Origin of the sequence: Microbispora sp. H11081 (assembly GCF_012999535.1) — a bacterium.
Taxonomy (GTDB): domain Bacteria; phylum Actinomycetota; class Actinomycetes; order Streptosporangiales; family Streptosporangiaceae; genus Microbispora.
Genome location: NZ_JABBWV010000006.1, coordinates 343,503 through 401,173, shown reverse-complemented (window position 1 = coordinate 401,173; position 57,671 = coordinate 343,503). Strand labels below are relative to the sequence as shown.

Genomic DNA, 57,671 nt, shown 5'->3' with positions numbered 1-57,671 from the left:
CGGGCCAAGCTGCTCGCCGGGGAGATGCCCCCGGAGATCGAGGACGTCTTCGCCGGGTGCGGGCTGCCGCTGTTCCCCGGCGAGCACGGGCTGGACATGGCCTGCTCGTGCCCCGACTGGGGCTTCCCCTGCAAGCACCTGTCGGCGGTGCTCTACCTGCTGGCCGAGGCGTTCGACGAGGACCCGTTCCTGGTGCTGGCCTGGCGGGGCATGGCCAGGGACGCGCTGCTCGACGCGCTCCGCCATCCCGGCGAAGGAGAGCGCGCGAACCGGCCGGGGCTTCTCGACGTGGCCGACGTCCCGTTCGCCGAGCGCGCCGGCGACTTCTACGGGTCCGGCGCGGCGCCGGCCCTCCCCGGCCCGCCGGCCGGCCCGCAGTCGCCTCCCGACCTGCTGCTCCGCGCGCTGGACCCGCCGCCCGTCAAGGCCAGGCACATCCCGCTCCTCGACCTGCTGCGGCCGGCGTACCGGACTCTCGCGGCCGAGGAGGACGAGTAGGGATCAGGTGTCCTCGAAGCTCTGCGGCACCATCACCCGGACGCCGTTCGGGATGGTCCTGAGCACGAGCGGGGTGAGCAGCCGCACCTCGCCGTCGATGTCGGCCGCCAGCGGCGGGTCGGTCTCCAGCAGCATCTCCTGGCCGGTCACGAACGGGCCGCCCGCGAGGCTGGTCCACTTGCCGGTGGTCGCCCGTACGAGGGTCTCCCCGAGCAGCCGCAGCCGCTTGCCCGAGCCGAGCTGGTAGGCCACGAGCCGGCGGTTGTCGATGCTGACGTCCCTGGCGATCTGCCAGCCGCCGTGGAAGCGGCCGTTGGCGATGTTGAGCTGGTGGGTCAGCAGCTCGTGGCGTTTGCCGTCCACCGTGATGTAGGCGCGGAACGGCCGGTGCCTGGGCAGGATCGTGAGCGCGGTCAGCGGGTAGGCTGCCCGGCCGAGCATCCGCTTGAGCCACGGCTTGACGGTGCCCGCCACCTCGACGGAGACGCCGAAGCTCGCGAGGTTGGCGAAGGGCCGGTCGCCGCAGACGCCGAGGTCGATGTCGGCCACCTTGCCCTCGGTGAACACGCCGATCGCCCCGGCGAGGTCGAGCGGCAGCCCGAGGCTGCGGGCGAAGTTGTTGGTGGTGCCGAGCGGCAGCACGCCGAGGGCCACGTCACGGCCGGCGACGTGCTTGATCGAGCTGCTGAGCGTGCCGTCGCCGCCGCCGACCACGAGCAGGTCGGGCCGCGAGTCCAGCGCCCGGGTGAGGACGTCGCGCAGCCGGGCCGGGTCGGTCACCGGGTGGACGCCGGTGAGCTGGAAGCCCCGGTCCTGCAGCAGCCGCACCACCTCGGCGTAGTGGCGGCGGCCCCGCCGGGACTTCGTGTTCACGACGAGGGCCGCCCTCCGCTCCGCGTGGATGGCCGCCGTGTGATCCGCCTTGCTTCGCACGATCTCATGCTAGGGGCCGCCGCGCCGCGCCGCGCATGCCGTACGACGCCGTCGTGGAGCTCCCGGCGGGCATGGATGTGCCCGGCGGCCGTCCGGTGAGCGGACGGCGGCCGGGCACGGGCACCGCCGGGAGGCGGTGTTTCTTCCTTGGGTTACTTCTTGGCGGGCGTGATCTTCACGAGCGCGCCCAGGTCCAGCGGCAGCGGGCTGACCAGCGAGATCTGCACGCCGAGCTGCTTGCCCTCGTCACCGGGGTTGCCGGTGCCGAGGATGGCGCCGCCGATGTCGGTGCCGTACAGCTCCTTCGCCGGGGTGCCGTCCGCGTTGACGATCCTGGTCGAGTACTGCTGGTTGCCCTTGGACGGGACGACCGCGGAGGAGTCACGCTGACGGTAGTAGAGGCTGCCGTCGCGGATCTCCAGGCCGGGGTACCAGCCCTTGGCGTCCGTGAACGCCGTCACCGCCGACTGCTTGCCGAACGAGGTGCAGTACTCCTTGAACGGCTCGCCCTCGACGCACTCCTTGAACGGGTAGGTGCCGACGAAGTTGAACGCCGCGTTGGAGGACTGCGGGCGGGACGGGAGGTTCTTCAGGACGCTCGGGTCCTTCTGCGCCGCCGCGCCGGTGCGGCGCAGCGGGTCGAAGTGCGAGTCCACGATGAGGAGCTCGCCCTTCGGGCCCACCGACGGCAGGTCGAACGTCGAGCCAGAGACGTCGTTGTTGGGCTGGGCGGTGTCCCGGTACCAGACGAGCAGGCCGGGGGCGTTGTACTTGATCTTCTCGACCTTCCAGGCGCCGTCGCGCTGCCAGGTCGTGTCGTAGGCGTACTGCAGGCCCTTGTCGAACCCGTCGAAGTTGCGCCACTCGGCGAGGTAGTACTGCGCCGCCTGCTCCTGGCCGGAGTGGATGATCCAGCCGGCGCCGGTGCTGTCGGTGAACGTGCCCTTGGTGGCCGTCCAGCCGTTGGCGCCGCCCTCGACGTCGTCGGTCCAGACCGCGGTGGCGCCGCTGTTCAGCGAGAAGTCGTCGTTGAACCAGCCGCGCTCCATGGCCGCCGCGTCCGTGTTGTAGCGCAGGCGGATCTGGACGGTCTGGCCGGCGAACGGAGCCAGGTCGACGTACAGGTGATGCCAGCCGCCGCTCTCCCCGGTGAGGCCGTACTTCTTGTTGCCGTAGTCCTTCAGGCGGCCGTTGGGGTCGGTGTAGTCGTCACCGGTGCTGACGAGGCTGCCGTCCTCGGCGTAGATCTTCTGCTCTGCCCAGGTGGCGCCGCCGTCGGCGGACACCTCGAAGAAGCCGAAGTCCCAGTCGGCCTCGATGCCCCAGTCGCTCCACCACCAGAACCTCGGGTCCGGCCCGGCCGGGACGTCGATGGTCCTGGCCAGCTTGTTGTCGGCCCAGTCCTGGTCGCTGTTGGACCACCACACGTTCGACCCGCTGTGCGGCGTGGTCATGACGTTCAGCTTGTCCGGCAGGTTGATCCTGACGCCGTCCTCGGTGCCCTTCGGCGTGCGCGAGGTCTGGCCGATCGTGACGACCTGGGTCTTGCCGCCCTGCTCGATGACCTTCGGGTTGGCCCAGCCGAGCACCCACTTGTCCCACAGGCCCATGTGCGTCGGCATCGACTGGAAGATCGGCCCGGAGTGCGAGCCGCTCGACATCAGGTCCCAGAAGTCGACGTCGGAGTCGCCCGCGCCGGTGGTGTCGTACAGGTCCGGCAGGCCGAGGTCGTGGCCGTACTCGTGGGCGAACACGCCCACGCCGGAGTCCTCCGGCTGGAGGATGTAGTTCGAGATCTTGACGTTCGTGCCCGGGACCGTGTAGCCGCCGGCCACGTCGCTGGAGTGGGCCCACAGGGCGAACGTGCCCTCGGCGCCGCCGCCGCTGGACTTGTCCTCACCGGCGTGGATCAGCACGAGGTGGTCGATGACGCCGTCGGGCTCGTCGAAGTTGCCGTCGCCGTCGGCGTCGGAGACGTCCTCGACGTCGTAGTCCGCCCACGGGAAGTTCGGGTTCGCCGCCACGAGCGCGTCCACGGCGTCGACCGCGAGCTGGGCCGCGCCGCGCGGGTTGTCCGGGTGTCCTGTCATGTCCTGCGGGTACGTGCCGCACTTGCCGGCGCCGTACCACGCCTCGGAGTGCGGCACCTTCAGCCAGCCGACGGCCTCACCGGTGACGGTGTAGGCGCCCTTCGACATCTCCTCGTACATGTTCTTCATGGTGTAGCCGGAGATGTCGATGCCCTTTTTGCCGTCCCGGGGGTCCTTCAGGTCCGTACGGACCCGGGTCGTGATCCCCTTCGAGGTGTAGAGCATGTTGTTGTAGTGGGCGGTGTTGAAGTCCGCCACCCACATCGAGTTGTTGTCCTTGCCGCCGCCCCCGGCGGTCGCGGGGTTGGGGATCGTGTTGTGCAGCGGGCCGTTCAGCTTGGTGCCGGGCGGCTCGGTGACGCAATCGTCGACGTCGTTGGTCGTCCTCGGGTGCGACCAGCCGGAGAAGTCGTCGTTGGCCTGCTCGTTGAACTCGACCAGAAGCGTGAGCAGCTTGGCGGTGCGGGTCGTCTTCGCCTTCTTGTAGATGAAGTCGAAGGGGTTCTTCCCGGTCCTGATCGCCTGCTTCTCGTGCTTGGCCAGCACGCGGGCGGCGACCGGGTTGCCGCTGGCGAACTTGCGGTCGATGGCCCGTGCGAGAGCCGCCGTCCGCTTGGCGCCCGCGGGGGGCACCTTCTCCTCCGTGGTGGTGAAGTCGCCCTGCGCGCGCGGGGGCGCGTAGTTGATGTAGTGGTCCTTGGCGGAGGGCTGATAGCCCGCTGTGGGCGCCGCAGCCGCACCGGCCGCTGCCAGACCTCCTGCCGCCAGCCCTAGTGCGGGCACGATCGCGGCGAGACGCCGGATTCTCTTGGACAACGAGATCCCTTCCCGTCCGGGTTCCCCGGACACCCATGCACGGCGCGCCGGGATGAGCGCGCATGCGGGACCTTAAACGAGGGGGTAAAGGGCAGGTAAAGAGACATCCGACATGGTTGCCAAAATGTGATCTGTACCGTAAACCGTAAATAATTCCGGATAACACCCGATACCGAAGCGTGCCGTAAAGTCCCAACGTGAACGATCTGACCTCCGCGCTCGCGGCGGCGCTGCCGGACGGGCGAGTCCTCACCGATCCCGACGTCACCGGCTCGTACGCCGGGGACCGCACGTTCCTGCCGCCGGGGACACCGCTCGGCGTGGTCCTGGCCGAGTCGCGCGGCGACGTGGTGGCCACGATGCGCTGGGCGACCGAGCACCGCGTGCCCGTCGTGCCGCGCGGCGCGGGCACCGGGCTCGCCGGCGGGGCGACGGCCGTTGACGGCTGCGTCGTCCTGTCGCTCGCGCGGATGACCGCGATCCGCGAACTGTCGCCGCAGGACGAGATCGCGGTCGTGGAGCCCGGCGTCGTCACCGCCGACCTCGACCGCGCGGCCCGCGAGCACGGCCTGATGTACGCCCCCGACCCCTCGTCGTACGAGATCTCGACCATCGGCGGCAACCTGGCGACGAACGCGGGCGGCCTGCGGTGCGTGAAGTACGGCGTGACCCGCGACTCCACGCTCGGACTCGAGGTCGTGCTGGCCGACGGCCGCGTGCTCGACACCGGCCGGCGGACGATGAAGGGCGTGACCGGCTACGACCTGACCGGCCTGTTCGTCGGCTCGGAGGGCACGCTCGGAGTGATCACCGCAGCGACGCTGCGGCTGCGGCGGGCGCCGGGCGAGGTGTCCACGGTCGCCGCAGAGTTCACCTCGCTGCGCGACGCGGCGGCGGCCGTGTCGGCGATCGTCGCCGCGGGCTGCCAGCCCTCGATGCTCGAACTGATGGACCGCACGACCCTGCGGGCCATCGACGAATGGAAGAACATCGGGCTGGAGCCCACCACCAGGGCGATGCTGATCGCCCAGGCGGAGGGCCCGGCCGACCGGATGGCGGCCCTGTGCGGGGCCGCGTCGTTCGTCGCGGTGTCGTCCACCCCGGAGGAGGCCGCCGAGCTCATCGGCATCAGGCGCCTGGCCTACCAGGCCAAGGAGCGGCTGGGCCAGTGCCTCGTGGAGGACGTGTGCGTGCCCCGCTCGGCGCTCCCCGAGATGATCACCAGGATCGAGGAGGCCGCGGCCCGGCACGACGTGCTGATCGCGACGGTCGCGCACGCGGGGGACGGCAACGTCCATCCGGTGTTCGTCTTCGACCGCGGTCTGACCGAGCCACCCGCGGCGGTCTGGGCCGCGGCCGACGAGGTCTTCCGCGCCGCGCTCGACCTCGGCGGGACGCTCACCGGCGAACACGGCGTCGGCCTGCTGAAGAAGCGCTGGCTCGACCTGGAGACCGGTCCGGTGACCGCGGAACTCCACCGGGGAATCAAGCAGGTGTTCGATCCGCTGAACATCCTCAACCCCGGTAAAGCAATCTGACTGCGCTGGTAGCGTTTGCGTCCATTGTCAGGTTGTAGTGGCACTCGGGGGCGACAGTGGCGTTATCGGCGGGTGATCCGGCACGCCTGGGCCCGTTCACACTCGTCGACCGGCTCGGCGAGGGCGGCCAGGGGATCGTCTACCTCGGCCGGGGCCCCTCGGGCGAGCAGGTCGCGGTCAAGCTGCTGCACAACCGGCTGACGACCGACCCGGAGGCGCGGGAGCGGTTCCTGCGCGAGGTCGCGCTCGCCCAGCGGGTGGCGCCGTTCTGCACGGCCCCCGTCCTGTACGCCGACCTCGCGGGCAACCAGCCGTTCATCGTCAGCGAGTTCGTGCCCGGGCCGTCGCTGCGGCAGCTCGTGGACCGGGAGGGACCGCGCCGGGGGTCCGCGCTCCAACGGCTCGCCATCAGCACGGCGACGGCCCTGGCCGCCATCCACCGGGCGGGGATCACCCACCGCGACTTCAAGCCGGCCAACGTCCTGATGGGCCCGGAGGGGCCTGTCGTCATCGACTTCGGCGTGGCCAGGGCGCCCGACTCGCCGCAGGCCACCGCGACCGGCGCGTCCATCGGCACACCCGCCTACCTCGCCCCCGAGGTGCTGTCCGGCGGCACGGCGGGCGCCGCGGCAGACATGTTCGCCTGGGGCGTCACGATGGTGTTCGCCGCCACCGGCAGGCCCGCCTTCGGCGCGGACACGATCCCCTCGGTGATCACCCGGATCCTGCACGCGGAGCCCGACCTGGGCGATCTCGCGATGCCCCTGCGGGAGATCGTCTCCGCCTGCCTGTCGAAGGATCCCGCCCCGCGTCCCTCGGCCGAGGAGGTGGTCGCGCGGCTCACCGGGCAGCCCACCGTGCCCGTACGGCCCGCCGCCGCGCCGCCCTTATCCCAGGCGGCCCCATCCCAGGCGGCCCCATCCCCGCCGCCGGGGTATCCGGCACCCAGATCGCACGTACCAGGCCCCCAACCACCGGGGCCGCACGCGGGAGCGCGGCCGGGACCCCAGACGGGACCCCAGCAGCCGGGGCCGCGCGGGTCCGGCGCCCGCGCGACGCGGCGGCCGGCGCTGACATGGGTGGTCGCGGGGGCCGGGGTCTCCGCCCTCGCCGCGGCGGCCTTCCTCGTGCCGACGTGGGTGTCGGCCAGGCAGATCTCCTCCGAGGACGCCCTCGGGCCCGTCGCGTCGCCCACGGTGACACGGTCCCAGGACGTGGAGCCGCCCGTCCCGCTGCCGTCCGAGCTGGTCACCTCCGCCGCGCCCGAGCCCGGCACGCCCTCGCCGAGCCACACGGCACGACGGCTCCAGCCGAGCCCGAGACCGCCCGTCTCCCCCACGCGCACCCGCCGGACGAAGCCGTCTCCCTCCACGACGACCCCCGCCCAGGCCGAACCCACCGGAAACGCCGGTACGCCGCCCGCGAAGGCCACCCCCGCGCCGAGCAAGGCGACCCCGGCGCCGACGAAGGCCACCACCCCCAAAGCCACCACGACCCCCAAACCCAGCTCGACCCCCAAACCCAGCACGGGCAAGACCACCTCCGCCCCGGCGCCCACGCCCAACACCAACACGGCCAAGGGCGTGTGCGGCAGCGGCTACGGCGTCGTCGACTCCCACTCCTACGGGCAGGCGACGACGTATCTGCTCTACAACGCGTCCAACGGCTACAACTGCGTGATCACGCTGTCGAAGTACGTCATGCCGAACAAGGTCAAGATGAGCGCGGTGCTCAAGGTGCAGGGCGGGTCGTCGAAGACCGACTCCGGCTCCTACACGGTCTACGCGGGGCCGATCCGGCTGCCCGCCAAGGGCAAGTGCGTCATCTGGGGCGGCGGCTACGGCACCGCCGCCTGGAGCAGCGCCTGGTCGCACTGCGGTTGATCGCGGCCGCGACCGTGCTTGATCATGGGTCACCGTCGAGCTTGATCGACCGGCGCCGGCCGGGTGACCGGCCGATCGGCGGACGCCGGGCCAGGCTCGTTGACGCGGCGGCGGGGCACCAGGAGGATCATCACGTGACAGAACTTCGTTCGGTGGCGCCATGACGGTGCTCGTCAGCCGGCTGGACCCCTCCAGCGGCGAGTACGGCGCGCGGCGCGAGGCCATGCTGGCGAAACTCGCCGAGCTCGAGTCCGAGCAGGCCAAGGCCGTCGCCGGGGGCGGCCAGAAGTACGTGGAACGGCACCGGGCGCGCGGCAGGCTGCTGCCCCGCGAGCGGATAGAACTGCTCGTCGACCCCGACTCGCCGTTCCTGGAGCTGTCCCCGCTGGCGGCCTGGGGCACCGAATACCCCGTCGGGGCGAGCGTCGTGACCGGCATCGGGGTCGTCGAAGGCGTCCAGTGCGTCGTCACGGCCAGCGACCCGACCGTGCGCGGCGGCGCGTCCAACCCCTGGACGCTCCGCAAGACGCTGCGCGCCGCCGACATCGCACTGCGGAACCGCATGCCGTACGTGAACCTGGTGGAGTCGGGCGGCGCTGACCTGCCCTCGCAGAAGGACATCTTCATCCCCGGCGGCCAGGTGTTCCGCGACCTGACCCGGCTGTCGGCCGCCGGCGTCCCGACCATCGCGCTGGTCTTCGGCAACGCCACCGCGGGCGGCGCGTACGTGCCCGGCCTGAGCGACCACGTCGTCATGGTGCGGGAGCAGGCCAAGGTGTTCCTCGGCGGCCCGCCCCTGGTGAAGATGGCGACGGGCGAGGAGTCCGACGACGAGTCGCTCGGCGGCGCGGAGATGCACGCGCGTACCTCCGGCCTCGCCGATCACCTCGCCGCCGACGAGTACGACGCCCTGCGGATCGGCCGCCGCATCGTGCGGCGGCTCGGCCCGCGCGCGACGGGGAACGTTCCCGCGCCCGCCTCCACAGCCCCGCTGTACGACGAGGACGAACTGCTCGGGATCGTGCCGGAGGACCTGAAGGTCCCCTTCGACCCTCGCGAGGTCCTGGCCCGGATCGTGGACGGCAGCGACTTCGACGAGTTCAAGCCGCTCTACGGGCCGAGCCTGGTCACCGGATGGGCGAGCGTCCACGGCCATCCGGTCGGGGTCCTCGCCAACGCCCGGGGGGTGCTCTTCGGGCCGGAGTCGCAGAAGGCCGCCCAGTTCATCCAGCTCGCGAACCAGTCGCGCACGCCGCTCGTCTTCCTGCAGAACACCACGGGATACATGGTCGGCAGGGAGTACGAGCAGAGCGGCATCGTCAAGCACGGCGCGCTGATGATCAACGCGGTGGCGAACTCGACCGTGCCGCACATCACGATCGTCATGGGCGCCTCCTACGGCGCGGGCAACTACGGCATGTGCGGGCGGGCCTACGACCCCCGCTTCCTGTTCAGCTGGCCGAGCGCGAAGTCGGCCGTCATGGGACCCGCCCAGCTCGCGGGCGTCATGTCGATCGTGGGGCGGGCCGCCGCGCAGGCGCGGGGGCAGGTCTACGACGAGGAGGCCGACGCGGCGATGCGGGCGGCGGTCGAGGCGCAGATCGAGTCGGAGTCGGCGGCGTTCTTCCTGTCCGGGCGGTTGTACGACGACGGGGTCATCGACCCCCGCGACACCCGTACGGTGCTCGGGCTGTGCCTGTCGGCGGTGTCGGGGGCGCCCGACGCCGGACGGGCCGGCTACGGCGTCTTCCGGATGTGACCGGCATGCGCACAGGCATCGTTCTCATAGGCACCGTTCTCATAGGCACCGGGTGGACGCGGATCGGCGGGGGTGAGGGGTCATGATCGGGCGGCTGCTGGTCGCGAACCGCGGGGAGATCGCCCGCCGGGTCTTCCGCACCTGCCGCGAGATGGGCATCGAGACCGTCGCCGTCTTCACCGACGCCGACGCGTCCGCCCCGCACGTGGCCGAGGCCGACCTGGCCGTACGGCTCGGCGGCCCATCGGCGTACCTCGACCGGGAACGCGTCGTCGAGGCGGCCCGCAGGTCGGGCGCCGACGCGGTCCACCCCGGATACGGCTTCCTGTCGGAGAACGCCGGCTTCGCCCGCGCCGTGCTGGACGCCGGGCTGGCCTGGATCGGCCCCTCCCCCGAGGCCGTCGCCGCGATGGGCAAGAAGATCGAGGCCAAGGCGCTGATGGCGGAGGCCGGCGTGCCGGTCCTGCCGACCGTCCCGCTGTCCCCGGACAGCCCGGTGGAGATGACGGCTCCGCTGCTGGTCAAGGCGTCCGCGGGCGGCGGCGGGCGCGGCATGCGGGTGGTGCGCGACCCGGCCGGCCTGGCCGCGGCCGTCGAGTCGGCCAGGCGCGAGGCGCTGTCGGCGTTCGGCGACGGCACGCTGTTCGCCGAGCCCCTGGTGGAGGGCGCCCGCCACATCGAGGTGCAGATCCTCGCCGACGCCCACGGCACGGTCTGGGCGCTCGGCGAGCGCGAGTGCTCGATCCAGCGCCGCCACCAGAAGGTCATCGAGGAGGCCCCCTCCCCCGCGGTCGGTCCAGAACTGCGGCGCGAACTCAGCGAGGCGGCGATCCGGGCCGCCCGCGCGATCGGCTACCAGGGCGCGGGCACGGTCGAGTTCCTGCTGTCGGACGAGGGGTTCTTCTTCCTGGAGATGAACACCCGCCTCCAGGTGGAGCACCCGGTCACCGAATGCGTCTACGGGGTCGACCTGGTCCGGCTGCAGATCGAGGTGGCCGAGGGCGCCCACCTCGCCGCGCTGCCGCCGAGCCCGGTCGGCCACGCCATCGAGGCCCGCCTGTACGCGGAGGACTCCGAGGGCCGCCCGCACAGCGGCGTGCTGCACCGCTTCGAGGTCCCCGGCGTGGACGGCGAGTTCGCGCACGGGGCGCGGCTGCGGCTCGACTCCGGGGTGGTCTCCGGCACCGAGGTGGGCGTCCACTACGACCCGATGCTGGCCAAGGTCGTCTCGTACGGCAGGGACCGGGCGGAGGCCGCCAGGCGGCTGGCGAGCGCGCTCACCCGGGCCAGGATCCACGGGCCGGCGACCAACCGCGACCTGCTCGTGGGAGTGCTGCGGCACCCGGACTTCCTGTCCGGGGCGCTCGACACCGGGTTCCTCGAACGGCACCCCGTTCCGGCGGCGCTCGCCGGCCCCGACGCCGTACGGCTGTCCGCGCTCGCGGCGGCGCTCGCCGGGGCGGCGGCGCGCCGCGAGACCGCCCGGCGCGAGGGGATGCTCGGCGGGCTGCCGAGCGGCTGGCGCAACGTCCCCTCCCAGCCGCAACGCACGGCGTTCCGCACTGAGGACGGCGGGCAACTGGAGGTCGCCTACCGGCTGACCAGGGAAGGGCTGCGGGCCGATGGGTTCGAGGACGTCACGCTCGTGGCGGCGGCCCCCGCACGGGTCGTGCTGGAGACGGCGGGCCTGCGGCACACCTTCGAGGTGGCCGCCTATCCGGCCTCCGACGACCGGCGGCTCGTGCACGTCGACTCCGCGCTCGGTCCCGTACGGCTCACGCCGGTCGAGCGGCTGCCGGAACCGGCCGCGCAGGTGACGCCGGGGGCGCTGCCCGCCCCGATGCCGGGTACGGTCCTGCGTGTCGAGGTCAAGCCGGGCGACGTGGTCGAGGCCGGGCAGCCGGTGGTCGTGCTGGAGGCGATGAAGATGGAGCATCTGATCGTGTCCCCCGCTTCGGGCACTGTGACGGCCCTGCGGGTGACGGCGGGCGCGCAGGTCGAGGCCGGCGTGCCGCTCGCCGTGATCGAGCCGTCGCCCCCGCGGGAACCCGGCGAAGGCCCGCCCGAGGCGACGGACCTTCCCCCGGACGCGGAAACGGGCGCGGAGACGGGCGCGGAGACGGGCGCGGAAGGTCAGGACACCGGCGAGGAATCGGGCAGGGAAACCGGCGGGGAGGCGGCGCGGCAGTGAGCGGATCTCAGGACGTGCTGGTACGCCGGGAGCGGGCGGGCGGCGTGGCCACGGTCACGCTCGACTCGCCGCACAACCGCAACGCCCTCTCGTCGTCGCTGCTGCGGCAACTCGACGACGCCCTGTCCTGGGCGCTGGACGACCCCGGCGTACGGGTGATCGTGCTGACCGGGACGGGACCGGTGTTCTGCGCCGGCGCCGACCTCAAGGAGCAGCGCGGCGGAGGTGCGCCCGTCACCGCGTCGTTCCCCGACATCATGCTGCGGATCTGGGAGAGCCCCAAGCCGGTCGTGTGCCGCCTGAACGGCACGGCCCGGGCGGGCGGCCTCGGCCTGGTGGCGGCCTGTGACTTCGCCGTCGCGCCTGCCACCGCGTCGTTCGCCTTCACCGAGGTCAGGCTCGGGGTGGTCCCCGCCATGATCGCGGTCACCTGCCTGCGCCGCCTGGAGCCCCGGGCCGCGGCCGAATACCTCCTCACCGGCGAGGTCTTCGGCGCCGCGCGCGCCGTGGAGATCGGCCTGCTGACCCGGGCCGTTCCCGAGGAGGACCTCGACGCGACGGTGGCGCACTACACCGGCATGCTCTTGCGCGGCGGCCCCGAGGCGCTGGCGATCACCAAGCGGCTCGTGCGCGAGGTGCCGCTGCTGCCGGTGGACGAGGGGTTCCGCGCGATGGCCGAGCTTTCGGCGGAACGCTTCACTTCGGCGGAGGGGCAGGAGGGGATGCGGGCGTTCGCCGAGAAACGGCCCGCCGCCTGGGTTCCGTCCGAGGCCACGGCCGGGGAAGCCGGGAGATGACGGACGAGGCCGGGCGGCCGGGACCGATGCGGGTCGCGAACTGCGGCGGCTTCTACGGCGACCGGCTGTCGGCCGCCCGCGAGATGGTCGAGGGCGGGCCGATCGACGTGCTGACCGGCGACTGGCTGGCCGAGCTCACCATGTCGATCCTCGCGGGCAACCGGCTCAAGGGCCGCCCCGGCTACGCCCGCACCTTCCTCACGCAGATGGAGCAGGTCCTCGGCACGTGCCTCGACCGGGGCATCAGGGTGGTCGCCAACGCGGGCGGTCTCGACCCCGCCGGCTGCGCCGAGGCGGTGTCTGCCCTGGCCGACCGGCTCGGGCTGCGCGCGGCCGTCGCCCACGTCACCGGCGACGACCTCATGCCCCTCGCCGCGCCGCCGGTCCACGCGGACACGGGCGAGACCCTGCGAGCGGCTCCGCTGACCGCCAACGCCTACCTCGGCGGCCGGCCGATCGCAGTCGCGCTGGAGCACGGCGCGGACGTCGTCGTCACCGGGCGGGTCACCGACGCGGCGCTGGTCACCGGGCCCGGCATGTGGTGGTTCGGCTGGAGTCCCGGCGACCTCGACCCGCTGGCCGGTTCGGTCGTCGCCGGGCACGTGATCGAGTGCGGTTGCCAGGCGACCGGCGGCAACTACGCCTTCTTCGAGGAGGTGCCCGACCTCGCCCACTGCGGCTTCCCCATCGCCGAACTGCACGCCGACGGATCGAGTGTGATCACGAAGCATCCGGGGACCGGCGGGCTGGTCTCGGTCGGCACGGTGACCGCGCAACTCCTGTACGAGATCGCCTCGCCGCGCTATGCCGGGCCTGACGTGACCGCCCGGTTCGACACCATCCGGCTTGAGCAGGAGGGCCCCGACCGGGTCAGGATCACGGGCGTGCGCGGCGAACCCCCGCCGGACACCCTGAAGGTCGCCGTCACCTTCCTGGGCGGCCACCGCAACACGATGACGCTCGTGCTCACCGGCCTCGACCTCGCCGCCAAGGCCCGGGTCGCGCAGGAGGCGATCTGGGCCCGGATCCCGCGCGAGTCGTTCGAACAGGTCCACGTGGAACTGACCCCTCTCGTCGCGGGCGGCGGCCCCGGCGCAGGCGCAGCGGACACAGAGACAGCGGACACGGACACGCGCGGCCTGGGCGCGGCCGGGACGGCGTTGCTGCGGATCACCGTGATGGACCCCGATCCGCGCACGGCAGGGCGGGCGTTCTCCTCCGCGGTGGTGGAGACCGGCCTGGCGAGCTATCCCGGCTTCTACGGCCTGACCCCGCCCGGCGACGCCTCCCCGTACGGCGTCTACTGGCCCTCGTCGGTCGAGGCGGGGGCCGTGCTTCCCCTGGTGAGCCTGGACGGACTCCGCGTCGAGGTGCCGCACACCCCCTCGCACGGCCGGTCCCCCTGGCCGGTCGTGGGCGAGCCGGCCGGCGGGCCGCCCGGCGAGGCGGCCGTGCCGCCGTACGCCGGGGATCCGCTGGCCGGGGTGACGAGGCCGCTCGGCACGGTCGCCGGAGCCCGCTCGGGCGACAAGGGCGGCGACGCCAACCTCGGGGTCTGGGTGCGGGACCCCGCCCGATATCCGTGGCTCGCGGCGTTCCTGACCGCGGACCGGCTCGGCGAACTGCTGCCGGAGGTCCGCGGCCTGCCGATCGACCGGTTCGCGCTGCCGAACCTGCACGCGCTGAACTTCGTCGTGCACGGGTTGCTGGGCAGAGGAGTGGCCGCCAGCCCGCTCCTCGACGCCCAGGCGAAGGCGCTCGGGGAGCGTCTTCGCGCTGTGTGCGTGCCCATCCCGGCGTGACTAGGATTGCCCGCGATCACGGAGATTCGGGGGAAACAGGACATGCGATTGCGCTTTCTCGGGTCCACGTCCGAGGCGGGGGCCTGCCCCTCCCTCTACGAGACCGACCGCGGCACGATCGTCGTCCAGGGCCTGGAGGTCGTGGACGGCAGCGCCCGCGCCGACCTGCGCCACGTGCTCGACGGGGAGACCGCGGTCGAGGTGCCGAGGGAACTGCTCGTCGAGGTCGCCCGGCGGGTCCTGCCCGATCACGATTGAGGGGCGCCGTCTGGCCGGATCCGGCGTGCCGGGTCTACCGTGGACCGCACCACGGCCGGAGGTGGAAGTGAGCGGTTTCCATCAGGCCCGCATGGACCTGGGAGCCCAGCTACGCCAGTTGCGGGAGAACGCCCGCCTGTCCGGGAAGGACCTCGCCGAACTGCTGCGCTGGCAGCCGTCGAAGGTCTCGCGCATCGAGAACGCCCGCCAGACCGCCACCGAGGACGACGTGGCCGCGTGGGTGAAGGCAGTGGACGCCGACCCGCACACGGTCGACGGCCTGATCCGGCAGGCGGCGGGCCTGCTTGAGCGGCAGGACTCCTGGCGGCAGCGGCACAGGAGCGGCCTGGCCGCGCTCCAGGAGGAGATCCGCGAACTGGAGACGCGCACCCTGCTGTTCCGGGCCTTCGAGCCGGGCGTGGTGATCGGCCTGCTGCAGACCACCGAATACGCCAGGCACGTCTTCGGCAAGGTCAGGAGAGCGCGTGAGTCCGCCGACGACGTGGACGACGCGATCCGGGTGCGGATGCGCCGCCAGGAGATCCTGTACGACCCGTCGCGGCGGTTCCGGTTCGTCATGCCGGAGGCGGTGCTGCGTTACCGGCTCGCGCCCCCGGACGTGATGCGCGGGCAACTCGACCGGCTGATCGCGGTGACCACGCTGCCGAACGTCGAGTTCGGGCTGCTGCCGTTCGAGGCGCAGTTGCCGGCCGCCCTGATGAACTCGTTCTGGATCTACGACGACTGCCTGGTCGGGGTGGCGACCAGGACCAAGGACATGCTGTTGCGCGACGCCGGGGACGTCGCCTCCTACGCCCAGGCGTTCGAGGAGTTCTACGAGGTCGCGGCGTTCCGCGACGAAGCGAGGGCGCTGATCGTGCGCGCCCTCGACGACTACGCCCGGCCGCGCTGACCACCGCACTGACGACGCGGCCCACCGCATCGGGGCGGCGCCGCCGGGGCACGCGCCGTGCCCCGGCTCGCCCCGCCCGTCAGGTCACTTGCCGAGGGCGGTCTGCAGGTCCATGACGTGGTCCTGCGTCTGCTGCAGCAGCGGGCGCAGCGCCTCGGCCACGTCGCTCAGGCCGAGCTCCTGGGCCTGCTCCACGCGCTCGCGGTAGCGGCGCAGTTGCTCCTGCTCCAGCTCCAGGTCGAGCCGGAGCGCGTCCGCGCCGTCGGTCGCCACGGGCACCTCGGGAACGCGGACGCTCGGCACGCCGCCGAGGAAGTCGATCTGCCCGGCCAGCGTGCTCGCGTGATCGAGCTCCTGGCCGAGGTGCTGCTTGAGCTCCTCGATGATCGACAGGTACTCCGCGCCCTTGATGGTGGCCGCGTGCTGCACGTACTGCACGATCGAGCGGTACTCGCTCTCCAGATCCTCGTTCAGCAGGGCGATGAAGCCCTCCGTGTCCATGGGATTCCCTCCGTCGGTCCGAAGGCCCATCACGTACCCGAGGACGCGGCGGCCGAACGCCGTCAGCCCAGCGTGTAGAGCGAGGGCCGCCGCCGTCCGCGCCGCCGTACTCCGCCGCCTCGACCCGCGTGCCGTGCGCCTTCACCCATGCGGTGACCTCGGGGCCCGCGCCACGGGAGGGCCCGAAGCCGCCGTCGCCGATCAGGACGTACTTCAGCCTCACCTCGGCCACGTACCGCCGCAGCTTCTCGACCGTCATCGCCGGGCCGGAGCCGGTGAACCCGCCCATCGCGATGACCGGCTCGCCGGTGGACAGGATGAGCGACGACGCGCTCTGCACGCTGTCCACCGCCACAGCCAGGTGGCGCTCCCCTTGTTCTGCTTCAGGTACGCCGCCGTCGCCGCGTCCACCTGACCGCCGGGGCCGCGCATACCGCGTGCGCCCTGCCCGTTGCCGTCCTGCGCCTTCCCTCCGGGCGCCGCGCCTTCGGGGGCCGTCGCACCTCCCGGCGGTCGCGTGCCGGCGTTCACGCCCGCGGGGCCGACAGGTCCACAGGGGCTGCCGGGTCCGCCGGGGCCGCGCCCCCCGAACGGTCCTCCCATGCCCTGTGAGGGCCCCGCCGTGGGGTTGGTGCCGTTAACCGCCGCGCCCAGCGGGGTCACCGCGTACGCCGCCGGGCCCGCCTGCCCGGCCGCGACGGCCGCGGCCAGCGCCACTGCCGTGATCCGCGCGGCGGTCCGGCCGCCACCCGCGGCCGGGCCGCCGCCGTCGCCTGCGCCGCCGAAGATCCGGCCCAGGCCGTTGTACCCAATCACCAGGTCCCAGACGGTGTCGTCCGTGCTGCCCCCGACGTACGGCCGCGAGGACGCGGGCCACCGGTCGACCACGACCATCCACCACCCGCTGGCGACCACGAGGACGGCCCCGGCGGCCAGCAGGCGCCCGATCCGCCGTACGAACGTCCCCGGCGCGGCGTACAGGTAGGTCAGCGCGAACGCCGGCAGCAGCAGTTCGGTGTCGAAGAACCACGCCTCGTCCTGTACGGCGGGCAGCAGGGCCTGCACGACCTCGGTGCGGGCCGCATTGAACCCGCACTGCGCGTCGGAGAAGCGCGCCCCCATGAGGTAGCGCAGCAGCAATGTTCATCAAGCCCGGATGAGAACGTGCCAGGCGTCCCTCGGGCCGCACGCGCGGCCGTCACCTCCAGCTCCGCGTCTTCCCGTTCGGCCCGCCGGACGAAGGTGAGACCTTCGGCCTGACACAGCTCGTGCATCCGGGGCCGGCCGCTCGGTGCCGCTTGCCGGCGGGAGACACGCGGGGCCAGCCAGCGCAAGTGATATCACTATTATGACATTCAGTGATAGCATCGAACGGTGAAACAACTGCTGCTCCGGATCGATGACGACCTGCATCGGCGCATCACACGCCGAGCTCATCGCACCGGCCGATCCATCAACGCGACCGCCGGAGAGATCCTCGCAAGGGGCGTCGCCGATGAGGCGCTCGACGCGCGGGCCGAACTGCGCGCCCGGGCCCGCCGCCTGGGTGTCCTCGCGGAAGGTTGTGTGCCCAAAACTCCGCAGGTGACCAGCGCCGACCGCGAGCGCGCTCTGGAGACGACCGAGGGTATCGGCCCCATACTTGACCGGCTCTGGACCGAAGGTCGCTGACCGCCGCCATGCTCACCTATGTCGACTCCTCCGTCCTCGCCTGTGCCTACCTTCGTGACGAGCCTGGTCATGGCAGGGCTCGTGAGCTGCTGGAAGACCCTGATCATCTGTTGGTGACAGGGACGCTGACGGTGGTCGAAGTAACCGGCGTTCTGGTGCGCGCGGCACGCACACAACGGATGATGGATCTGGACGGAACTCTCGCGGTTCTATCGTCCGACCTCGGCGAAGACGGTCCTGTCACGCTGCTCGCCGCTCCACGTGAGGTACTGGAACGGCGCGCTACCGAGATCGTCTATACCTATGCGTTGCGTGCGCTTGACGCGATTCACCTCGCTCTGGCCGAGACCGCGGCGATTCCTCTTCTGGAGGAAGAGGGAGACAAACTCGGCTTCGCCAGCCGCGATCGCTTTCAGGCGCAGGCCGCCGAAGCACTCGGATTCGCTCTCGTGTGAGCACGCGGTCTTCGTCGCGGTCCGTGTCTACACGGCGAAGCCAGACGCTAGGGACGCCTGGGCGTGCGCGGCCGTCACGCGGAGGCGACCTGACGTCGGTTCCCGAGCCCCGGCCCGGCCACGGCGACGCCGACGACAGAAGTCCGAGCCAGGTCAGGCGCTCGGCGGAGCGCCGGGGAGTACGACGGTCGCGAGCGTCCCGCCACCGGGCGCGTTCCCGACCGTGACCCGTCCCCCTGCGTCCCGCACGGTCTGCGCCACGATCGCCATGCCGAGGCCCGAGCCGGGCAGGCTGCGCGCCGACGGCGAGCGCCAGAACCGCTCGAAGACGTGTGGCAGTTCGTCCTCGGGGATGCCGGGGCCCTCGTCGCGTACGGTCAACACGCCGCCCTTGAGCCGCACGGTCACCAGGCCGCCTGGCCGGCTGAACTTCACGGCGTTGTCGAGCACGTTCACCGCGGCCCGCTGCAGGCCCCGGGCGTGCCCGTGGACCCGCCACGGTTCCAGGTCAACGTCGAAGCGCAGCCCAGGGCCGCGCCGCCTGGCCCGCTCGACCGCCGACGCCACCACCTCGTGCAGGTCGATGTCGGACGACAGCTCGCCGCTCTCCGCCTTCCGCGACAGCTCCAGCAGGTCGCCGATGAGACTCGACATCTCCTCGAACTGCTCCTTGACGTTCACCAGCAGCCGCCGCTTGGCCGAGGGCTCGATGGCGCGGCCGGTGTTCTCGCTGCGCAGCAGCAGGTCGATGTTGGTGCGCAGGCTCGTCAGCGGGGTGCGCAGCTCGTGCCCGGCGTCGGCCACGAGCCTGCGCTGGCGCTCCTGGGAGCTGGACAGGGCGGCGGTCATCGTGTTGAACGACCGGCTGAGGCGGGCGATCTCGCTCTCCCCCTCGACCGGGATCGTCACGCTCAGGTCCTCGGTCCTGGCCACGTGCTCGACCGCGCCGGTCAGCCGCTCCACCGGGCGCAGCGCCGTACGGGCCAGTCAGAGGCCGGCCACGGCGGCGCCGAACACGCATACCAAGCCAGACGATGGCGAGGATGCCGAGCGTCTGGTCCATCTCGGCCGTGGAGCGGAACACGCTGATCGTCACCGGCCCGCGCGGCAGGGGCGGCTCCGCGCACTGCCCGGCGTCCTTCGGCGGGCGTCGGGAAGCGGCGCGTACCTGAAGGTGTAGACGAGCACGGAGGTGCCGTCGGTGGTGACCGCGTCGCGCAGCACGGGGGTGCCGCCGGAGACGGCCAGCGCCCGTTCCCCGGCGGTCGGCGTCACCCGCGCCGACCCGGACGCGACGCAGACCGAGCCGTCGGCCAGGACGACCTGCCAGCTGCGGCCGGAGGGTCCCAGCCGGGCCGCGGGCCCTCCCTACGCCCCTGGCCTGCACAGTCCCGCAGCGCGAACCCGACCTGCTGCGCCGGCGGCCGCAGTGGATCAGACGGGGCAGGCCGCCCGCCTCGGTCTTGCGCCGCAGGTACATGACGTACACGTCGAGCGAGTTCGACGACGGCTCGAAGTCCAGGCCCCACACCTCCCGCAGGATCTGGTCGCGGGTGAGCATCTGCCGGGGGTGGGTGAGGAACATTTCGAGCAGCAGGTGCTCGATGCGGGTGAGGTCGAGCCTGTGGCCGGCCCGGGTTGCCTCCCAGCTCAAGGTGTCCATGCGCAGGTCGCCGAAGGCGAGGACGCCGCCGCCGCTTTGGGCGTACGGGCCGCCTCGTCGCAGCAGCGCCCGCACCCGGGCGAGCAACTCGTCGAGTTCGAACGGCTTGACCGGGTAGTCGTCCGCCCCGGCGTCCAAGCCGGAGACGCGATCGCCGACGGCGTCGCGCGCGGTCAGCCTGAGGACGGGGAGCGGGTTGCCGGACGCCCGCAGGCGGCGGCAGGCCGTCAGCCCGTCGAGCCGGGGGCATCATGACGTCGAGGAGGACGCGTCGTAGGTGCCGCGCTCCACGATGTCGAGCGCGGTCAGCCCGCCGGCGGCGGTCTCGACCGAATACCCCTCGAACTCCAGGCTGCTGCGCAACGCCTCCCTGAGGCGGGCTCGTCGTCCACCACCAGCAGTTTCGCCGCTTCCTCACGCACCGGCACAAGCTATCCGAGGGCCATGAGAATCGGATTAAGGGCGACAACAAGGCGGCAACGCCGCGAGGCGCCGCCCGCCGCGGAGGCCTGTCGTGTCAGGCGCGGCCGAGAACGGCCATGGCGGCGTTGTGGCCGGGGATGCCGCTGACGCCGCCGCCGCGCCGGGCGCCCGCTCCGCACAACAGCACCCGCTCGTGCGCCGTCTCGACACCCCACTGAGCGGGCCGGGTGCCGTGGTCGCCCTCCTCGCCGTACGGCCAGGACAGGTCGTGGTGGAAGATGTGGCCGCCGGGCAGGCCCGCCTCGCGTTCCAGGTCGAGCGGGGTCTTGGCCTCAAGGCAGGGCTCGCCCGAGGGGGTGCGCAGCAGGCAGTCCTCGATGGGCTCGGCGAGGACGGAGTCGATCGAGGCGAGCGTGCGGGCCAGCGCCTCCCGCTTGGCCTCCGGGCCGGTGAACAGCCGCGCGGGCATGTGCAGGCCGAACAGCGTCATCGTGTGCGCCCCCGCCGCCCTCAGCTCCGGGCCGAGAATCGAGGGGTCGGTGAGCGAGTGGCAGTAGACCTCGGCGGGCGGCAGGTCGGGGACCTCGCCGGCGGCCGCCTGCGCGTACGCCTTGGCGAGCTGGTCGCGGGTCTCGTTGATGTGGAAGGTGCCGCTGAACGCCTCGGCGGGGTCCACCGCCGGGTCCCGCAGCCGGGGCAGCCGCGACAGCACCATGTTGATCTTGAGCTGGGCGCCCTCCGGCCGCTCCGGCGTCTCCCCGAGCAGCCGGGCGAGCACGGCGGGCGGCACGTTGGCCAGCACCTTCCCCGCCGTCACCACGTGCTGCGCTCCGTCGTCGAACGTGACCTCGCCCGTGCCCGGGTCGACGGCCAGGACCTCGGCCCCGGTGTGGATCTCGGCGCCGTGCCGCCGGGCGACCTCGGCGAGCTCGCTTGTGACCGCGCCCATGCCGCCGACCGGGACGTTCCAGTCGCCCGTGCCGTCGCCGATCACGTGGTAGAGGAAGCACCGGTTGGCCAGCAGGTCGGTGGCCGGGTCGGCGAAGGTGCCGATCAGCGCGTCCGTGAGCACCACCCCGCGGACCGTGTCGTCGGCGAACCGCTCGTCCACGACCTCGCCGATCGGCCGTTCGAACAGGTCGCGCCACGCGTCGTCGTCCCCTACGGCCTCGCGCAGGTCCGTACGGCCGGGCAGCGGTTCGAGCAGCGTCGGCGCGACGCTCCGGGCCACGTGGGCGGTCATCCCGTAGAACCGCTCCCAGGCCGCGAGGTCGTGCTCTCCCCCGGTCACCGCCCGGAAGGACGCGGCGGTGCGCGCGGCGTCCTCGTTGTCGACGAGCAGGCCCGTGTCACCGGCGGGGGTGTAGGAGGCGAAGCGGCGGCGGCGCAGGTCGAGGCTCAGCCCGAGATCCTTGACGATCTTCGTGGGCAGCAGGCTGACCAGGTAGGAGTAGCGTGACAGCCGCGCGTCCACGCCCGGGAACGCCTGGGCCGACACGGCGAGGCCGCCCACGTGCCCGAGACGTTCCAGCACCAGCACCTCGCGCCCCGCCCTGGCGAGGTAGGCCGCTGCGACGAGGCCGTTGTGCCCAGCCCCGGCGATGACGACGTCGTAGTGCGAGCGTGGCATGGAGCGTTCTCCCGGGTCGTACGAGGCACGGTGCCCGAAAGGTATCGCAAGATTCCCCCCCGGGACCCGGGCAGAATATGACGAAGCCGGACAATTTCCGCCGCCAGGAACAGGAGCAACATGCGCGTTTCCGATGAGGTCGCCGAGGCGCTGGCCGCCGGCCGGCCGGTCGTCGCCCTGGAGTCCACGATCATCTCCCACGGGCTTCCCCAGCCCAGGAACCTCCAGGTCGCCCTCGAACTGGAGGAGATCGTCCGGCAGGCGGGGGCCGTGCCCGCGACGGTGGCGGTGCTCGACGGCGTCCCCCGGGTGGGCCTGGACAAGGACGGGCTGGACCGGATCGCGACCGAGCCGGGCCTGCGCAAGCTCGGCTTCCGCGACCTCGCTCCGGCCGCCGCGCTCGGGCTGAGCGGCGCCACGACCGTCTCGGGCACCTCGTTCCTGGCCGCCCGGGCGGGCGTGCGGGTGTTCGCCACCGGAGGGCTGGGCGGCGTGCACCGCGGCTGGACCACCGTGCAGGACGAGTCGGCGGATATCGACACGCTCGGCCGCACCAGGATCACGGTCGTGTGCGCCGGAGTGAAGTCGATCCTCGACGTGCCCGCGACGCTCCAGCGGCTGGAGACCAGGCAGGTCACCGTCGTCGGCTACCGCACCGACGAGTTCCCCGGCTTCTACCTGCACAGCTCGGGCGAGCCGGTCGACTGGCGCGTCGAGACGCCGCAGGAGGCCGCCGGCGTCATGCGGGCCCAGGACGCGCTGGGCGGGCTGGAGACCGCGCTGATCGTGGCCAACCCGGTCCCCGCCGCCCTGCAACTCGACCCCGCCCTGCACGACCGGGTGCTCGCGGAGGGCCTGCGCGCCGCCGAGGAGCGCGGGGTCACCGGGCAGGCCATCACCCCCTTCCTGCTGGAGTACCTGGTCGAGGGCACGGATGGCGCGTCCCTGGAGGCCAACCTCGCGGCCGTACGCGGCAACACGCGCCTGGCCGGGGAGATCGCCGCCGCCTGGGCGGCCGGGTGAGCGCTCTGCTGGTGATCGGCGACGTGGTCACCGACGTCGTCGCGCTGCACGACGGCCCCGCGGCCACCGGCACCGACACGCCCGCCGACATCGCCTTGCGGCCGGGCGGTTCTGGGGCGAACACCGCCTCCTGGGCCGCCCGGCTCGGCGCCGACAGCCGCCTCCTCGCCCGGGTGGGGTACGACACCGGCGAGTGGCACGCGGCCGAACTGGTCAGGGCCGGGGTCCTGCCGCACCTGCACGTCGACCCGGAACTCCCCACGGCGGTCGTGATCGCGCTCGTCGACGCCACCGGTGAGCGGTCCATGCTCACCAACCGGGGGGCGAGCGGCCACATCGGGGCCGGCGACTGGGATCCGGGCCTCCTCGACGGGGTGGGGCACCTGCACCTGTCGGCGTACACGATGTTCGCCGAGCCGGGCCTGGAGCTCGCGCTGCTCGCCATGCGGGAGGCCGCCGCGCGCGGGATCCCCGTCAGCGTCGACCCGGCCTCCAGCGGGCCCTTGCGCGCGTTCGGCCCCGGGCGGTTCCTCCGCGAGACGGCCACCGTCGACATCGTGATCCCCAACCTGGAGGAGGCGCTGCTGCTCGCGGACGCCGCCGACCCCGAGGACGCGGCCCGCACGCTCAGCGCCCACTACGGCACGGCGGTGGTCAAGCTGGGGGCCGGAGGTGCCCTGCTCGCCCGCCATGGCCGTATAGTCGCCAAAGCGGTCGCGCCCCCGGCGGAGGTGGTCGATTCGACGGGCGCGGGCGACGCGTTCGCCGCGGGGTTCCTGGTCGCCTCGATGGCCGGGTGCGCGCCCGGCGAGGCCCTGCGCAAGGGATGTGAGGCGGGAGCCACGGCCGTCGCCCAGGTCGGCGGCCGGCCAACCTGGGGAACTTTATCCTATTGACACCAATTGCTGGTTTGCGGCGTAAGCTGCACCATTAGCAACATGCGTCACTCTCGGGAGGGTGCGGTCATACCGATGGACGCCGAGTCAACGATCTGCCTGAGCGACCTGGTCCCGGCCCTGCGCTGGAGCCGGCCGCAGCAGGTGGCCGAGATGCTGGCCGACCCGCGCCTGCCTGGCGGCTGGTGGGCCTCCGTCGGGGTCGGCCGCGCGATGCGGGCGACCGGTGTTGACTGGCTCTGCGAGCGGCTCGCCCGCCTGGCCGTCGCCCGTTGGGATCACCTGCCCCTCACCGACCTGCTCCCGGCGCTCCAGGTGCACACCGTGGACCCGGCGATGCCCCGCTGGCCCGACCCGGTGCGCGTCGTGGTCAACCAGCTCGGCGGGTGGTACCGGCTGCGCCGCCTCACGCCGTGCGACCTCCAGGCTCCGTCCGCCCCCGCGTCGCCCGAGGTCCTCCTGACCACCGTGTTCCGCGAGGTGTTCGAGCGCCTGGAGAGCGAGCTCGCCTCCGGGCAGACCGCGCAGGCGCCGGACGTGGTGGAAAAACCCGCGCAGGCGCAGGCCGGGACCCCCTCGCAACCGTTCCCCCAGGCGGGACCCTCCTCGCAACCGTTCCCCCAAGCCGCCCCCGGCCCCACCTCGCAGCCGATCCCGCAGGCCGGACCCTCCTCGCAGCCGTTCCCCCAGGCCGGACCCTCCTCGCAGCCGTTCCCCCAGGCAGGGCCCGGAGCTATGTCGCCGCCGCTCCCGCCGGCCGTTCCCGGAGCCACGTCGCAGCCCTTCGCCCGGCCCGCCGCGCCGGCTCCCGGGCAGGCCGCGCAGGCGCCCGGCCCGCACGGGCAGGCGCCGGGACGGCCGGGCCAGAGCGCACCGGCGCAGGGTGCACCGGGACAGGTCGCACCGGCGCAGGTCGCGCCGGCCTCCTCGCCCGCCGCAGCGGCCCCACTCGCGGGACCACCGACCAAGCCCGCCACCCAGCCCTTCGCCCGGCAGGCCGGGGGCTCCCTCCCGCAGCCCGCGGCCTCGCCCGCCCAGCCCGCCGCCGAAGCGGCGCAGGACCGGCAGCCGCCCGACCTCAGCGCGCACCCCATGGTCGCGGTCATCGAGGGCCTGTTCCGCGACTGGGACCCGCTCGCCAGGGCCGTCGCGGCCCAGCGGCTGTTCGCCGCGGAACCGGTGAGCCTTCGGGCGCTGGCGCACGACCTCAACGTGGACCGCGCCCTGCTCTCCCAGGCCCAGCGCACGGCCGAGGAGCGGGTGCTGCTGTGGCTGCGCTCCCCCGACTCCGCGCCGCTCACCGGCCACCTGTTCGGGCTCACCGAATGGCTGGGCGCCGCGGCCACCCAGGACCAGCTCATCGCGGCGGACCCGTCCCATCCCGTCGAGGTCCCTGCGCTCGGCACGCCGCTGTGGCGCGTACTGGTCACGCTGATGCCCGACCGCCGCCTCCAGGACGGCTGGCTCGTGGTCGGCGACCTGGCGGGGCTGCGGGACAAGACCCGTCAGCTGCTGGCGAGCATGGCCCCGGACTCCGATGTCGTGGAGTTGCTCGGCCAGCTCGGCATCCGCGCCCATTCCGCCAAGGCGTGGCTGGACTCCCTGCCGAAGGCGAGCCCTTCGTCGGAGCCCGCCCCCCTGCCCGTTCGGAACGGGTCGGAGCAGGCCGGCAAGCCCACGCCGCTGCCGCGCCGTACGCCCGGCGCGAACGGCCACCACCACGGCCGCGGCGGGATCCCGGTCCCCTCGCAGGCCAACAACGGGCCCGACGCGGCCACCGCGCTGGCGGCGCTCAACGCGCTCACGAACGGAAACCTGAACGGCAACCTGGCGGGGGGCGTGCCCCTGCCGCACCTGGTGCCGAACCCCCGCCAGACCGCGGGCCCGGCCTCGGACCCGCGCCGCTGGCAGCGCATCGACGTGACCAGCGGCCACCTGCGCGGCGAGCCCGTCGCGGTCCCCGAGGGGTACGCCGCCCAGCTGGGCATGCGTCCCGGGACGCTGCTGTCGGTCACGGGACCCGGAAACAACGCCGTCGTCCTGGTGTGGCGCGACCGGCAACCGGTGTTCGACTCGCTCCAGCCGGTGCTCATGCGGCTGAACGCCCGGCCGGGCGACTCGGTGTACGTGACCGTGGACGGCTACCGGCTCGACGCCCAGCTCACCTCGGCCGTCTGACCGTCCAGGCCCGCGCGGCCCGCAGAACCCGGGCGGGCCACGCCAGGGCCGGATGCAGCCGGGGCAGCGCACTGCCCGAGGCCACGCCTCGGGCGGGGGGCGTCAGGTCTACGGTCTGAGCATCTTGCGGTAGTAGGTGGCCGACACCTCGTAGCCGAGCGCGCCGTAGAACTCGGCGGCCCGCCGGGTCGCCAGCGCGACGTACCCGGCCTGCCGTGAGCGCGCCCACGCCTCGAACTCCTCCAGCAACCGCCGCCCGATGCCGTGCCGGCGGTAACCGCTCTCGATCATCGCCTCCTCCACCCAGGCGACCCTGCCGTTGGCGAACAGCGTCAGGTGGGTGAAGCCCAGCAGGTAGCCGCGTACGGTCCCGCCGACCGTGGCGACCATGAGGAAGGTGTCCTCGTTCTCCAGCAGTCGCGGGAGCGCGGCGTCGAACGGCGCGCGCTCGGGACGGAAGGTCAGCGCGAACTCGCGGGCGAGAGCGAAGATCTCGTCCGCGTCGGTCTTCTCGCCCTTCCGGAACTGGAGATCACCAGACGTCATGAAGGGGACTCTAGGAGTGCCTGGGCGCCCACGTCCAATCAGGCGAAGGCCCGGCGGGCGTGCCGTACGAACTCGCGTACGGCGGGGCCGTGCCCGCCGCGCCACACCAGGGCGAGCAGGGCCGGCGACTCGACGTCCTCGATGGTGAGCGCGACGAGCCGGTCGCGGTGGGCCGCGGCCATCGACTCGCTGAGGACCGCGACGCCGAGCCCGCGGGCCGCGAGGCCGGCGACGGCGTCGGCCGCCCCGGCCTGCAGCGCGATCACGGGCTGGATGTCCTGGGCCGCGCAGGCCAGGTCGAGAACCGTGCGCAGGCCGGTGCCGGCGGGCATGCAGACGATCGGGTGCGCGCCGAGCTCGCGCAGGGTGACGGCGCCCCGGCGTGCGAGGAGGTGGTCCGGCGGGACGACGGCGACGAGCCGCTCGCTGACGACCGTCAACGTCTCCAGGCCGTCCGGGGCGGCGGCGAGCCCGGCGAGGGCCAGGTCGAGTGCGCCGGAACGCACCCCGTCGACGAGCCGGTCGGAGCTGTCCTCCAGCAGTGCGATCTCGACTCCCGGATGGGCCCGGTGGAAGGCGGCGAGCGCGTCGAAAAGCGGCGTGACCGTGCAGCCCACGACCATCCCGACGGCGAGCCTGCCCCGGATGAGGCCGGTCACCTCGCCCACCGCCTGTCTCAGCGCCCCGGCGGCGGCGAGGGCGGCGCGGGCGTGGTCGAGCGCGGCCTTCCCCGCGTCCGTGAGCGTGACGCTGCGCGCGGACCGGTCGAAGAGCTCGGCCCCGAGTTCGCGTTCGAGCTGCCTGATCTGCGCGCTCACACCCGGCTGGCTGATGTGCACCCGCTCGGCGGCGCGGGTGAAGTTGCGCTCCTCGGCGACCGCCACGAAATACTCCAGCTGGCGCAGTTCCATAACCAGCGATTCTAGATTCCATCTGATCCATCTGTTGGACTTCTCATCGGCCCCTCGACAGGCTGGAGACCGTACGAGAGATCGGGAGGAACCATGCCGGAGTACGAGAAGGCCATGCGGCCGGAGGACATCACCCGCCTGTTCGTCGAGCGGTCCAACGCCGGGGACGCCGCGGGCGTGGCGGCGCTGTACGAGGAGAACGCGGTGCTGGCCTACCCGCCGGGCGGCGTGACGACCGGCCGGGAGGCGATTCGCGCCCTGTGGGAGAAGGTCCTCGCGAACCGTCCCCGGTTCGAGCCCGAGGAGCCACTGCCGACCCTGGTCAGCGGCGACCTCGCGCTGACCTCGACCCCGCCGAAGGACGGCGCGGGCGCCCGGGCCCAGGTCGTACGGCGCCAGCCCGATGGAAGCTGGCTGCGGGTGCTCGACCAGCCGGAGTTCCAGCCGCCCGCCCGTTGATCCGGTCACTGAGCCGCCGGGGCGGGCGGCTCATGCCCCCCAGCCCGGCGCCGTACATGCACGCGTACGGGTCCTCCACTGCCGCCGGGCGCGCCGCACCCCTCGCGGAGGCCGAAGTCGGACGTATGCGGAGCCGGCCTGAGCCGTGGCCCTCCATCGGCAAGGACGCGTACGGTGCAACGGTGAGAATCGATCATCATCTATTGCCTGAACTCCATCCCGGAGACGCCGGTGCCCTGCTCTTCGACTGGGACGGAACGCTGGTGGACAGCCAGCGGGCGAACTATGTCGCGTTGGCCGGAGCGCTGGCCGAGGAGGGCGTACAGCTGGACCAGGGATGGTTCGACGCGCGCACCGGCCTCTCCTCGGCCGAGATGGTCCGTCTGCTGGCACGCGAGGGCGGGCTCACCCTCCGGCGGCCCGTGGAGGAGATAGTGGCGGATCGCGACGAACGGTTCCTGCGGACGGCGCACGAGATCCGCGTGCACCCGGAGATCGAGGCCGTGGTCTCCTCCTTCCACGGCAGGCTGCCCATGGCCGTGGCCTCCGGCGGCGCCCGGAGAGTGATCGAGATGACGCTCCGCCACCTGCCGATCCGCCACCGGTTCGGCACCGTTGTCACCCGCGACGACGTCGAACGGGGCAAACCCGCGCCGGACATCTTCCTGCGTGCGGCGAAGCTGGTCGGCGTCCCCCCGAACCGCTGCACCGTGTACGAGGACAGCGACGAAGGCATCGCCGCCGCCCAGGCGGCGGGCATGGCGATCATCGACGTCCGGCCGCTCACCCGCCGGCCGAGCGGCACGAGCGCCTGAGGCGTCTTCGCGGCAGCCGCTCGTCGCCGCGGGGGCATCCCCCGGCGACGACGGCCTCCGGTACGTGTACGCGACCCCGGCTCGCACGATCGAGCACGGCGTATCGCCAGGTGACAGCGATCTAAGCGGGCAGGCCGAGCTCGCGGGCGATGAGCATGCGCTGCACCTCGCTGGTGCCCTCGCCGATCTCCAGGATCTTCGCGTCCCGGTAGAAGCGGCCGACGGGGAACTCGTTCATGAAGCCATAGCCGCCGAAGATCTGGGTCGCGTCGCGGGCGTTGTCCATCGCGGCGTTGGACGACACCAGCTTGGCGATCGCGGCCTCCTTCTTGAACGGCAGGCCCGCCAGCATGCGCTCGGCGGCGTGGTAGTAGGCCAGGCGGGCGGTGTGCGCCCTGGCCTCCATATCGGCGATCTTGAACTGCAGGGCCTGGTAGCGGCCGATCTCCTGGCCGAAGGCCCGGCGCTCGCCCACGTAGCGCAGCGACTCGTCCACGCAGCCCTGGGCGAGACCGACCGACAGCGCCGCGATGGCCACCCGGCCCTCGTCGAGGGTCTGCAGGAACTGGGCGTAGCCCCGGCCGCGCTCGCCCAGCAGGTTCTCCTCCGGCACCCGGCAGTCGGCGAACGACAGTTCCCTGGTGTCCGAGGCCGACCAGCCGACCTTGGAATACTTCTTCGACACCGTGAAACCGGGCGTGCCCGACGGCACGAGGATCGTGGAGATCTCCGGCTTCCCGTTCTCGCGGCGGCCGGTGATCGCCGCCACCCCGACCACGCCGGTGATGTCGGTGCCCGAATTGGTGATGAACGCCTTCGATCCGTTGATCACCCACTCGCCGCCGTCGAGGACGGCCGTGGTGCGCATGCCGCCCGGCACGTCGGACCCGCCGCCTGGCTCGGTCAGGCCGAACGCCCCGAGGACCTCCCCCGCCGCCATCCTCGGCAGCCACCGCTGCTTCTGCGCGTCCGTGCCGAACCGCAGGATCGGCATCTCGCCCAGCGAGACCGCCGCCTCCAGGGTGATCGCCACGGAGGAGTCGACCCTGGCCAGCTCCTCCAGGGCCAGGCACAGCGCGAAGTAGTCGCCGCCCATGCCGCCGTACTCCTCCGGGATCGGCAGGCCGAACAGGCCCATCGCCCCCATCTTGCGGACGATGTCGTACGGGAACTCGCACCGCTCGTAGTAGTCCCCGATGACGGGGGCCACCACCTCGCGGGCGAACTCCTCGACCGACTTGCGCAGTTCGACGTGCTCCTCGTTGAGCATCTCAAATCTCCTTGGCGAGAGCCTGGACGACGCGGGAGGGGCTCGGCCGGCCCAGGATCTCGGCGAGCCAGAGGCTGGTGGCGGCCAGCGACCTGACGTCCACCCCGGTCTCGACGCCGAGACCGTCGAGCATCCAGACCAGGTCCTCGGTCGCGAGGTTGCCGGTGGCGCTCTTGGCGTACGGGCAGCCGCCGATGCCGCCGGCGGAGGAGTCCACGACCGTGATCCCCCGCTTGAGCGCGGTGAGCGTGTTGGCCAGGGCCTGGCCGTAGGTGTCGTGGAAGTGGACGGCAAGCCGGTCCGTCCCGACACCTGCCCCGGCGAAGGCGTCGAGCAGCGCCTCGACGTGCCGTGGCGTGCCGACGCCGATCGTGTCGCCCAGCGACAACTCATAGCAGCCGAGGTCGAGCAGCCTGCGCCCGACCCTGGCGACCTGCTCGGGCGCGACCGGGCCCTCCCAGGGGTCGGCGAAGCACATCGACACGTACGCCCTGACGCGCATGCCGTGGGCGAGGGCCCGTTCGACGACGGGGGCGAACATCTCGAACTGCGACTCGACGGTCCGGTTCAGGTTGCGCCGGGCGAACGACTCGGTGGCGCTGCCGAAGATCGCGATGTCGGTCACCCTCTGATCGAGCGCGCGGTCGAGACCCCGCTCGTTCGGGACGAGCACCGGGTAGCGCACTCCCGGCACCCGGGTCAGGCTCTCCAGCAGTTCGCCCGCGTCCGCGAGCTGGGGCACCCACTTCGGGTGGACGAAGCTCGTCGCCTCGATCGTCGTCAGCCCTGCCTCGGCCAGCCGCCCGATGAACTCGCGCTTGACCTCGACGGGCACGACGGCGGACTCGTTCTGCAGGCCGTCGCGCGGGCCGACCTCGTAGATCGTCACTCGCACGGCGTCACCCTCGCGAGGACCGCGTCCAGCTCCACCGTCTGTCCCGGCCGGGCCCGCAGCTCGGCGAGCACGCCGTCGGCCGGCGCCGTCAGGGTGTGTTCCATCTTCATCGCCTCCACGACGACCAGCGGCTGCCCGGCGCTGACCCGGTCGCCCTCGGCCGCCTTCACCAGCAGCACCGTTCCCGGCATGGGGCTGCGTACGGCCCCGTCGCCCGCGAGGGCCCCGCCCGGCCGGTCGTTCGGGTCGCCAGGCTCGTGCCGGGTGACCGGCCAGGCCCGGCCGCCCTCGGCGAGCCACACCGTGTCGCGGTTCCGGGCCACGGCGTACGCGCGCGTGACACCGCCGACGGTGACCGCCACCTCCTCCGGGCCTGTCCACGCCAGCCGCGCCCGGCCAAGTGAACGATCGTTAACTTCGATCTCCGCGTCTCCCGCCGCGCCCCTGACCCGTACGGGCACGCCGAGCCGGTGCACCGTCCACGCGGGCTCTCCCACCCGCCAGCCGTCGGCCACGTCCCACGGATCGCCCGAGGCGCGGCGGTCGAAGCCTGACTGGAAGACGAGCGCAGCCGCCGCGAGCACCTCGTCCGGCACGTTTCCGCTCACCAGGTCGCCGAGCCGCCGCTCCACCAGCCCCGTGTCGAGCCGCCCCGCCGTGACCTCCGGATCGGCCAGCAGCGCGCGCAGGAACCCGATGTTCGTGGTGACCCCGAGGACCACGGTGGAGGCCAGCGCCCGGTCGAGCGCCGCGAGCGCGCCCGCCCTGCCGGGGGCCCAGGCCACCGCCTTGGCCAGCATGGGGTCGTAGTCGCTGCCCACCGTCATCCCGGGAGTCAGCCCCGAGTCGAAGCGCACGCCCTCGCCCGCCGGCTCCCGCAGGGCCAGGACCCGGCCGCCCGTGGGGAGGAAGTCACGCGCGGGGTCCTCGGCGTACACGCGGGCCTCGACGGCGTGGCCGCGCAGGCGCACCTCGTCCTGGCCGAACGGCAGCGGCTCCCCCGCCGCGACCCGCAGTTGCAACTCGACCAGGTCGAGGCCGGTGACCATCTCGGTGACCGGGTGCTCGACCTGGAGCCGGGTGTTCATCTCCATGAAGAAGAACTCGCCGGGACGGGAACCGGGGACGATGAACTCGACCGTGCCCGCGCCGACGTAGCCGACCGACCGGGCGGCCTCCACCGCCGCCGCGCCCATGCGGGCCCGCGTCTCCTCGTCGAGCAACGGCGACGGCGCCTCCTCGATGATCTTCTGGTGGCGCCGCTGCAGGCTGCACTCGCGCTCGCCCAGGTGGACGACGTTGCCGTGACGGTCGGCCATGACCTGGATCTCGATGTGCCGGGGCCGGTCCACGAACCGCTCGATCAGCAGCGTGCCGTCCCCGAACGCCGCCGTCGCCGTACGGCGGGCCGACTCGACGGCCGCGGTCAGGCCCTCGGCCGAGTCGACCCGCAGCATGCCCTTGCCGCCCCCGCCCGCGGACGGCTTGATCAGCACGGGGAAGCCGATGCGCGCGGCGACCTCGGCCAGGTCGTCGTGTGGCTCCGCGCCGCCGGGGACGACCGGCACGCCCGCGCCGGCGACCGTCTCCTTCGCCCTGATCTTGTCGCCCATGGCCTCGATGGCCCCGGCCGGAGGCCCGACGAACACCAGGCCCTCCTCGGCGCAGCGCCGGGCGAACCCGGCGTTCTCGGCGAGGAAGCCGTACCCGGGGTGGACAGCCTGGGCACCGCTCACCCGGGCGGCCTCGACGATCCCCTCGACGTCGAGATAGCCGCGCGCGAGCCGTACGGCGAGGTCGGCCTCGCGCACGTGACGGGCGTCGCGGTCGGCGTCGCTGTGCACCGCGATCGCGCGGATCCCCAGCGCGCGGAGCGTGCGGATGATCCGTACGGCGATCTCACCCCGGTTCGCGACCAGGACACCGGTGAACATCACGACCACCCCAGGTGACGGGACGGCCGCTCGTGAAGCGGGCGGGGAGCCGGTGAACGCGTCATCAACACTGCCTCACATCCGGAAGACGCCGTAGCCGACGGGTTCGAGGGGGGCGTTCGCGGCGGCGCCGAGCGCCAGTCCGAGCACGGTCCTGGTGTCCACCGGGTCGATCACCCCGTCGTCCCACAGGCGTGCCGTCGAGTAGTAGGGATTGCCCTGGTGCTCGTACTGTGCCCGGATCTCGTCCGCGTCGGCGTCGCCGACCATGGTGAGCACGGTGGCGGCCTGCTCACCGCCCATGACCGAGATGCGGGCGTTCGGCCACATCCACAGGAAGCGGGGCGAGTAGGCGCGGCCCGCCATCGCGTAGTTGCCCGCGCCGAACGAGCCACCGATGATCACCGTGAGCTTCGGCACCCGGGCGCAGGCGACCGCCGTCACCATCTTCGCGCCGTGCTTGGCGATCCCCCCGGCCTCGTACGCCTTGCCGACCATGAAGCCGCTGATGTTCTGCAGGAACACCAGCGGGATCGACCGCCGGTCGCACAACTCGATGAAATGGGCGCCCTTGAGCGCCGACTCGCCGAACAGGACGCCGCTGTTGGCCACGATCCCCACCGGGTGCCCGTGGATCGCGGCGAACCCGGTGACCAGGGTCGGGCCGTACTCCGCCTTGAACTCCAGGAACCGGCTGCCGTCGACGATCCGGGCGATCACCTCGCGCACGTCGTACGGCTGGCGCGTGTCCTGCGGGACGATGCCGTACAGGTCGTGCGGGTCGTGGAGCGGCGGCTCGGCGGGGCCCACCTCCCACGGGCGAGGACTTCTCGGGCCGAGCGACGCGACGATGTCGCGCACGATCTTCAGGGCGTGCGCGTCGTCGTCGGCGAGGTGGTCGGTGACGCCGCTGACGCGCGCGTGGACCTCGCCGCCGCCGAGTTCCTCGGCCGTGACGGTCTCGCCGGTCGCGGCCTTCACCAGCGGCGGCCCGCCCAGGAAGATCGTGCCCTGGCCGCGGACGATCACCGCCTCGTCGCTCATCGCCGGGACGTACGCCCCGCCCGCCGTACAGGAGCCCAGCACGGCCGCGATCTGCGGGATGCCCTTGGCCGACATGGTGGCCTGGTTGTAGAAGATGCGGCCGAAGTGCTCCCTGTCGGGGAAGACCTCGTCCTGCTTCGGCAGGAACGCGCCGCCGGAGTCGACCAGGTACACGCACGGCAGGTTGTTGTGGAGCGCGACCTCCTGGGCCCGCAGGTGCTTCTTGACCGTCATCGGGTAGTACGTGCCGCCCTTGACGGTGGCGTCGTTGGCCACGATCACGACCTCGCGCCCGGCGACCCGCCCCACGCCGGTGATGATCCCGGCGGCCGGGGCCTGGTCGTCGTACATGCCGGTGGCCGCGAGCGGGGACAGCTCCAGGAATCGCCCACCGGGGTCGAGGAGCGTGTCGACACGGTCCCTGGGCAGCAGCTTGCCGCGCTGGACGTGCCTGGTCCGAGCCCGTTCCGGGCCGCCGCGCGCCGCCGTCGCGAGCCGTTCCCGCAGGTCCGCGACCAGGCGTTCGTTCGCCTCCGCGTTGCGCTTGTACGGCTCGCCGCCCGGGTCGCACCGGCTCTCCAGCACCGGCCAGTCACTCGTACTCATGCTCGGAATGTTAATCATCGCTAACAGACTCCGTCTACCATGGTGCCGTGAAGACCGGGAGGACCGTGACGACCCCTACCCGCAATCGGCGGGCCGAGATCCTAGACGCCGCCGCGGAGCTCTTCGCCGCGCGCGGCTTCCACGGCGTGTCCATCGAGGACATCGGCGCGGCCGTGGGCGTGTCAGGACCGGCGCTGTACCGGCATTTCAGCGGCAAGGAGGCCCTGCTCGCCGAGATGCTGCTGGACATCAGCGAGCGGCTGCGCGAGCAGGGGGCGCGGCTGGCCACCACCGCCGACCCGGACACCGCGGAGGCCGCGCTTGAGGCGCTGCTGTCCGGGCACATCGAGTTCGCGATGAATCACCCCGCGCTGATCCGGGTGCACGAGCGCGAGCTGGACAACGTGCCCGAGCAGGCCCGGCGGGCCATCCGGCGGCTGCAGCGGCTGTACACCGAGGAGTGGGTGACCGTGCTGTCGGAGCTGCACCCCGCCTGCCCGCCCGCGCGGCTGCGCGCCGCGACGCACGCGGTGTTCGGCCTGCTCAACTCCACTCCGCGCAGCGCGGGGGAGCTGGCCCCCGACGCCATGGCCGCCCTCCTCCACACCATGGCCCGCGCCGCCCTCTCCCCCTTAGGTTGAAAAAAGGAGGAGGGGGGTGGGAGGAGGGAGGAGGGGGTGATCTTGTAATTTGTCGCAGAGAGGTGGCGCGACCCGCACCCCAACCGCGCGTGATCTTGTAGTTTGTCGCACGTACGGCCCCCGAACTGCCGAGATCCCGTCCGTGATCTTGCAGTTCTCGACACCAAACCCCTGCCTGCCAGCGCGTACGCCTTCCGTGATCTTGCAAGTGCAAGATCACGGAACGAGAAAACCCTGGTCACCAGCCACAGGGCCGGATTTCATGCAAGATCACGAAGCGAAGACGAGCAGGTCAGGCGCCGTACGTGCGACAAACTACAAGATCACGCCGTGAGGAGTTTGCGGGCGGCGCGTTCGATGTCGGACTCGGACAGCAGGACGGTGTCGGCGGCCGGGCCCAGCGGCACGAAGCTGTCCTGTGAGGTCACACGGCGGATCGGGCCGCGGAAGCCGTTGTCGACGAGCGCCGCTATCACGCTCTCCGAGACCCCGCCGCTGCGCCGGGTCTCGTCGGCGATGAGCACCCGGCCGGTCAGCTCCGCCGCCCGCACCAGGTCGTCCACCGGCAGCGGCGACAGCCACCGCAGGTCGAGGACCCTGCAGCTCATGTCCTCCGCCGTGAGCTTCACCGCCGCCCGCAGGCTCATGCGCAGCCCGTTGCCGTACGTCACGATGGTCAGGTCGCGCCCGTCGCCGTAGGAGCGGGCGCGCCCCACCGGGACGTGGGTCTCCGTCCAGCGCGCCGGCGGCGCGTACGGCGCGAGCCAGCCGCCGTCGCCCTCCTCGAACAGATCACGGGTGTGGTAAAGCGCGATCGGTTCGAGGAACACGCAGACACTGCCGTCCGCGCGGGCGGCGGCCAGGCAGGTGCGCAGCATCGCGGCGGCGTCGTCGGGCCGGGCGGGAGACGCGACGATCACCCCGGGAATATCCCGCAAAGCGGCTACCGAGTTGTCATTATGAAAATGCCCGCCAAATCCCTTTTGATAGGCATACGAGGCGACTCGTACGACCATGGGATTGCGATACGCGCCCTGCGAAAAGAACTGCATGGTCGACGCCTCGCCGCGAATTTGATCAAGGGCGTTGTGCACGTAGGCGAGATATTGGATCTCCGGCACCGGCAGCAGACCCGCCACCCCGCTCCCGAGCGCCAGCCCGAGGATCGCCTGCTCGTCGAGGAGCGTGTCGAAGACCCGCTCCGCCCCGAACCTCCGCGACAGCCCGCGCGTCACGCCGTACACGCCGCCCTTGCGGGCCACGTCCTCGCCGAACACGAGCACCCCGGGGTCCAGCGCCAGCGCGTCGGCCAGCGTACGGTTGACCGCCTGGGCCACGGTCAGCCCGCCCTCCCGCTCCGGCAGGGTGGCGAAGGCGCGCTCACGCGCCTCGGCGGGCGCCGCCCGGACGGCCTCGGCGGCCACCACGCCGGGACGGCGCGGCGCGAGCGGTGCCGTCACCTCCTCCGCCGTGGTGAGCCTGGGCCGCCGCGCACACTCCGACGCGAGCTTCAGCACGTGGTCGCGCTCGGCCTCGTAGCGCGCCAGCAGGTCGTCGGGCTGAGCCAGTCCCGCCTCCACCAGCAGTCGCGCCGTACGGACGAGCGGGTCGCGACCCAGGTCGGCGGTGATCTCGCGGCGGGTGCGGTAGCCGATCTCCACGTCCGAGCCGGCATGCCCCATCAGGCGTACGGTCCGCAGGTGCAGGAACGCCGGGGCACGGTTGACGCGCACGTGCTCGACCGCGCGCAGCGCCGCGTCGTACGCGTCGGCCAGGTCGCCGCCGTCGGCGTGGAAATACTCCAGCAGGGGGTGCTTGGCCCGCTCGATCCACTCCGGCGGCGTCTTCACGCTGATGCCGAGGCCGTTGTCCTCGCAGACGAACAGCACCGGGATCCGCAGCCCGCGATGACGGCCGTACGCGGCGGTGTTCAGCCCGGACAGCGCGGAGGCGTGGTTCATCGACGCGTCGCCGAAGCTGCACACGGCGATGGCGTCCCGCGGCCAGGGAGAGGGCAGGCCGAGCATGCCCGCCCGCTCGATGGCGAAGCCCACGCCGACGGCGCGCGGGAGGTGACTGGCGATGGTGGAGGTCTGCGGGATGACGGCGAGCCCTGGGTGGCCGAACACCTTGTGCCTGCCACCCGCGATCGGATCCTCCGCCGACGCCGCGACGCCGAGCAGGACGTCGCGCAGCCCTTCCTCCGCCAGCCGGCCCGCCTGGGCGGATCGGGTCAGGTAGAAGGCGCCGGACCGGTAGTGCAGCAGCGCGGGGTCGTCCACGCGGAGCGCGGCGGCGACGGCGGCGTTCCCCTCGTGCCCCGACGAGCCGATCGTGTAGAAGCCCTCGTCGCGCTCGCGCATGTGCCGGGCCGCGACGTCGAGGAGCCGGCTGCCGAGCTGGACGGCGAACAGCTCACGGCACCGCCTGCCCGTCAGGCCCGTCCCGGGCCGCACCGGCAGGTCAGGATCCCGGGCTGGTCCGGGGGTCAGCGCCCCGACGGCCTCGATGAAATGCGTCTCCACAGCGTCCCGCACCACACGGCCGATTATGTCGCACGATGCACGCTCCGTCCCGCACAGCGACAACTCCGCGCATGACCGTTATGGATCACTTCGTTTGACACAAATCGATGACGATAGGTCAGTGCGTTAAACCCTCGGGGCCATTCACCCGTCTACTCGTTATGAATGACGTGGCACCCTCAGGCCGCGTTCAACCACCGGAAGGATGGTTCACCGGAATGTTGAAACGCATTCAAGCCGCGATCGCGGCAGTGGTCATGGGAGGCGCGGTCCTCGTCGCGCTCCCGGCCGCAGCGGGCGCGGCGACGGCAGCGGGTCCGAGCGCCCTGACCGTCTCCCCCAGTCCCGTGGTCGTCTCCGCCGGTTCCGGCACGACGGCGACCTTCACCTACAAGGCGTCCGACAGGGGCGCGGCGAGGCTCGTCGACCGTGACGGCCGCGTCGTCCTGCTCCGCCCCACCCCCGCGGGCTACGGCGTCTACTCGGCGAAGTACGGCTTCACCTTCGACGACGAGCCGGGCGTCTGGAAGCTGCAGGTGCGGGCCGGCGGCGGCACCGCGAGCAAGGAGTTCCAGGTCCACTGGACCACCGACCTCGACTTCGACGCCGCGCCCGACGTCGTCGACCGCGGCGACCGGATCAAGCTGACCGGCGCGCTGACCTTCCGTGACGGCGACGGCCCGCAGGCCTACGACGGCCAGCGGGTGGACATCGCCTTCAAGCCGGTCGGCGGCTCCTACAGCCGGGTCGGCTCGGTCACGACCGACCGGCGCGGCCGGTTCTCCGTCTACCAGAAGGCCGACAGGACCGGCTGGTGGCGGGCCGAGTTCGCCGGCGCGACCGACGCCGAGCCCGCGACCAGCGACAGCGACCGGGTCGACGTCAAGGCCGCGGTCAGCCGCACCCGCATCACCGGGTTCGACGCCTCCCCCGAGCCCGTCGACGTCGGTGACACCCTGCGCCTGCGCGGCCGGCTGGAGATCTCCGGCTTCGCCGGCTGGAGCGGCTACCCCGGACGCGGCGTGAAGATCCTCTTCAAGCCGGCCGGCGGCTACAGCTGGCAGTACGTCACCACCGACAGGACCGACTCCCACGGCCGGTTCGCCGTGGACGTCACGGCCGAGGTCTCCGGCACCTGGCGGGCGCAGTTCGAGGGAACAGGCGGCGCGGCGTACACCGCGAGCGCGACCGACTACGTGACGGTCAGCGTGCCCCGGGCGGGCACCCGCGTGGTCCAGTTCAACGCCTCCCCCGAGCCGGTGAAGTACCGCAAGTACCTCACCTTCACCGGCCAGCTGCAGGTCTGGGACCACGGCTGGGAGGGGTACGGCCACCAGAAGGTGACCGTCTGGTTCAAGAAGCCGGGCGGCTCCTGGCACTACGTCAAGACGCTGTGGACGAACGGCTCCGGCAAGCTCTGGGGCAAGACCACGGCGTCGGCGTCCGGCTACTGGAAGGTCGTCTTCGCCGGCAACGGTGAGGCCCGTCCGTCCTCCAGCGGGACCGACTGGGTGCGCGTGAAGCGCTAGGGAGAGTCCGACGGATGCTGCCGGTCGCGAGCGTGGATCCTGATGCACGCCTCGCGAGGCGGAGGAGCGGCCATGGCGCGGCCATGGGCGACGACGACGCGGCGAGGCGGGGTCCACGCCCGGCAGGGCCATGATCTGTCGGACACCACCCATGAGGATCACTGAGCCGGCCCGGGACGCGCCCCACGTCCCGGGCCGGCCCATACCCCGGCCCGAGGGCGGCGGCCGCGCGGGCGTCAGAGCCAGTCGCGGCGTTTGAAGACCAGATAGAGCGTGAGACAGACGACGCCCATGAGCATGATCGCTATGGGGTAGCCGAGCACCCAGTGCAGCTCGGGCATGTGGTCGAAGTTCATGCCGTAGATCGTGCCGACCAGCGTCGGGGCGAAGAGGATGGCCGCCCAGGCGGAGATCTTCTTGACCTCGTCGCCCTGGGCGATGCTCGCGGCCGTGAGCTTGGTCATCTCCTCGTTCTGCTGCTGGCTGACGAGTGTCGAGTTGACGACGAGGATGTCCTGCAGCATCTGCCGGAAGCCCGCCACGCGCTCGGTGACCGTGATGGCGTGGTCGGACACGTCGCGCAGATAGCGCTGCAGCTCCTCGTTCACGCCGTACTTCGGCGAGCCCGCGATGAAGCCGTCGAGCATCGGGACGAGCGGGCTGGTGGCCCGCTGGAACTCGATGACCTCGCGGGACAGCGCGTAGATGCGCCGGGGCGCGGCCGGGTCCCCGCCGAAGACCTGCACCTCGATCTCGTCGATGTCGTTCTGCAGCCCGGCGACCACCGGCGCGTAGCCGTCCACGACCGCGTCGAGGATCGCGTACAGCACGGCCTGCGGCCCCTGGCGGAGCAGGTCGGGGTCCGACTCCATGCGCCGGCGCACCTTGGACAGGTCGGGCGCCTCGCTGTGCCGTACGGTCAGCACGAAGTCGGGGCCGACGAACACGTGCAGCTCGCCGAACGCCACCTTCTCCGGCTGGTCGAGATACTGGGCGGCCCGCAGCACCACGAACAGCGTGTCGCCGTACCGGTCGGCCTTGGGCCGCTGGTGGGCGACGATGGCGTCCTCGATGGCGAGCTCGTGCAGGCCGAACTCCTCGGCCGCCTTGATGAGCTCGGCCTCCTCCGGCCGGTACAGGCCGATCCACGCCATCGCGCCCGGCCGCGAGCGCAGCGCGGCGATGGCGCCGCCCAGCGAGAGCGGCGAGTCCACGCGCTCGCCGTCCACGTACACGGCGTTGTCGATCACACTCTGCCGGAACGGCTCCTCCTCGTCCGCACGCGGATCCATCGAGTGCTCGGGAGCCTGCTCCGGTTTCGCCCTCATCAGCCCACTCAATCCACGCAGTCCACGCATACGCCGCTCAGCCACATCTAGAAGGTAACCGTCCTCGTAAGGTCGCCGGCCTCAGCCGCCCGGCGCGTCCGCGGCCAGGGGGCGTGCGCCGTACGATTCCGGGGGTGACCCCCCTGAAGGCCCTGTGGAACCACCTGACCGCCGTACAGATCGCGCCTCCCCTCTGGCTGGCCGTCCTGTCCGGATTCGCCGCCCTCGGCGTCGTCGCCTACCCCCAGTCGTGGCACATCTCACGCGGGCTGATCACGATCGCGCACGAGGGCGGGCACGCGCTGGTCGCGGTGCTGACCCGGCGCAAGCTGCGGGGCATCCGCCTTCACTCGGACACTTCGGGCGTGACGCTCACCAGAGGCAGGCCCACCGGGCCCGGCATGATCGCCACGGCCGCGGCGGGGTACGTCGCGCCCTCCCTGATCGGGCTCGGGGCGGCCTGGCTGGTCGCCGACGGGCGGATCACGATGCTGCTGTGGGCCGTGCTCGCGCTGCTCGTGTGCATGCTGCTCATGATCAGGAACTTCTTCGGCGCGCTCTCGCTGCTCGCCGTGGGCGGCGCGGTCTTCGCGCTGTCGTGGTTCGCGCCGCCGAACGTCCAGTCGGCCTGCGCGTACGCCGCCGCGTGGTTCCTGCTGCTCGGCGGCGTACGGCCGATCCTCGAACTGCGGAGCAAGCGGCGGCATGGCCGCGCCCCCGACTCCGACGCCGACCAGCTCGCCCGGCTGACCCGGGTGCCGGGCACCTTCTGGGTGCTGCTTTTCCTGCTCGTCTCCGTCGCCTCGCTCGTCTACGGCGGCTATCTGCTCATCGCCCGATGGCTGCCCGGGTGAGCTGTTGACCTTGCCGCTACGTCAATGTCTTCAATTGGGGCATGCGGATCGGAGAACTCGCCGCGCTGGCCGGGGTGTCCACCCGTACCGTGCGGCACTACCACCACCAGGGCGTGCTGCCCGAGCCGCCGAGGCGGGTCAACGGCTACCGCGAGTACGGCCTGCGCGACGCGCTCCGCCTCGCCCGGGCCCGCAGGCTGACCGAGCTGGGCCTGTCGCTGGACGAGGTGCGCGACGTGCTGGCCGGCGACTGCGCCCGGGAACTGCGGGAGATCCTGCTGGAGCTGGACGCCGACCTCGCCCGGCAGGAGGCGGTGATCAGAGCCAGGCGCGAGCGGCTCGCCGCGCTGCTGAGCGAGGAGTCGCCGTCGCCGGACGACGCCGTCTCGCCGGAGATGGCCGGCTTCCTGCGGTGCCTCGAACCCGTGCGCGACTCGCCGTTCGCGGCTGCGGAGACCGAGTTACTCGCCCTCCTCGACGCGGCGGCCGAGCCGGAGGACCGGGATCGCTTGCTGGAGCTGATGCGGCCCATGACCACACCGGAGGCGGTCGCCCGCGCCGAGGAGTTGCACCGGAGGCTGGCGGAGCTGGACGGCGCCGATCCCGCCGATCCCCGTGTCGGCGCACTCGCCGCCGACCTGGCCGCGCACCTGCCTCCCGAGCTCGCCGCCTCGCTGGCCTCCGCGATGCCCGCCGACGACGACCCGTTCGCCCGGGCGTTCCTCGCCGATCTGTCCCCCGCGCAGGCCGAGGTCGCACGGCAGGCCATGGCGCTGCTCGCGGACGGGGCGTCGTGAGGCACGCCGCCGGCTACAGCCGGGAGCAGACGCCGACGATGGCGGTGCTGCTGTCCGTGCTGGTCCTGGAGACCGTGGCCATGGACCTGCTGCTGCGCAGATTCGGGCTGCCCGACGTGCCGCGTCTGGTGATCCTGGCTCTCGACGCGGCGTCGGTCCTCGGCGTGCTCGGCCTCATGGTGGGCTGCGCCCGCCGGCCGCACACCATCGGGCCGGACGCGCTGCGCCTGCGGTACGGCCGCATGTTCAGCCTGGACGTCCCGGCGGATCTCGTCGTGTCGGCGCGGATCGACCGCCGCTACGACGAGAGGAGGCTCCTGCGCCTCTCGGACGGCGAGCTCGTCATCGCGGTCTCGTCCCAGACCAACCTCGTGGTCGACCTGCGGGAACCGATCGAGGTGTCCCTTCCGCGCCGTCCCTGGCAGGCCGTACGCCCGGCGACGGCCGTCCGGCGGCTGCGGTTCTTCGCCGACGATCCTGCGGCTGCGCTGCGGGCCCTGGCCGCGCTCACCACGCCGGCGGGCGAGCCCGCTCCCTAGGACGTTCTCAGCAGTGCTTGCTCAGCGACATGCGCTTGATCAGGGGATACAAGCTGGGGTCGAACCGGCCCTCGGCCAGCCATCGATACTTCCGCGGCCAGGCGAGAGGCAGGTTCTTGACGAACTTGGTGCTGGTGCTGCCGGGTATGCGTATGTCGGCGAGCAGCGCGCCGTTCCCGTCCTTGAGATGCGCCCACATCAGCCAGGCGTCGTCACCCGACAGACTGGTGAGCGTGGCGTCGAACCGGGCCGTGCCGTCCGGATAGAGAGTCCATGTCGGGGCCGTCCAGTCGGCGCCGCCGCTGTACATGGTGCAGTCGCCCGCGGTCGAGCCCTTCTTCCAGGTGAACGTTTTGTAGGCGGACGCGTTGGCCGTCCCGGCCGGAAGCGCCAGGCCTAGGGCGAGGGCGCCCACGGTGACGACCATGACGGTGCTCCTGCGGATGCTCTTCATGACGCTTCCTCTCATCGGCGGCTGTGCCGCTCGGCCGGTCAGGCGAAGCCCTCGTGGTGGGCTCCGCGGCCTCACAAGCCGTTGATAGGACCGCACGGTTGCAGAGCGCTTGACCTTGCCTTGCCCGTGACCTCTCTCGCCACGACCGACCAAGAGCGTCAGCGCTGCGACAGGGCCGAGCCGGACCTGCCCTTGATCACGCGGAGCTGCGCGGGGATGCGCACCCGCAGTTCGGCGACGTGGCTGACGACGCCGACGGCGCGGCCTCCCTCCCGCAGGCCGTCGAGGATGTCGAGCACGTCGTCGAGCGTCTCGTCGTCGAGCGTGCCGAAGCCCTCGTCCACGAACAGGCTGCCGATCTCCGCGCCGCCCGCCTCCGCCGTGACCACGTCGGCCAGGCCCAGCGCCAGGGCGAGCGAGGTGACGAAGCTCTCGCCGCCGGACAGCGTGGCGGGGTCGCGTTCCACGCCGGTCCAGGCGTCGAGCACGCGCAGGCCCAGCCCGCCGCCCGACCGGCCCCGGTCGCCCGCGGACCGGCTCATGTCGTGCCGCAGCAGGTAGCGACCACCCGACATGTGGTCGAGGCGCTCGTTCGCCGCGTCCACGACCTGGCGGAGCCGCTCCCCCAGCACGTACGCGGACAGCCGCATGTGCCATCGGTTGTCGCCCGACGTCCCTGTCGCCAGCTCGGCGAGCCGGCGCGCCAGGCGGTGCCGTTCCTCGGCGGGCCGATAGGCGCGCAGCGCGGCGTCCAGTTCGCCGGCGAGCCCGGTGAGCTGGCCGAGCCTGCCCTGTGCCCGGTCCCGAGCCGAGGTGCGGGCGGCGTGGTCGTGCTCGGCCCGCTCGTGGCCGGCCTCCAGCTCCGGCAGGTCCGCGGCGGGCCGGGCCGCCGCCGCCACCAGCTCGGGGTCGGCCAGCAGCCCTTCGACCGTGGCGCGCTCGGCGTCCAGGTGACCCAGCCGCTCGGCCAACGCCTCCCGGTCCTCCGGCGCGCGGACGGCGGCGGCCGCGTGCTCCACGCTCGCGAACCCCTCACCGGCGGCGGCCACGGCCGCCTCCGTCCGCGCCGCCCGGCTCTCGCGGTCGGCCGCGGCCGCCTCGGCCGCCGCCTCGGCGGCCTCCCTGAGCAGGTCCGCCTCCTCTTCCAGCCGGTCGAGACGGGCGGCGAGCGACGCGTCCTCGCCGCGGGCGGCATCGATCACCTCGGCCAGCCTGCGCTCGTCGGCCGCCAGCCCGTCCCGGTGCGCCCGCGCCTCCGCGATCGCCGCGCCGGTGCGCGCGGCCCGCGTGCCCAGCTCCTCGAGCTCGGCCGCGAGCCCGGTGGCGCGGACGGCCAGCTCCCGCTCGGCCGCGGCCAGGGACCGGGCGCGTTCGAGGTCCGCCTCCGCCGCCGCGAGGTCGCCCTCCAGTCCGGCGGCGAGCCGCTCGCCCTCCGCGAGCAGGGCCTCCCGCCTGGTCCTGGCCTCGGTCAGCAGCCCGGTCAGCTCGGCGGCGCGGTCGCGGGCCGCCTCCAGCTCCGCCGCGAGCCGCCGGACCTCCTCCTCTGCCCCCGCGACCGCCGTCTCCGCCTCGCGCAGCCGCGACAGCTCCTCGCGGGCGTCCGCGACGGCGGCGGACGCGTCGTCCTGGGACAGGCCCGCGGCGCGCGCCGTCGCGTCGCCGAGCCGCGACGAGAGCGCGGCGACGGCCGCCTCCGCCTCCTCACGGGCCAGCTGGGCGGCGTCGAACTCCTCCTGGGCCGCCCGCTCGTCGTCCGCGGTCGCGACCCGTCCCGCCGGCGCCGCGGGGCGCGGGTGTTCGCCGGACCCGCAGACGGCGCACGGCTCCCCGGGCACGAGCCCCGCCGCCAGTTCCGCGGCCATGCCGTCGATCCTGGCCTGACGGACCTCCTGGAGCCGGTCCCGGCGTTCCTGGGCCAGGTCGACGGCCGCGCGCCGGTCGTGCTCGGCCTCCTCCAGCCCGGCGGCCAGTGAGTCACGCAGCCGCGCCGCGTCCAGGCGCTCCCGCGCCAGGCCGGCGGCGGCCTCCAGCGCGGGCACGCGCGCGGCCATGCCGTGCAAGCCCCTGAGCCGTTCCTCCGCGCCGGCCAGCGACGCGGGCAGCTCCGCCTGCGCGGCCCTCGCCCGCGCCTCCTCCTCGGCGAGCCGCGTCAGTTCCTCGTCCAGCAGGCGGGCCTGCTCGCCGACCTCCCGCACCCGCAGCGCGGTGTCCCGCACGGCGGTCAGGTGCGGCAGGCTCGCCGCCGCCGCGCGCGCCCGCGCGAGCCGTTCCTCGATGTCGAGCCGCTCGGCCGGCAGGGCCGCCAGCCGCCGCGTCAGCCCGGCCTCCTCCTCGGTCAGCCCGGTCAGCGCGCGTTCCGCGTCCGCGCGCTCGTCACGCACCTGCCGCAGACGCGCCTCCTCCGGGAGGATCTGCCGCACCCGGGCGATCTCGTCGCGCCGCGCCCGCTCCAGCGCCGCCAGCCGCTCGGGATCCGGGCCCGCTACCTCTCCCAGGTCCACGCCCGATCCCAGGTCCACGCCCGATCCCAGGCCCGCGCCCGAGTCCACGCCCGATCCCGGATCCGCGCCCGGTCCCGGGAGGGAACGCGGCGCCGTAAGGCCGGGAAGCGCACGGAGCGCGGCGTCGGCGGCCACCCGCCGCGCCTTGGCCGCGGTCTCCGCCCGCTGGGCGGCCTGCCGGATCAGCGGCGCCACCCGGTCGGCCCGCGCCGCCTCGTCGAGCATCGCATCCAGGTCCGACCGCTCGTCCGCCGCCGCGTCGAGCTCCTGCCGCCGGGCGAGGGCGCCGGCGTGCCTGCGCTGCCGGTCGGCCAGCGCCCGGCCCTCCTCCAGCCGGGAGCGGGCGGACAGCAGCGCCTCCCCGCTCCGCGCGGCGGCCGCGACGGCGTCGGCGAGCGCGCCGCGGGCGAGGTCGAGCACCTGTCCCGACCAGGCGGCCGGCTCCGCGGCGTCCTCGGGCAACGGCAGGTCGTCGCCGGCCGCGCCGCGCATGCGGTCGAGCACCGACTCGACCCGCTGGCCCAGCTCCTGCGCGTCCCGCCCGGTGCGCGTCCGGTGCTCGGCGAGCCACCGCTCCACGTCGCCGAACACCCGCACGGAGAAGAGCCGTTCGAGCAGTTCCCGCCGTTCCTCGCCACCGGCCCGCAGGAATTTCGCGAACTCGCCCTGCGGCAGCATCGCGACCTGGCAGAACTGGGCCAGGGTCATGCCGGTCAGCGTGTTGACCAGGTCGCCGACCTCGTCGCTGCGGGTGCTGCGCACGATCCACTGCCCGCCGGGCTCGGTCAGCTCCTCCAACCGGGCCTTGGCCTTCTCCTCAACCAGGCCCGACCCCCTCAGCTTCGGCCGCATCCAGGCGGGGGAACGGGTGACGCGCAGGCGCCTGCCCCGGATCGTCACCTCCAGCGTCACCGACGGCCCCCGCTCGGGCGGCGCGTGGTCGCAGCGCAGGCTGCGAGCGCTCTCCCGCTGGCCGGGCACCCGGCCGTACAGGGCGTAGCAGACGGCGTCGAGCACGGTCGTCTTCCCCGCGCCGGTCGGCCCGTGGATCAGGAAAAGACCCGCCGCGCCGAGCGCGTCGAAGTCGACCTCCTCCGTTCCCGGGAACGACCCGAACGCGACCAGGCGCAGCCGATGCAGCCTCACCGGACCTCCACACTCGTCCACGGGCCGGGCCCGCGCCTCGTCACCCGCCGGGCCGCCGCCTGGGCCGGGGCGCTCACGCGCTCTCCCTGATGCGGCAGGCCTCGACCGCCTCCTCCAGGAGGCGCCGTTCCTCGTCGTCGGCGGGCTCGCCCCGGACCTCGCGGACGAAGTCGAGCGCCACCTCGATCTCGGGCCGCCCGGCGATCGCCGCCCTGGCCGCCGGCCCCGGCGCCACGCCGTCCGGCTCGAAGGCGAGCGCCAGCGTGTGCGGGAAGCGCCGGCGCAGGCGCTCCATCGCCTCGCGCGGGCGCACCGGGTCGGTCAGCGTCACCTGCAGCCAGTGGTCTTCGTACCGATCGTGGCGGGAGTCGGTCAGCAGGTCGTCGATGCGGCCCCGCACCGTGCTCACCGGCCGGGGCACGGGAGCGGGCACGAACTCCGTGCCGCCCGTGGCGAGGTCGGCCAGCCAGGAGCCCTTGGTGTGACCGGCCTCGGAGAAGGAGTAGGCGATCGGCGATCCGCTGTAGCGGACGGTCTCGCTCATCACCTGGCGTCCGTGCAGGTGCCCGAGCGCCACGTAGTCGGCCCCGGCGAACACGCCCAGCGGCACGTGGGAGACCCCGCCGACGCTGATGTCCCGCTCGCTGTCGCTCGCCTCCCCTCCGGTGACGAAGGCGTGCGCGAGCACCACCTTGCGGGCCGCGGGGTGCTCCCTGACCCGGTCCATCGCGTACGACATCGCGGCGGTGTGGCTGCGCTCGGCCAGCTCCCACGGCCCCCGGACGAGCTCGGGCTCCAGGTAGGGGATGCCGAAGAACGCCGTGTCGCCGATCACGACCGGCTCCCAGGCCCGGCCGGGGTCGGTGCGCAGATGCACCCGCTCCATGAGATCGGCGCCGAAGCCCAGCCGTACGGCGGAGTCGTGGTTGCCGCTGATCAGCACGGTGTGCGCGCCGAGGGCCTTGAGCCGCGCCAGCGCCTCGTTGCACAGGGCGACCGCGTCGACGGGCGGCAGGGCCCGGTCGTAGACGTCGCCGGAGACCACGACGACGTCCACGCGCTCGGCCCGCACGGTCTCGACCAGGTGGTCGACGAACGCCGCCTGGGCCCCGAGCAGGCTCTCGCGGTGGAACGACCGGCCGAGATGCCAGTCGGAGGTGTGCAGGACGCGCATGTCGCAGGAAGCTAACAGGTCCCGCCGACAAACACGGCCCCAACCGTCCCTCTGGTGCTCGCCGGAAATCAGGAGTAATGACTTAGCCTGGACTGAGTATCACCCGCACGCATGGGGGAGCGGCCTCATGAACGTCGGCCGGGGCACTCTGGGAGTGATCGCCGGGGTGTTGATGGTGCTGCTCGCCGCAGTCGGCCATCTGCTCTCCCCGCCGGCCTTCGATCCCCCACCACTGCCCGCTTCGCCCCAGTTCAGCGACTTACCTCCCCAGCCCGCCGCCGAGGTGCGGCCGGTCGCCCGCGCCGACGGGTTCCGTACCGAGACGATCCTCGTGCCGGCGAGGAACGAGACGCTGAAGGCGACGATCAGGGCGCCCCTGGCTCCGGGACGCCACCCGGCGATGGTGTTCGTGCAGGGCTCGGGGTCGGGCGACGGCGGCGAGTTCACCCAGCAGGCCGAGTGGCTGGCCCGGGCGGGCATCGTGACGCTGGCGTACGACAAGCGGACGGTGGGCTACTCCTTCCGCAGCCGCGACTTCGGGCTGCTCGCCGACGACGCCCTGCGCATGCTGCGGGTGCTGCGCGAGCGGCCGGACGTCGACCCCGCGCGGGCCGGCCTGTGGGGGGTCAGCGAGGGCGGCTGGGTCGTCCCCATCGCCGCCGCCCGTGATCCCCACGCCGCGTTCGTGGTCCTGGTCTCCTCCCCGAACGTCTCGCCGCTGCGCCAGGTCGCCTGGGCGCTGAACGAGCAACTGCTGCGCCTGCACGCCCCGACCGGCGTGCGCGACCTGCTCACCCGCGCGATGGGCGGGGTCGGTTTCGACTTCCTGCGCTACGACGGCGTGCCCGCCCTGCGCGGGATCAGCCGGCCCGTCCTCGCGTTGTACGGCACCGAGGACCCGTCCATCCCCTTCGTGGAGAGCACCGAGACGCTCACCGGCGCGCTGACGCTGAGCGGCAACACCGGCTACACGATCCGCTTCCTCGCGGGCGCCGACCACGCGATGCGGATCCGGGGCGGTACGTACGCGCCGGACTACCTGCCGACGCTGGCCAACTGGATCAGGGACCTGCCGCACACGGCCAGGCCGTCGGTGCCGATGGCGGGGGCGACCCCGGTGCAGCGCTTCGTGGCGAGCGACGTGCCGGCCGCGCCGTGGTGGGGGGACAGCACCATCCTGTGGCTCACGCTCTGCCTGGCCGCGGTCGGCTACGTGGCGGCGCCGGTCACCGAGATGGTCGTCCGGCTGCGCGGGCGCGACCTGCGGCTGCAGGCCACGGTCCACCTGTGGCCCGCCCTCAGGCGGCGGCTGCGCCGGATGGCCTGGACCGGGCTCGGCGAACTGGCCGCGGTCATGGCCTTCATCACGCTCATCGTGCTGTTCTCCGTCAATCAGGCGGGCGCCTGGCCCGCCGTGCAGGCCGGGTGGCTCGTCGTACGGCTGCTCGCCATCCTGATGCTCGTGCAGACGGTCACGACGTTCATGGCCGTGATCGGCGGGCTGCGGGACGGCTGGGAGCCCACACCCTGGCAGAGGAGCGTGATCGCCGGCGTGCTCGGCGGGACCACGCTGCTGCTGCTGACCGCCGCCTACTACGGCCTGTTCGCCTTTCCCTGGTAGGGCTCCGTTCCCCCGCAGGTCGACTCGCGGGTCGAGTCCCGGTCAAATGCCGGTATGGACTGTCCCGCCCCGGGCCGGTCGCCGGTTTTCCGCGGCCGGTGTCGCTTCAATTGACGCGTGGTCACCCCTGAGCTGGCACCCAGGAAGGGCGCCGCGCCGCCCACGCGGCGCGGCGGGCAGGTGCGGAGAGCCGCCGCGCTCCTCGGCTGGGTGGCTCTGTCGGCGGTGCTGCCCGGCGCGGCGCATCTGCGGGCGGGCCGGTGGCGCACCGGGCTGCTCCTGCTCGGCGGCTACGTGGTCGTGGTCGTCTCGGTAGCGAGCGTCGCCACGGGCGCCGACGCGGGCCTCGCCGGGCGCGCGCTCGGCTGGCTGAGCCAGATCTCACTGGTGTTCGCGGCCTGCGCCGTCGCCTGGTTCTGTCTGGTCGTCCGCTCGTACGTCGTCCTGCGTCCCGGCCGGCTCCCCCGCTCGGGGCAGATCCTCACCGGCCTGGTCGCGGGCGTCCTCGCGGTCGCCGTCGCGGTGCCGTTCGCGGTCGTCGCCCGGTACGTCCGCGTGTCCGAGCAGACCCTCGACGCGCTCTTCACCGCGCAGGACCGGCCGGGCCAGGCGGGCGGCGCCGTACGCGAGGACGACCCGTGGGCGGGCCGCGACCGGGTCAACGTGCTCCTGCTGGGCGGCGACTGGGGCGACAACCGGATCGGGATGCGCACCGACAGCATCAACGTCGCCAGCGTGGACGTGCGGACCGGCAACACGGTGCTGCTCGGGCTGCCCCGCAACCTGGAGCACGTCCGATTCCCTCCGGGCAGCCCCATGGCGGTCAGGTTCCCCTTCGGGTTCCAACTTCCAGAGTCGCAACCCGGCTGGCGCGAGGACCTGCTGTTCTCCGTGTGGCAGTACGCCGACGACCATCCCGAGCTGTTCGGCGGGCGACGGCACATGGGCGCCGAGGTCCTCAAGGAGACGGTCGGGCACATCCTGGGCCTGCGGATCGACTGGTACGCCCTGGTGAACATCTGGGGCTTCGCGAAGATGATCGACGCCCTCGGCGGGCTCGTGGTGTCGGTGAACCGCGACATCGTGTACGGCCGGTACGACGAGGGCCTGGTGAAGGCGGGCACCCGGCGGCTGACCGGCACGGAGGCGCTGTGGTTCGCCCGCTCCCGCACCGGCAGCGACGACTTCGACCGCATGCACCGGCAGCGGTGCGTGCTCGGGGCCCTGCTCTCCCAGGCCGACCCCGCGACGGTGCTGACGAGGTTCACGGAGATCGCGGCGGCGACCCGTGGGCTCATCCGCACCGACGTGCCCCGGCCCATGCTGGAGCACCTGGTGCCGGTGGCGTGGAAGGTCAAGCACGGCTCGATCGACAGCCTGCAGTTCGTGCCGCCGCTGATCAACACCGCCTACCCCGACTGGGACCGGATCCGGCTGCTCACGGCCAGGGCGATCCACGCCTCGATCCATTCCCAGGCCGGGCCGACGGCCGGATCCTCGCCCGCCGCTCCGCGCCGGCACCGGCACCGGCACTCCCCCGCGCCCTCTCCCACGCCCGTGCTCTCGCCCGGGGCGCCGAGCCCGATCGACGACGGCTGCGGGGCGCCGCCCACGGCGATGGGCCAGTGAGCCCGTCTCCCGTCGTCCGCCCGTGACCACGCCCGGTGACTCACCGGGCGGGCTGCGCGGATCAGACGCGGAACGTCTCGCGCGCCATGCGGCGCACCCGGTCCTCGTCCACCGTGTGCCCGAGCCCCGGCTGGGTGAGCGGCACCGCGACGACCCCGCCTGACGCGCCGACCGGCGGGAGCACCACCTGTGCGCTGCGCGGCGGCTCCGCGACGTCGCTGGGCAGGGAGCAGCCGGGCAGGCTGGCGACGGCGACCGTCGCGGCCCGGGCGAGCCCCGCGCCGAGGCCCCCGGCGCAGACGATGTCCCACCCGGCCTCCACCGCGCGGTCGTGCGCGCGCCGTACGGCGCCGAGCGAGCCAAACCTCGCGGGACGCAGCAGCAGCGCCCGGCCCGCCCTGACGCTGACCGCCTCGTCGAGTTCGGCCACCGTGCTCACCTCGACCGCGACCGCGGCCGACACCCGGTCCTGGAGGTCGGCGCTGGTCAGCAGGTCCTTGAAGGGGCGCTCGATGGCCACCACCCCGTAGGCGTCCAGGGCCTCCAGCTGGGCGATCTCGGTGTAGGCGCCGCGCCCGTCCACCGCTATGGCGAGGCCGGGGTAGGCGGCGCGTACGGCGCGCAGCGGCTCCACGTCCCAGCCCGGGTGGACGTCCAGCGTCACGTGCCCGTAGCCCGCGCACACGTGCCGGTTCACCCGGGCCACCATGCTCTCCAGGGAGCGGTCCGCCGTCAGCCTGACGGTCGCGACCAGCGACGTGCGGCTGCCGCCGAGCGCGTGGGCGAGCGGGACGCCGTTCATCCGGCCCCACAGGTCCCAGCAGGCCATGTCGCCGGCCGAGCCCCAGGGGGTTTCTCCCAGCTCCAGGGGGTGCTCCCAGTCGAGGCCCACGAGTGCGGGCAGGGCCCGCTCCAGCGAGCCGGCCTCACCGGGGCCGACGATCTCGCCCCAGCCGACCATGCCGCCATAGTCCGTGATCTTCACCAGGACGGTCTCCGGACGCCTGCCGTACGGCAGGGTCATCCTGAAGACCTCCAGCTCCCGGACACGCGGCACTCGGATCTCCTCGTTTCCTCCCCGGTGATCCCCGCCCGTGGCCGGACCGGACACGGCGCCTATCGAATCTCCGGGACTTCGCAGACCTCCATGGTGCCCGCTTCACGGCGGTGCTCGGAACGCCCGCCGACGAGCGCCGCCGTGGCCGCCATGACGACGAGCAGGCTGAGGCACGTCAGATAGACCCACGGCAGGCCCCCGTACGCGGCGAGCAGCGCGCCGGTCAGCGAGACGGCGACGACCGAGAAGACCGACTCGCCGACGCTCAGCGACGCGCTGTTGCGGCCCTCCTCCCCCGGCGCCGACAGTTCGAGTACCAGCACCGACAGCGTCGGGAAGAGCATGCCGATGCCCAGCCCCGCCACCACCCAGCCCGCGAACACGACGGGGACGGGCACGGCCGGGACGACGGCGGAGGCGGTGACGCAGATCCCGGCCGCGATCAGCGTCGCGCCCAGGCGGATGGTCAGCGTCCGCGCGTGCGGCCTGCGGCCCTGGATCCACGAGCCGAGCGACCAGGCGAGCGCCCCGCCGGTGAGCGCGAGACCGGCCTCGGCCGCGTTCAGCCCCCGCTCCCGCACCAGCATCAGCGGCACGAACACCTCGGCGGCGAAGAACGCCCCCGCGGCCAGGCCGCGCAGCGCGACCACGGTGGGCAGGCCACGGGCGGCGCGCAGCGTCCCCTTGGGCAACAGCCTCGGCAGCGCCAGCGCGAGCACCACCAGTCCCGCCACCGCCAGGGGGACGCCCGCGCCGGCCCCGCCGCTGCCGTACTGCAGCAGGGCCGCGCCGGCCGCGGCGCACACGCCCCAGGCGAACCTGGGCAGGAAGGCCGGGTCGTTCGCCTCCCTCGGCCGTGCGGCGGTCGCGGGCAGCCCACGCCACATGACCAGCGCGGCGGGGACCGACAGCACCGCGACACCCAGGAAGATCCAGCGCCAGCTCCAGGTCTCCGCCACGAAACCGGTCACCGCCGGGCCGACCACGGACGGCAGCACCCACGCCGCGGCCAGCGCCGAGAACACCCGCGGGTGCATGGCGGAGGGGTAGGCCTGGGCGACGAGGACGTACAGCGCCACGTTGAACAGGCCACCGCCGAGCCCCTGCAGGAACCGGCCGACGAGGAAGACCTCCATGACGGTCGCGAACCCGGAGACCGCCAGCCCGGCGACGAACCCCGCCACTCCCGTCCACAGGACGGGCAGCGGCCCCCGGACGTCGGCCCAGCGCCCGCCTGCCACCGTGGCGATGATCGTGGCCGCCATGCCGCCGCTGAAGGCGAGGCCGTACAGGTGGTAGCCGTCCAGCTCCCGGCCGATCAACGGCATGGCGGTCGCCACCGCCAGATACTCGAACGCCACGAGGATCCCCAGGGCCACGATGCCGACGCTCAGCGCGCGGTATCGCCGGCTGAAGACACCCGGGGCGGTCATCACCGAATTCATAAAACGGACCTTACAAATCGCGGCCGGGCGCGGAAATCCGACCTTGGTCGTAGGACCGGCGCTCGATGGCGGCGGCCATGAGGCCTGGGAACGCGTCCGGTGTGCACGCGAAGGCCGGCACGCCCATCGCGGCCAGCGCCGCCGCGTTGTCGTGGTCGTACTGGGGCGCCCCCTCGTCCGACAGCGCGAGCAGCACGATCACCTGGACGCCGGCGGCGGTCAGCGCGGCGATCCTGCGCAGCATCTCCTCCCGCGGCCCGCCCTCGTACAAGTCGCTGACCAGCAGAAAGATGGTGTCGGCCGGCCGGGTGATCAGCGTCTGGCAGTAGGCAACCGCCCGATTGACGTCGGTGCCGCCGCCAAGCTGGGTGCCGAACAGCACCTCCACGGGGTCGTGCAGCCGGTCGGTGAGGTCGGCGACGGCCGTGTCGAAGGCCACGAACGAGGTCTTCAGCGAACGCATCGAGGCGAGCACGGCGGCGAACACCCCGGCGTACACGACCGAGGCGGCCATCGATCCACTCTGGTCGACGGCCAGCACGACCTCCTTCCGCACGGCCCGCCGACCGCGGGCGTACCCGACCAGCCGGGACGGCACGACGGTCTTCCGTTCCGGCAAGTAGTTGCCCAGGTTCGCCCGGATCGTCCGGTCCCAGTCGATGTCGGCGGCCCGCCTCGGCCGGCGGGTCCTGGCCGAGCGGTCGAGCGCGCCGCCGACCGCCGCCAGCGTGCGCCTGGTCAGGCGCTCCTCCAGCTCGCGCACGACCGTGCGGACGACGGCCCTGGCCGACTCGCGGGCCCGCTCCGGCATTAGCCTGCCCAGCGAGAGCAGCGTGCCCACCAGGTGCACGTCGGGCTCGACGGCCTCCAGCGTCTCGGGCTCCAGCAGCAGCCGGGTCAGGTCGAGCCGCTCGATGGCGTCCCTCTGCATGATCCGCACGACGCTGGAGGGAAAGCACTCCCTGATGTCCCCCAGCCACCGGGCGACCCGCGGCGCGGACGCGCCGAGACCGGCGCCGCGCCCGTCCTGCTCGTCGTAGAGGGCCGCGAGGGCGGCGTCCATCCGGGCGTCCAGCCCTTCGAGCGTTCCCTCCGCCGCGCCGCCGAGCACCAGCCGCCAGCGGCGCAGCCGCTCGTCCTCGCCGTCCATCACTGCCTTCCGCCCGTCTCGCGCCCCAGGATCTCCCGCACCGTCCGTACGGCTCCCGCCGCCAGCCCGTCGTCGTACTCCGCCCCGGCGCCGCCGCTCGGCGTGTGGCCGGAGCGGATCCGCTGTCCGATCATCCGGCGCTCGGGCGCGGGGAACGCCCCAAAGGCGCGCCGCAGCAACGGCAGCGCGTCTGCGAAGTCCTGGGGCGGCAGGCCGGTGAGCCAGGCGTCCACGGCGGCGAGCAGGCGCGGGTCGTGGACGAGCAGCAGGCCGCCCCCGGACAGGAAGCCCTCGATCCAGGCCGCCGACCGGGCCGGCGGGTTGCCCGGCGACATCGCCCTGGCCATGCGGGTGGCCACGTCGTCCTCCAGTGCCTCGGCGTCGGACAGGATCCGCACGATGCGGCCGTCGAGCAGCCCCGGCAGGTCGTCGCGGCGGGCGATCGCGGCCAGCGTCGTGAGCCAGCGGCCGCTCCCCGTCGTCCCGCCGCCTGGCATCCCCGCCGGCCCTTCGCTCCCCGTCGTCCCGCCGGACTCCGCCGACGCGGCGCCCGGCGCCCCCGTCCCCGGCGCCCCCGCCGCGTCCATCAGTCCGGCCGCGCCGTGCACGCCGTCGACGAGCGCCGCCATCGCGCGGGCCGCGTCGTCGTCCAGCCCCGTCAGCGCGGGGGAAAGCCCGGCGCAGATCCGGGTGAGCATCGACTCGGTGACACCCGCGAGCCCTTCGGTGCCGCGCACGTCGCCATACCTGCGGGCCCGCACGAGCGCGGGCAGCGCCCCCATGAGGTGGCGCACCTCGCCGTCGAGCGCGGCCCGGTCCTCGATCCGCCCGAGGAGGTGCGGCAGCGCGCCGGGAAGATGGGCCGGCAGGCAGCGCTCGACCAGCGCGGCCAGTTCGGGCAGGTTCGCGCCGGCCGCGAGGTCGCGGACGCGGGACGTCGCCGCCATCTCGACCGTGATTCCCCACACGGCGGCCTCTACGAGCGCGACGTCGAGTTCCGGCCGCCACTCCAGCGACCAGGACTCCTTGAACGTCCCCTTGCTCCTGGCCCGCCGCGGCGTCCCCCAGTGCACGTCCAGCAGGGCGAGCCGGTGCAGCAGGCGGCTGCGGCCGAGGTCGAGCGGCCTGCGCAGGTCCAGGTCGTGCTCCCCGGTGAGGGTCTCCGGCTTCATGCGCAGCCGCCGTTGCTCGTCGCGCAGGTCCCGGCGCAGCGGCAGCATCGGCGTGGCGTCCGGCACCCGCCCGAGCCGCTCCCCCACGACCATCCGCCGCTGGACGAGCTCCACCTTCGGCTCGTCGCCGTCGCACAGCACCGCCCTGACCGCCTCGGTGACCTCCGACAGCCCGGCGAGCGGCCTGCCGCGCAGCGCCGCCAGCCCCTCGGCCAGCCGTACGGCCTCGATGACGTGCGCGGAGGAGACGGGCAGGTCCTCCTTGCGCAGGACCTCGGCGGCGCGGGTGAGCCAGCGTTCCACCGGCCGGTCGGGCGCGGTGAACAGGTGCTCGTACCACCCGGGGGCGACGACGCCCGCGCCGTAGCCCGCGCCCGCGGCGAGCCGGTTGTGGGTCCACGGCACCCACGTCATCTCGACTTTGACCTTAGGCAGTCCGCGCAGCAGCCGCTCGTCGTCCGCCACCGTGGACGGGGTCGGCGGAGGCGGGGACAGCGCGGGCAGGTGCCAGGCTCCGCAGACCACGGCGACGCGGGCGAAGCCCTCCCGCCCCGCCTTCCGCAGCGTCGCGCGCATGTACGCCTCGCGCCTGGCCTCGACGCCCTCCGCGACGTGCCCCTCGCGCACGGCTCGCATCGCCTCTGCGACCACGTCGAGCGTGCCCGCCTCGCCGCGGTGCTCGACCAGGTCCTCCCACCACCGCTCCGGGTCGTCGTACCCCGCCGCCCTGGCCAGCTCGCCGATCGGATCGCGGCGCACGGGCTCGGCGTCCAGCGCGAGGCCGTGGGCGGCGGGCAGGTCGCAGAACCGCGCCTCGACGCCCGCCCCGGCCGCGTAGGCGATCGCCTGCCACTCCGGGGAGAACTCCGCGAACGGCCAGAACGCGGCCCGCGACGGCTCGCCCGGCACGTACGCCAGGAGCGCGACGGGCGGGCGCATGCCGGGGTCGGCGGCGAGCCGCACCAGACCGTCGGCCTCGGGCGGGCCCTCGACCAGCACGAGGTCGGGCCGGATTCTGTGCAGTTCGTCCCGCACCGCCCTGGCCGATCCGGGACCGTGGTGCCGCACCCCCAGCACCCACACCTCGGGCGCGCCCGCGCGGCCTCGGCGAGCCCCGCCGTCCCTGTCGCTCCCGGGGTGACCGCCCGGGAGCGCCCGCGGACCGGACGCGGCGCGGGCGGCGCTCTCAGCCGGCATCGCGGCAGGCCCGGTAGAAGTCCCGCCAGTCGTCGCGGCCCCTGACGACGGTCTCCAGGTACTCCTGCCACACCACGCGATCGGACACCGGGTCCTGCACCACCGCTCCGGTGATGCCGGCCGCGACGTCGGCCGGGCGCAGCACGCCGTCCCCGAAGTGGGCGGCGAGCACGATCCCGCTGGTGACGACCGAGATCACCTCCGCCGTGCTGAGTGTGCCGCTGGGCGACTTGACCTTGGTCCGGCCGTCGGCGGTCACCCCCGCGCGCAGCTCCCGGAAGACCGTCACCACCCGGCGGATCTCCTCCAGCCCGGTCACGATCTCCGGCAGCTCCAGGGAGCGGCCGAGCTGCGCCACGCGCCGGGCGACGATGTCGACCTCCTCCTCCGTGGTGGCCGGGACCGGCAGCACGACGGTGTTGAAGCGTCTGCGCAGCGCGCTCGACAGGTCGTTGACCCCGCGGTCGCGGTCGTTGGCGGTCGCGATGACGTTGAAGCCCTTGGCCGCCTGCAC

At 73.1% G+C, this 57,671-nt stretch carries 46 protein-coding genes and 1 pseudogene (2 of these 47 cut by a window edge); 23 read left to right on the top strand and 24 right to left on the bottom strand.

Features of this window, described 5'->3' with window-relative positions; translation table 11 throughout:
• Positions 1–498, top strand: partial view of an SWIM zinc finger family protein gene (locus tag HHX31_RS18820; RefSeq protein WP_169949580.1) — the 3' portion only. 339 nt of this gene lie to the left of the window's left edge; the window shows 498 of its 837 coding nt (coding positions 340–837); its start codon lies off the left edge, out of view; it ends in the stop codon at positions 496–498.
• A 3-nt stretch (positions 499–501) separates the two neighbouring features.
• Here HHX31_RS18820 and HHX31_RS18815 read toward each other — a convergent pair whose 3' ends face one another.
• Positions 502–1,431, bottom strand: coding sequence for a diacylglycerol kinase family protein (locus tag HHX31_RS18815; protein ID WP_169949579.1), 930 nt, complete (start codon positions 1,429–1,431; stop codon positions 502–504).
• Positions 1,432–1,583: 152 nt separating this feature from the next.
• Entirely contained in the window at positions 1,584–4,337 is a 2,754-nt protein-coding gene (locus HHX31_RS18810) for an immune inhibitor A domain-containing protein (RefSeq protein ID WP_169949578.1), read from the bottom strand.
• Between the two features lie 197 nt (positions 4,338–4,534).
• Between HHX31_RS18810 and HHX31_RS18805 the strand changes: the two genes are divergently transcribed.
• From HHX31_RS18805 to HHX31_RS18770, 8 genes are all read left to right on the top strand, one after another.
• Entirely contained in the window at positions 4,535–5,875 is a 1,341-nt protein-coding gene (locus tag HHX31_RS18805; protein ID WP_311932018.1) for an FAD-linked oxidase C-terminal domain-containing protein, read from the top strand.
• Between the two features lie 56 nt (positions 5,876–5,931).
• A complete protein-coding gene (locus HHX31_RS34465) occupies positions 5,932–7,758 on the top strand; it encodes a protein kinase domain-containing protein (protein ID WP_311932017.1) in 1,827 nt (608 codons plus the stop codon).
• A gap of 160 nt (positions 7,759–7,918) precedes the next feature.
• The gene (locus HHX31_RS18795) at positions 7,919–9,517 is read left to right on the top strand and encodes an acyl-CoA carboxylase subunit beta (RefSeq protein ID WP_169949577.1); all 1,599 of its coding nucleotides are present in this window, start codon (positions 7,919–7,921) and stop codon (positions 9,515–9,517) included.
• An 82-nt stretch (positions 9,518–9,599) separates the two neighbouring features.
• A complete protein-coding gene (locus HHX31_RS18790) occupies positions 9,600–11,708 on the top strand; it encodes a biotin carboxylase N-terminal domain-containing protein (protein ID WP_169949576.1) in 2,109 nt (702 codons plus the stop codon).
• Positions 11,705–12,505: an enoyl-CoA hydratase-related protein gene (locus HHX31_RS18785; protein WP_169949575.1), complete on the top strand. Its 801-nt coding sequence runs from the start codon at positions 11,705–11,707 to the stop codon at positions 12,503–12,505. Before HHX31_RS18790 ends, HHX31_RS18785 begins: the two co-directional genes overlap by 4 nt.
• Complete coding sequence (locus tag HHX31_RS18780) at positions 12,502–14,307, top strand: acyclic terpene utilization AtuA family protein (RefSeq protein WP_169949574.1); 1,806 nt, start codon at positions 12,502–12,504, stop codon at positions 14,305–14,307. Before HHX31_RS18785 ends, HHX31_RS18780 begins: the two co-directional genes overlap by 4 nt.
• A gap of 42 nt (positions 14,308–14,349) precedes the next feature.
• Positions 14,350–14,565 (top strand): hypothetical protein, encoded by a 216-nt coding sequence (locus HHX31_RS18775; protein WP_169949573.1) that lies wholly within the window; start codon positions 14,350–14,352, stop codon positions 14,563–14,565.
• Positions 14,566–14,632: 67 nt separating this feature from the next.
• Positions 14,633–15,478, top strand: coding sequence for a helix-turn-helix transcriptional regulator (locus HHX31_RS18770; protein ID WP_169949572.1), 846 nt, complete (start codon positions 14,633–14,635; stop codon positions 15,476–15,478).
• An 84-nt stretch (positions 15,479–15,562) separates the two neighbouring features.
• Here HHX31_RS18770 and HHX31_RS18765 read toward each other — a convergent pair whose 3' ends face one another.
• Together HHX31_RS18765 and HHX31_RS34460 are read right to left on the bottom strand one after the other, a co-directional pair.
• Positions 15,563–15,979: a bacterioferritin gene (locus HHX31_RS18765; protein ID WP_169949571.1), complete on the bottom strand. Its 417-nt coding sequence runs from the start codon at positions 15,977–15,979 to the stop codon at positions 15,563–15,565.
• Between the two features lie 255 nt (positions 15,980–16,234).
• Entirely contained in the window at positions 16,235–17,119 is an 885-nt protein-coding gene (locus HHX31_RS34460) for a hypothetical protein (RefSeq protein ID WP_169949570.1), read from the bottom strand.
• Between the two features lie 234 nt (positions 17,120–17,353).
• Between HHX31_RS34460 and HHX31_RS18755 the strand changes: the two genes are divergently transcribed.
• Both HHX31_RS18755 and HHX31_RS18750 read left to right on the top strand, forming a co-directional pair.
• On the top strand, positions 17,354–17,650 hold the full coding sequence (locus HHX31_RS18755) for a FitA-like ribbon-helix-helix domain-containing protein (protein ID WP_169949569.1): 297 nt from the start codon (positions 17,354–17,356) through the stop codon (positions 17,648–17,650).
• Positions 17,651–17,658: 8 nt separating this feature from the next.
• Positions 17,659–18,105, top strand: coding sequence for a type II toxin-antitoxin system VapC family toxin (locus tag HHX31_RS18750; protein WP_169949568.1), 447 nt, complete (start codon positions 17,659–17,661; stop codon positions 18,103–18,105).
• A gap of 153 nt (positions 18,106–18,258) precedes the next feature.
• Here HHX31_RS18750 and HHX31_RS18745 read toward each other — a convergent pair whose 3' ends face one another.
• From HHX31_RS18745 to HHX31_RS18730, 4 genes and pseudogenes are all read right to left on the bottom strand, one after another.
• Positions 18,259–19,092, bottom strand: coding sequence for a HAMP domain-containing sensor histidine kinase (locus tag HHX31_RS18745; RefSeq protein WP_283244553.1), 834 nt, complete (start codon positions 19,090–19,092; stop codon positions 18,259–18,261).
• A gap of 105 nt (positions 19,093–19,197) precedes the next feature.
• Complete coding sequence (locus HHX31_RS18740; protein ID WP_169949567.1) at positions 19,198–19,380, bottom strand: hypothetical protein; 183 nt, start codon at positions 19,378–19,380, stop codon at positions 19,198–19,200.
• 145 nt (positions 19,381–19,525) lie between these two features.
• Positions 19,526–20,169, bottom strand: a pseudogene (locus HHX31_RS35740) (response regulator transcription factor); the annotation flags it as partial.
• Between the two features lie 116 nt (positions 20,170–20,285).
• A complete protein-coding gene (locus tag HHX31_RS18730) occupies positions 20,286–21,821 on the bottom strand; it encodes an NAD(P)/FAD-dependent oxidoreductase (protein ID WP_169949566.1) in 1,536 nt (511 codons plus the stop codon).
• Between the two features lie 120 nt (positions 21,822–21,941).
• Here HHX31_RS18730 and HHX31_RS18725 point away from each other — a divergent pair, with 120 nt between their 5' ends.
• The 3 genes from HHX31_RS18725 (at position 21,942) to HHX31_RS18715 (ending at position 25,918) form a co-directional block, all read left to right on the top strand.
• Positions 21,942–22,844, top strand: coding sequence for a pseudouridine-5'-phosphate glycosidase (locus HHX31_RS18725; protein ID WP_169949565.1), 903 nt, complete (start codon positions 21,942–21,944; stop codon positions 22,842–22,844).
• Positions 22,841–23,740 (top strand): sugar kinase, encoded by a 900-nt coding sequence (locus HHX31_RS18720; protein WP_311932009.1) that lies wholly within the window; start codon positions 22,841–22,843, stop codon positions 23,738–23,740. Before HHX31_RS18725 ends, HHX31_RS18720 begins: the two co-directional genes overlap by 4 nt.
• A 75-nt stretch (positions 23,741–23,815) precedes the next feature.
• On the top strand, positions 23,816–25,918 hold the full coding sequence (locus HHX31_RS18715; protein WP_169949564.1) for a hypothetical protein: 2,103 nt from the start codon (positions 23,816–23,818) through the stop codon (positions 25,916–25,918).
• Between the two features lie 108 nt (positions 25,919–26,026).
• Here the strand turns inward: HHX31_RS18715 and HHX31_RS18710 are convergent, their stop codons facing one another.
• A complete protein-coding gene (locus tag HHX31_RS18710) occupies positions 26,027–26,464 on the bottom strand; it encodes a GNAT family N-acetyltransferase (protein ID WP_169949563.1) in 438 nt (145 codons plus the stop codon).
• Between the two features lie 38 nt (positions 26,465–26,502).
• Entirely contained in the window at positions 26,503–27,375 is an 873-nt protein-coding gene (locus HHX31_RS18705) for a LysR family transcriptional regulator (RefSeq protein ID WP_169949562.1), read from the bottom strand.
• A 93-nt stretch (positions 27,376–27,468) separates the two neighbouring features.
• Between HHX31_RS18705 and HHX31_RS18700 the strand changes: the two genes are divergently transcribed.
• Together HHX31_RS18700 and HHX31_RS18695 are read left to right on the top strand one after the other, a co-directional pair.
• The gene (locus HHX31_RS18700) at positions 27,469–27,834 is read left to right on the top strand and encodes a nuclear transport factor 2 family protein (protein ID WP_169949561.1); all 366 of its coding nucleotides are present in this window, start codon (positions 27,469–27,471) and stop codon (positions 27,832–27,834) included.
• A gap of 203 nt (positions 27,835–28,037) precedes the next feature.
• Entirely contained in the window at positions 28,038–28,649 is a 612-nt protein-coding gene (locus HHX31_RS18695) for an HAD family phosphatase (protein ID WP_249346114.1), read from the top strand.
• A gap of 121 nt (positions 28,650–28,770) precedes the next feature.
• On the opposite strand, the gene HHX31_RS18690 is transcribed toward HHX31_RS18695, so the two are convergent.
• The 4 genes from HHX31_RS18690 to HHX31_RS18675 form a co-directional block, all read right to left on the bottom strand.
• A complete protein-coding gene (locus HHX31_RS18690; protein WP_169949559.1) occupies positions 28,771–29,919 on the bottom strand; it encodes an acyl-CoA dehydrogenase family protein in 1,149 nt (382 codons plus the stop codon).
• Between the two features lies 1 nt (position 29,920).
• Positions 29,921–30,814 (bottom strand): hydroxymethylglutaryl-CoA lyase, encoded by an 894-nt coding sequence (locus HHX31_RS18685; protein ID WP_169949558.1) that lies wholly within the window; start codon positions 30,812–30,814, stop codon positions 29,921–29,923.
• Positions 30,805–32,748: a biotin carboxylase N-terminal domain-containing protein gene (locus HHX31_RS18680; protein ID WP_169949557.1), complete on the bottom strand. Its 1,944-nt coding sequence runs from the start codon at positions 32,746–32,748 to the stop codon at positions 30,805–30,807. Before HHX31_RS18680 ends, HHX31_RS18685 begins: the two co-directional genes overlap by 10 nt.
• Positions 32,749–32,823: 75 nt before the next feature.
• The gene (locus HHX31_RS18675) at positions 32,824–34,398 is read right to left on the bottom strand and encodes a carboxyl transferase domain-containing protein (RefSeq protein WP_169949556.1); all 1,575 of its coding nucleotides are present in this window, start codon (positions 34,396–34,398) and stop codon (positions 32,824–32,826) included.
• Positions 34,399–34,463: 65 nt separating this feature from the next.
• Here HHX31_RS18675 and HHX31_RS18670 point away from each other — a divergent pair, with 65 nt between their 5' ends.
• Complete coding sequence (locus HHX31_RS18670) at positions 34,464–35,039, top strand: TetR/AcrR family transcriptional regulator (RefSeq protein WP_169949555.1); 576 nt, start codon at positions 34,464–34,466, stop codon at positions 35,037–35,039.
• Between the two features lie 323 nt (positions 35,040–35,362).
• On the opposite strand, the gene HHX31_RS18665 is transcribed toward HHX31_RS18670, so the two are convergent.
• Positions 35,363–37,579, bottom strand: coding sequence for a transketolase C-terminal domain-containing protein (locus HHX31_RS18665; RefSeq protein WP_169949554.1), 2,217 nt, complete (start codon positions 37,577–37,579; stop codon positions 35,363–35,365).
• Between the two features lie 203 nt (positions 37,580–37,782).
• Here HHX31_RS18665 and HHX31_RS18660 point away from each other — a divergent pair, with 203 nt between their 5' ends.
• Complete coding sequence (locus tag HHX31_RS18660; RefSeq protein ID WP_169949553.1) at positions 37,783–39,093, top strand: hypothetical protein; 1,311 nt, start codon at positions 37,783–37,785, stop codon at positions 39,091–39,093.
• Positions 39,094–39,329: 236 nt separating this feature from the next.
• Here HHX31_RS18660 and HHX31_RS18655 read toward each other — a convergent pair whose 3' ends face one another.
• Positions 39,330–40,421 (bottom strand): magnesium and cobalt transport protein CorA, encoded by a 1,092-nt coding sequence (locus tag HHX31_RS18655; protein WP_249346113.1) that lies wholly within the window; start codon positions 40,419–40,421, stop codon positions 39,330–39,332.
• A 143-nt stretch (positions 40,422–40,564) separates the two neighbouring features.
• Between HHX31_RS18655 and HHX31_RS18650 the strand changes: the two genes are divergently transcribed.
• Genes HHX31_RS18650 through HHX31_RS18640 form a run of 3 tightly spaced genes read left to right on the top strand, consistent with a single transcriptional unit; the run spans position 40,565 to position 42,611 of the window.
• Positions 40,565–41,275, top strand: a complete 711-nt coding sequence (locus tag HHX31_RS18650) for a M50 family metallopeptidase (RefSeq protein ID WP_211589947.1) — start codon at positions 40,565–40,567, stop codon at positions 41,273–41,275.
• A 41-nt stretch (positions 41,276–41,316) separates the two neighbouring features.
• The gene (locus tag HHX31_RS18645; RefSeq protein ID WP_169949551.1) at positions 41,317–42,072 is read left to right on the top strand and encodes a MerR family transcriptional regulator; all 756 of its coding nucleotides are present in this window, start codon (positions 41,317–41,319) and stop codon (positions 42,070–42,072) included.
• A complete protein-coding gene (locus HHX31_RS18640) occupies positions 42,069–42,611 on the top strand; it encodes a hypothetical protein (RefSeq protein ID WP_169949550.1) in 543 nt (180 codons plus the stop codon). Before HHX31_RS18645 ends, HHX31_RS18640 begins: the two co-directional genes overlap by 4 nt.
• 7 nt (positions 42,612–42,618) lie before the next feature.
• Here HHX31_RS18640 and HHX31_RS18635 read toward each other — a convergent pair whose 3' ends face one another.
• The 3 genes from HHX31_RS18635 to HHX31_RS18625 all read right to left on the bottom strand — a co-directional run bounded on the left by HHX31_RS18635 (position 42,619) and on the right by HHX31_RS18625 (position 47,886).
• The gene (locus HHX31_RS18635) at positions 42,619–43,065 is read right to left on the bottom strand and encodes a DUF6294 family protein (protein ID WP_169949549.1); all 447 of its coding nucleotides are present in this window, start codon (positions 43,063–43,065) and stop codon (positions 42,619–42,621) included.
• 158 nt (positions 43,066–43,223) lie between these two features.
• Positions 43,224–46,712, bottom strand: coding sequence for an AAA family ATPase (locus HHX31_RS18630; RefSeq protein WP_169949548.1), 3,489 nt, complete (start codon positions 46,710–46,712; stop codon positions 43,224–43,226).
• 73 nt (positions 46,713–46,785) lie between these two features.
• A complete protein-coding gene (locus HHX31_RS18625; protein ID WP_169949547.1) occupies positions 46,786–47,886 on the bottom strand; it encodes an exonuclease SbcCD subunit D in 1,101 nt (366 codons plus the stop codon).
• A gap of 127 nt (positions 47,887–48,013) precedes the next feature.
• Between HHX31_RS18625 and HHX31_RS18620 the strand changes: the two genes are divergently transcribed.
• Both HHX31_RS18620 and HHX31_RS18615 read left to right on the top strand, forming a co-directional pair.
• Entirely contained in the window at positions 48,014–49,507 is a 1,494-nt protein-coding gene (locus HHX31_RS18620; RefSeq protein ID WP_169949546.1) for a S9 family peptidase, read from the top strand.
• Positions 49,508–49,624: 117 nt separating this feature from the next.
• Complete coding sequence (locus HHX31_RS18615) at positions 49,625–51,136, top strand: LCP family protein (RefSeq protein WP_169949545.1); 1,512 nt, start codon at positions 49,625–49,627, stop codon at positions 51,134–51,136.
• Positions 51,137–51,197: 61 nt separating this feature from the next.
• On the opposite strand, the gene HHX31_RS18610 is transcribed toward HHX31_RS18615, so the two are convergent.
• The 5 genes in view from HHX31_RS18610 to HHX31_RS18590 are tightly spaced (at most 59 nt apart) and all read right to left on the bottom strand, a layout consistent with a single transcriptional unit that may run on beyond the window.
• The gene (locus tag HHX31_RS18610) at positions 51,198–52,193 is read right to left on the bottom strand and encodes an enolase C-terminal domain-like protein (protein ID WP_169949544.1); all 996 of its coding nucleotides are present in this window, start codon (positions 52,191–52,193) and stop codon (positions 51,198–51,200) included.
• A gap of 59 nt (positions 52,194–52,252) precedes the next feature.
• Complete coding sequence (locus HHX31_RS18605) at positions 52,253–53,626, bottom strand: MFS transporter (RefSeq protein ID WP_249346112.1); 1,374 nt, start codon at positions 53,624–53,626, stop codon at positions 52,253–52,255.
• A gap of 22 nt (positions 53,627–53,648) precedes the next feature.
• Positions 53,649–54,788: a VWA domain-containing protein gene (locus tag HHX31_RS18600; RefSeq protein ID WP_169949543.1), complete on the bottom strand. Its 1,140-nt coding sequence runs from the start codon at positions 54,786–54,788 to the stop codon at positions 53,649–53,651.
• Complete coding sequence (locus tag HHX31_RS18595) at positions 54,788–57,157, bottom strand: DUF5682 family protein (protein WP_249346111.1); 2,370 nt, start codon at positions 57,155–57,157, stop codon at positions 54,788–54,790. Before HHX31_RS18595 ends, HHX31_RS18600 begins: the two co-directional genes overlap by 1 nt.
• Positions 57,147–57,671: the 3' portion of an AAA family ATPase gene (locus tag HHX31_RS18590; protein WP_169949542.1), read on the bottom strand. The gene runs 543 nt beyond the window's last position; only the last 525 of its 1,068 coding nucleotides appear in the window; its start codon lies beyond the right edge, outside the window; its stop codon occupies positions 57,147–57,149. The genes HHX31_RS18595 and HHX31_RS18590 overlap by 11 nt, the downstream gene beginning before the upstream one ends.

Excerpts from the sequence above, each read along its gene's own strand:
- HHX31_RS18795 (WP_169949577.1), top strand. The coding sequence starts at position 7,919 with ATGACGGTGCTCGTCAGCCGGCTGGACCCCTCCAGCGGCGAGTACGGC.
- HHX31_RS18790 (WP_169949576.1), top strand. The coding sequence starts at position 9,600 with ATGATCGGGCGGCTGCTGGTCGCGAACCGCGGGGAGATCGCCCGCCGG.
- HHX31_RS18780 (WP_169949574.1), top strand. The coding sequence starts at position 12,502 with ATGACGGACGAGGCCGGGCGGCCGGGACCGATGCGGGTCGCGAACTGC.
- HHX31_RS18775 (WP_169949573.1), top strand. The coding sequence starts at position 14,350 with ATGCGATTGCGCTTTCTCGGGTCCACGTCCGAGGCGGGGGCCTGCCCC.
- HHX31_RS18765 (WP_169949571.1), bottom strand. The coding sequence starts at position 15,979 with ATGGACACGGAGGGCTTCATCGCCCTGCTGAACGAGGATCTGGAGAGC.
- HHX31_RS18750 (WP_169949568.1), top strand. The coding sequence starts at position 17,659 with ATGCTCACCTATGTCGACTCCTCCGTCCTCGCCTGTGCCTACCTTCGT.
- HHX31_RS18730 (WP_169949566.1), bottom strand. The coding sequence starts at position 21,821 with ATGCCACGCTCGCACTACGACGTCGTCATCGCCGGGGCTGGGCACAAC.
- HHX31_RS18725 (WP_169949565.1), top strand. The coding sequence starts at position 21,942 with ATGCGCGTTTCCGATGAGGTCGCCGAGGCGCTGGCCGCCGGCCGGCCG.
- HHX31_RS18715 (WP_169949564.1), top strand. The coding sequence starts at position 23,816 with ATGGACGCCGAGTCAACGATCTGCCTGAGCGACCTGGTCCCGGCCCTG.
- HHX31_RS18710 (WP_169949563.1), bottom strand. The coding sequence starts at position 26,464 with ATGACGTCTGGTGATCTCCAGTTCCGGAAGGGCGAGAAGACCGACGCG.
- HHX31_RS18705 (WP_169949562.1), bottom strand. The coding sequence starts at position 27,375 with ATGGAACTGCGCCAGCTGGAGTATTTCGTGGCGGTCGCCGAGGAGCGC.
- HHX31_RS18700 (WP_169949561.1), top strand. The coding sequence starts at position 27,469 with ATGCCGGAGTACGAGAAGGCCATGCGGCCGGAGGACATCACCCGCCTG.
- HHX31_RS18690 (WP_169949559.1), bottom strand. The coding sequence starts at position 29,919 with ATGCTCAACGAGGAGCACGTCGAACTGCGCAAGTCGGTCGAGGAGTTC.
- HHX31_RS18680 (WP_169949557.1), bottom strand. The coding sequence starts at position 32,748 with ATGTTCACCGGTGTCCTGGTCGCGAACCGGGGTGAGATCGCCGTACGG.
- HHX31_RS18675 (WP_169949556.1), bottom strand. The coding sequence starts at position 34,398 with ATGAGTACGAGTGACTGGCCGGTGCTGGAGAGCCGGTGCGACCCGGGC.
- HHX31_RS18660 (WP_169949553.1), top strand. The coding sequence starts at position 37,783 with ATGTTGAAACGCATTCAAGCCGCGATCGCGGCAGTGGTCATGGGAGGC.
- HHX31_RS18655 (WP_249346113.1), bottom strand. The coding sequence starts at position 40,421 with ATGAGGGCGAAACCGGAGCAGGCTCCCGAGCACTCGATGGATCCGCGT.
- HHX31_RS18645 (WP_169949551.1), top strand. The coding sequence starts at position 41,317 with ATGCGGATCGGAGAACTCGCCGCGCTGGCCGGGGTGTCCACCCGTACC.
- HHX31_RS18635 (WP_169949549.1), bottom strand. The coding sequence starts at position 43,065 with ATGAAGAGCATCCGCAGGAGCACCGTCATGGTCGTCACCGTGGGCGCC.
- HHX31_RS18625 (WP_169949547.1), bottom strand. The coding sequence starts at position 47,886 with ATGCGCGTCCTGCACACCTCCGACTGGCATCTCGGCCGGTCGTTCCAC.
- HHX31_RS18620 (WP_169949546.1), top strand. The coding sequence starts at position 48,014 with ATGAACGTCGGCCGGGGCACTCTGGGAGTGATCGCCGGGGTGTTGATG.
- HHX31_RS18605 (WP_249346112.1), bottom strand. The coding sequence starts at position 53,626 with ATGACCGCCCCGGGTGTCTTCAGCCGGCGATACCGCGCGCTGAGCGTC.
- HHX31_RS18600 (WP_169949543.1), bottom strand. The coding sequence starts at position 54,788 with ATGGACGGCGAGGACGAGCGGCTGCGCCGCTGGCGGCTGGTGCTCGGC.
- HHX31_RS18595 (WP_249346111.1), bottom strand. The coding sequence starts at position 57,157 with ATGCCGGCTGAGAGCGCCGCCCGCGCCGCGTCCGGTCCGCGGGCGCTC.